We start from the raw sequence: 56,365 nt of genomic DNA, 5'->3' as shown, positions 1-56,365 counted from the left end.
AAGCCTCAAGCGCCACCTTCTCGCAAACATCGCGGAAACCCCGCTTGCCGCAGCCACCCTGCTCAACCCGCCCGGCCCCGGACCGCAAGCGCGCTTCCTTGCCTTCGCGCATCCCAGTGCCCAGCTATGGAAGGCAATGCTCGGCCGCGAGGACGTGATCGTCGATGTCCGAGGCGACGTCCTGCGCATCGGCTTCGGGTTATACCACGATGAAAGCGACGTGGACGCCCTTGTCGACGCCCTCGCCCGGCTGCCGAGAACGTAACAAGGAGTTGTCCATGAAAGTCCTGATCGTCCTCACCTCCCACGATCAACTCGGCGAGACCGGCCACAAGACCGGCTTCTGGCTCGAGGAACTCGCCGCGCCCTATTACGCGCTCAAGCAGGCCGGCGCGCAGATCACCCTTGCCTCGCCCAAGGGCGGCCGCCCCCCGCTCGACCCCAAGAGCAACGAGCCCGACTTCCAGACCGACGAGACCCGCCGCTTCGAAGCGGACCCCGAAGCGATGGGCGCGCTGGCGCAGAGCGTCCTGCTGGCCGCAGTGAAGGCCGAAAACTTCGACGCGGTCTTCTACCCCGGCGGCCATGGCCCGCTCTGGGACCTTGCAGAGGACAGCCATTCGATCGCCCTGATCGAAGACTTCCTCGCCGCGCAAAAGCCCGTCGCTCTCGTCTGCCATGCCCCCGGGGTCCTGCGCCACGTACGCAAGCCCGACGGCCAGCCGCTGGTCGCAGGCAGAAAGGTGACCGGATTCACCAACTCCGAAGAAGCCGCCGTCGAACTGACCGACGTCGTTCCCTTCCTTGTCGAGGACGAACTGAAGGCCAAGGGCGGCCAGTTCTCAAGCGGTCCCGACTGGCACTCCCACGTCGTGCGCGACGGGTTGCTGATCACGGGCCAGAACCCCGCCTCCTCGGCCGCCACGGCAGAAGCGCTGACGCAGGCCCTGCAGGCCGCGTAATCGGGACTTTGGCCAGCAGCGAAAGGCGGTGCGGCGCCTTTACAACCCGTATTCCGGGTTGACCGCCGCGCAGAACGTTGGCCGCGCCTTCCAGACGCATCCTAAACTACTGATTTTTTGCGCAATTTAGGATGATTGGCGGAGCGGGAGGGAGTCTTCATTTGCATCGTAAATACCTGATTTATATCTATTTTCTGCTTGAATAACTGCGCCAATGCCCCCACGGATGCCCCCAATATCAGCGGTCATTTGCACCTCCTGCGATGCAGCTGGAGATCCAGGCTTCAATGTCGGATTCCAGCCATCCCACGGCCCGCTGGCTCAACGGGTGCGGTCGGGGAAACTCGGCACTTTGGATTTTGCGGTAGATGGTCGCCCGGCTCAGCCCGGTACGCGCTCTGACGGCGGGGAGCCGAAGGATCGCCATGGGGGCACGCCCACCGAAAACGTACATCTCACGCGTGGGCTGTTGTTCAGTGTCTTGTGTGATATGGGGCTTCTCAGCCATGTGTTCCTCCAGGATCGATTGTGGTGAGGGTCGGGACGATGTTGGCGCATCGCTCGGCCCGTTTTCGTTGATGCTGCCGGCTAGAGCATCCAGAGCGGCTTGATGATCAGTGACAGGTCAACCATGATGTAGCTGGGCACGTTTTCCAGATCGTACGGTCCAGTGTAAAATTCCTCAGGAACAGCAATCAGCTGATCGTCCTCATGGAAAAACATCCAGCGTGTGTGCTCCTGATCGAAGACATTCTCTGCGAACAGATCAAAGTAGAGTGCGAACCGCAGCTGCGCCTTTTCATCGAGCCACGGTTCGATTTCGAATGCCTTCTCGGTCGTGTCCGTATGATGCTCGAGCCAATCCTCGAAACTGCCGTAATCCTCTCTCGAGGCCTCTTCCTCCCCCTGAGCAAGCGAAGCCCGCGCTGGATATTTTGCTCGGGCTCTGCGCAGATAGGCCGCTCGAAGCATGTCGCTTTCGGTGATGTCCGGGTGCTTCGAACCAAAGGCGAAGACACCCCATAGAAGCGACGCCACCTGCTTCAGCCCGGCCGTCTGGACGCCGTAACGCCCAAGTTCCTTCAACACTGCCGCGATGTGCACGGCCTCAAACCCGAAGAACCTGTGCTTGCCTTTGCCAAGTCCTTCGCCTTCGGCCGCGATCAGCAGGCCTTCCCTGATCCAGTAGGCGAGCAGATCGCTTGCGATTCCAACCGCATCTGCGATCTGCTGGCGGGTGTAGCGACCTTGGAAGAGGGAGGCTGGAAGAGGCATGGCCTCGGCCTAAGGGACCTTTTCCTACAAATAAAGAGAAAAATTACCTGTGCGGAAAACCTGCACACTTCAGAGACTTAATGGTGAAGTGTCGTTGCTATCCAGACGATCGTAAACAGCAGGCAAACTCAGTGCCGGGTCATCCGTATTTTAGGACGCATGGCCAGAACAGCGGCTTCAGCCCGGACGAGTTGAGCAGCGATATCATCGCGAATTCTGGTGGCGACGGCACAACTCACCTCGCATAATTCGCAGCCGAGCCGGCATCCTGGCGTTGCTCGATACACAGGTTTTCTTTTAGCCTCGGTCATTTCGACCTCACAACAAGACCTGAGAGAAGGAGATGATCGAGGCCGATGGCATCAAACCTCAAAGTAGCCCGAATGTCCCGCAGTTCCCCAAAGGTAATTTGAAATACCTGCCCTTCTTGCGCAGCAAGGGCGCGCAACGGTAAAGCGGCAAAAGCCATGATCGTTCTCCATAAACGAATTGTGGTCAGAACCGGTTGGAGGTGGCCGCCTTCAACCGGTTCACCACTGGTTACGTAAGTTGACCCCACTGTCAATGGGTGTTACGTAATTACCATGACCGAGGAACAGTTGTCCGTCCGCTTCGAAATGCGTGCTACGCACAGTTGGATCGACCGTCTTGATGATTGGCGGGGAAAGCAAAAGCCAATCCCCTCCCGGGCAGAAGCAATTCGCAGTCTGGTCGATAAGGCATTGAGTGCTGAGAAGCCTTGAGTACGGGCATCTCGCGCGTAGCTATGGTCACGCACCGGAATTGGCTTGGCTGCGCCTCTTTCAAGTTGGCCGTCCTGCCCCTAGGGGTATCCGCTGTATTGCACTGGTCCTAGAGTTTCCTATGCGGCGCAGAGTGATCGAAGCCACCATTGAGCCAATTTCAGGCTCGGGAACGACAGCTCATGCGGACAGTCCGGAAAGTCGCCTTTCGAGAGCGCAGATTGGATAGCGGACATTCCAGACGGCAAACCCACCTGTCAGCTTCGCGCCCCAAACTCGGTTGTTCAGTAGCCGAACGCCAATGATGGAAAGCGGACATTTGTTCGGATTGATGATGGCAGAAACGATGCCTCACGACTTTGAAATTTATTCGTGATGAAAAGTCGCCAGACCTCAAGACGTCAGGCAGGCTTCTAGCTTTGATATCTCCTCAGCTTGGATGACTAAGCAGTCGACGCCAAGGGCCTGTGCAATAGCCATTGCGTGCCGTCGTGAATATATTTGGTGATTGCGAAGGACATCGAGGTTTAACGAGGGTCTTTCCCGACGTGAATCTTGTTTTCGATTGCGTTGGATGACGGCAGGTTCGGCTTCGAGATGCACTACTAGACAGAGGCCCAAAGCTTCGAATACATCGACTGGTATCGTCGCCAATCCAGCAGGCCCATCTATGACTGTATGTCCGTCAAAGACCACCATCTCGGCAGATCGGTCTCGGGCCACCATGAAACCTTCGACCAGAAGTCGCTGATTTTCGTCAAGGTCAAATTGCCTAAGCGCATCTCGCGATATAGCTCTGCCCGCCTGCGCTCGAGCGATTAGGCTTCCACCAGTAAGGTGCTGAAATGACATTTTTTCGGCTAGTTTGCGAATGAATGTTGTCTTGCCGACGCCAGATATACCGGTCACTGCGATTATCTTCTGACTCATACATCGAACACTAGATTCGAACGGTTGACGAGATCGACCAGTTGAGCGTGTCGCAACTCATAAATCGATTGCTGAGGATGGCCGTTCACGACACCCATTGTACGCAGTTCGTCTAACGAAATCGGCGGATCGACATATGCGACGAGGAGGTAATTGATTACCTTCACCGGTCGCCTTTCCGTCGCATTCCAGCTGGCGAGTTCCTTCTCGCTGTAAACCGACCTGCCTCCAGTGAGAAGCATCAAATCTTTTGTGGATCTGGCCAGACTAACGCTTTCCAAAATGCCGAGCGTCGTGATCGCCTGTGAAGGCGGTTCCTGTGAAACCCCTTTATAGAAGAATAACACCGAACCGGCAGGACCCAGCTTTGATTGTGCCCGACACAAATACACTTTGCGAATAGTATTCCCGGGACGGGTTGGGGCATCAGCCTTGGATGCGCCTACGAACAAATCTGGCTGCCGTGGCCGCCATAGGTCGGGATAGAGCGTGTCATGGTATGCTTCTTTAATCGGGATGCCGAAGCCGCGCGTTTCCCGGTCCAGCAGGAATCTTGGATAGCATTTACGAGCCAAATCGAAGTCGGTCACATCTGAGCTTCGGTCGAGACCGTCTTGCGAAAAAGCTCGCTCGTAGATGAATTCACCCTGGTCGTTCGTTCCAGCGTTCTGAAACCCGTAGAACTCCAAGAGGTCCATTAACGAGACTTGGTCCTGGTAGGTGGTGAGGTAGGCGAGACCATAGCCGTTCGTCTGCGCATACCACAGGACTTGCTTCAGCAGCAGCTCTCCAAGTTTAACGCCGCGCTTTTCAGGGGCTACTTTGAATGTGCAGATTTTCAGGATCTTGTCAGCTGTTGTTACGGCATCCGTATCATCAGCAGTCTCATCCTTCCGAACGATCAGACCGACGAGTTTGTCGTCATCGTAGACGACCCAGCAGGCGCGGTGCTGTTTGACACACTTCTCCCGCCACCACTCATTGAACTCTGGATATCCGTCCCGTAAGCTGTCGAAGAACCCATCCTTGTGGTCGATCTCGTGTGCCTGAACTTCTCCGACATGGCGGATTGGGACCTCTTTTGGCTCATAGGTCTGGACCAGGAGATCGGTTGCATCTGCGATGAAAAGAACACGGCGCCCGAGTTCGGTCGAGCGCTTTTGCGCCCGTTCGTGCAACCCTTTGTCTTGGGTGACAAGAAAATCTGAAGCGCCACTCTCAAGCGCATGGAGAAGAGTCGCATCGACGAGGTCGTTTGGCTTTTTGAGAGGGCCGTAAGCTAAGGCAAGTTCGTCCGTCGAGAGACCGCGACGCTTCTTCAGAACAAGATATTTCTCGATTTTACTGAGCGAAATTTGCCGCCGCGCCGAATCTCTGTCACGCGCGATATCCTCACTTGCAGCCTCGTGGACGAAGACATTGACCTTGTGCGCTGATGCGAGCTTGTGGAACCTCGCATATGCGGCCTCTACCTTGTGGTTGTCTTCCAGGCCGATCAGAATGTTCGTATCAATGAGATACGATTGCTGGCTCATCTCGAAGGGCCTTTCGCAGGTCACGCTTTGCGTAAAGGAAGGATTGCGGAGGCTCAAAGCCGAATTTTTCGCGCAATTCATTTAGAGGAAGCGGACGTGAGAAAGCCTTCGCGTCATCAAGAATCAAAGCAAATCCGTGTTCGAGACCTTCGAAATACGCATTGAACTGATCGCGCTCTATCGAGGCAGCAAACTCGAATTCAGCCCAAAGTTGTTCGATAGGAAGCTTGAGAACATCACGAATAGCGGCAGTGCCAACCATCGCTTTCACAGGGGATGTGGAGTAAATATACGCAAGCGTTCCGTTCGGGGCGGACACAGGAAATCGACGGCGTAATTCAACGGTCTTGCGACCATCCAGAATGCTTTTCGAATATTTCGGTTTAATTGAAAGAACGACGTCGCGCTGCGGTCTAAAAGGGTCATCTCCGAGGATCGGTAGTACCAATTGGTCATCGTTTCCATGTTCTATATCGAACGTATCGCACAATTTCAATGAAATCGGTGCATCGGCTGGGAAGCAGGCATTGACCCGCAGAGAGGCCCCGAGCGCCTCGACATATCGCTGTACGGTGCTCAGGTAAATCTCACCGCCCTTTTCGATCTTCGAAACGGCGGCTTGTTGAACGTCCATGCGAACGGCTAGCTGCTCCTGCGTTAGCCCCGAGAGCAGGCGAAGACGACGAAGTTCCGGTCCGGCCACGCCAACGTCACCACCGTATGCAACTGCCCTCGCTTCGATGACTTTGCCGGCCAAATTTTTCATACAAACAGATCCTTTCCAGGGTCGATATTCGTATTCTATATTCCTTTCAAGGAATATCTAGCGCCAATGCGACCGCGAACGGCCATGTCCACATCGACTACGGTTTGCCGTCACGCACTGATGGCTGCACTGGCAACTTTGTGCACTATGGCATTCAGGTCAATCAGTAGCGGACAGTATCCTAACGGCTCATCTGCCGTCATCTGGGCGCTGTTGTCGCGTAGACATCATTTTCTTTACTGGCTTTTTGTGGCGGACACTGGAGCCTCATGCCAAGTTGAATATGATAGCTAGGAAAAGGCGTGATCGGAATGGCAGACGACTGGAAAGAGTATCAGGAAGAAGCAGCTGAGTTTTTCCGCTCTCTCGGGTTGTCGGCCGAAACTGATGCGAAGCTAACCGGCGTTCGAACGACGCATGATATAGACGTGGTGGTTAAGTCGAAGCATGTTGGCTTTGAAGTGCTTTGGCTCGTAGAATGCAAGCATTGGAAGTCGGCTGTTTCCAAGCTACATGTTTTGGGATTGCGCGAGATCGTAAGCGATCTTGGGGCCGATCGAGGCATCCTGCTGTGTGAGGCAGGTTTTCAGGTTGGGGCGGTCGAAGCAGCAAACCTGACGAACGTGCAAGTAACCTCACTAGCGTCGCTGTCCATCGAGACGCGCCAAGACATATCGGCCATGCGGCTACGCGAACTCTATGATCGCATTGAGCAATGCAATGATCGTTATTGGGAGCTCGACAAGCCGTATCGAAAAGCGGTTGGGCTTCGGCCCGACCTGGCCGAATCTGGCTACTCAGGAGCCCGCGTCGTAGATTTTTGCCGTGACCTTTTATCGCGGGCATTTAGGGGGCTCTACCCGATAGAAACTGGACATGACGGGATGTTTGTACGCCAAGGTCTGCCGTCAACTTATTCCGATATTGACGCGGTGTTGGAGGTCGTGGATTCCCTGACAATAGAATTAGAAGACAAGCTGGACATCGCATATGCTGGCCTCCCCTCCAAGAAAACATAGTCTGCTTCGCATGCCCTGCCGCTCGACCAACCCAACGAACTACGTCGCCGGAAGATGAAAGAGAGACTGGTGTCGGGGCACTCAAGGATGGCCGTTGAGGACCGAGATTGAGGCGGAGGCAACTCGCGCGCCGGCACGACTCCGCGTCAGCTTTCCCCATTTTCTTCCTACTACCGGACAGTCAGGAACCGGCCCAGGTGGAGTCATAATTGGCCAGATGAATGAGCGGCCGATTTGGACGATGCAGACATGATCGAGGAATGGCCGCTGTGCTGGCGGCGGCGGCCACTTGCGCAATACGGCGCGGTCGAGGATTGCATAATCCAATTCTTCCAATTTCTGTAACCTTGCGCCAAGTCGGCCGCCGGGGAAAACGGGCGCGAAACAAATAGGTGCGGAAATGCGCTCGTGTCGCCACCCAAAATATCATTTGAATCTTGCTCCGGAAGTTTGAACAGCATGCATGCATTCGATCGGCGCCTTCTTTATTCCTGGTTGCTGCTGACACTGGGAGCGGGCTGCGCGCTTTTCATGCCAGTGGTAATCGTTCTGCTCATGCTGACGATTATCGGCATTCCCTTGGGGTGGCTTATCGCCCTTATGCCGGGGGCATGGCTATATTTAACGCCGACGCTTGCAATCTATGCGATCCTGCGCCGACTGTCAGACAGGACGCCGCATCTAGCGATGTTAGCGGTGGCCGCCATACTCCCGCTGGCCGCCGGCTTTGGCATTCCATGGTGGGCCAACGGAATCACCGAACGACGCGTCCAGCTCCTGATCGCGCAAGATCACGGTACCCCTCCAATATTGCGGCCAAATCTTTCGATCACCCACGCAATTGACAGGGGCTTAGGCTCTCCGGGTAAATGTTCGGACACTTGCCAGCGGCTTCTATTTTCACGCACCGCGAAGAGCATTACCCAAGTGCCGCTCGACGAGCTGTCAAATGGGCCCGAACTGCCCAGCCCCGCTCATCGCTTTTCACTCGGATCGATCGGTCCGGAATGCAACCGCGCTCGTTTGCAAATGGTGTATGCCTCAAGCGCAGAAACTGGACGCGACGTTCCACCCCCGCCACCACCGCTGTGGGATAAACTGGATGAATTCCGGCGGGAGGGGTTGTGCTTGCATGACGAGATGGTGCGAGATGTGCGTACCGATATTCTCGTGGTCGAACGGTGGAATTACGATCCAGCCTTTCGAGCCTTTCATTTCGATGGTGGGGGTTGGCGCCTTTCACTAAATCCCATCACTCCATTTAAACGGCGGGAGGTATTCCGACGCACGCCTGCCGGCTTGGTGCGGCTCATGCGCCGGACTGAAGTCCGGTATGCACTCCTGGCAGAGCCGTTATGGCTGTCGCCCGGTTTCAGTTTCGACACAACCACGCCTACGCACTGGGTCTGGCGCGATGGGCGTGTCGCCGGCAGCCCGCTTGAAACCTTTGAGCCCACCCAATGGAACGGAATAATTGCCAACGATCTGACGGTGTCTGGCCTGCGATGATGCGAGTGACGACGCCAGCACGACCCCGCAGACCTGCAGAACTACCGATCTCAATTGTTATTTCGCCTCCAACTGGAAACAACCCCGAGGCGGGCTAGTGCGTGAATGTATGGCAGCTCTCGACGATCCAATCTGAGCCAGCCAATGGCCGCTCTTCAGGCGGGTGTGGTCCTCACCATACACATGAGGGCGGGCAGGGGTAGGCGCTGTCCTGATCCTGGCACTCTTCGATGCTTGTAATTCCGGCAGGAATCCCCATGTTACTGAACACTGCGCGCATTCGTATTCCGTAGGCGCGCGCGGCAGAGAGACCATGCGCGCTCCCGCTTACATGACGGGAGGGGTGCTGTGGACCTCAACGAACTATTTTCCCGCCACCAGATCGCGCTGATCCGCGCGGATCGAACCGAAACCTCCAGCGAGCATCGCCGATATGCCGCACAGGCAGACTGCTTCGCTTCGCGACTCGGCGCGCTGCAGCAGCACCTTGGTGCCCGCACACCCCCGCTGGCGGCCGCTCGCGGGAGGCTCTCGCCATGAGCCGGGCGATGAATGTGGCTCTCACCGAAGCCGAAGTCATCGCGCACTGTGAGGGGGCGGACGTCGCCATCAGCGCGATCGAGCCGCTTCCCGCCGGCGGCACCCATGTGGTCACTGTAACCGGCGACGGCGCCGCGATCATGCGGCGCGTGCTCGCCAAGCACCTGATCGAGGGCCGAGTGAAACGTTTCGCTTTCATGCATTCGCGCCCCACGCCGCTTTCCTATTGAACGGAATCCCGGCCGCGGCGCGGCGACCGGCATCAAGCCTGCCGTCGCAGTTTCACCAACGTTTCGTCGAGACTCGACAGGTAGCGTGAGCGGTCGGCATTGCTGAATGGGGGCGGTCCACCCACGATATCGCCGCCGACGCGCAGGTCGGCCATGATCGCCCTTGTCGCGATGGCGCTGCCTATCGATGAACTGGTGAATAGCTTGCCGGTCGGAGCGATGACCGCCGCCCCGAGTTTCAGGCAGCGGTCCGCCAGCACGATGTCCGCCGTGATTACGACAGTGCCTGTGGTGGCATGCTCGACGATCCAGTCATCCGCTGCGTCGAAGGCGTCGCTCACCACCTTGCGCGAAATGAGCGGATCGCGCGGCACGCGGATCGGGCTGTTGCTTATGACAACGACCGGTACCTTGTAGCGGGCAGCAACCCGGTAGGTCTCGTCCTTTACCGGACAGGCGTCGGCATCGATTAGAATCTGGATCATGTCTTCCCATAGCGACACAGCACGCCAATGGCTAAGCGGCACATCGCGCTTTCGTCTGCTCCCGCGTGCGCCGAGTGCAATGACTTGTTTCGCACGGACGCGGCCAAACTGCGGCCATCGCACACATTCGAATCCCAAAACGGCGGAATGAGAGATCGGTGGCGGAAAGTGCCCCTTCACGTAGACCGCAAGATCTGCCTTTCAGTCTTTGAGAAGTTCGAGAAGCCTGGCCGTCTTGATCGTGGCGAAGGTCGAGAAAGCGTCGGAAATGGCATAGGGCAGGAGGATGCGCTCCCCGACTTTCATGCCGCCGCACGAATAGACAACATTGGGAACATACCCCTGTCGCTCGGCAATTTCCGGCTGGACGAGCGGTTCGCGCGAGCGAGCGATCACACGCGACGGGTCCTGCTTGTCGAGGAGGACGGCGCCGATCGAATAGTGGCGCACGGGTCCGACGCCGTGGGTGAAGAGAAGCCAGCCCTCGTCAAGCTCTATGGGTGAGCCGCAATTGCCGATCTGGACAAACTCCCACGGATATTTGGGCTTCATGATCACCTCGCCCAGCCCCCAATCGTAAAGAGTGTCGGAGGTGATGAGGTGAAGGCTTTCATTGTCGTGGCGCGCGATCATCGCGTAGCGTCCGCCGATCTTGCGGGGAAACAGCGCCATGCCCTTGTTGCGCGCCGCAACGCCTTTGAGTGGTGCCATCCGAAACGAAAGGAAATCGCTGGTTTCAAGCAGTTCGGAACGAATGCCGCGACCGCTGTAGGCGGTATAGGTCGCATAATAGGTGGTTCGTCCCTCATCCCTGAAAGCCACGAAGCGGGCGTCCTCGATCCCGTTCGCCTGCATATCGGTGACGGGGAAGATCACCCGCTCGGCAATATCGCTGTCGGGATCGAAGGTGAGTTCCAGATGATCGCCGAGACGGGCCGTCACCTCCGGCGTGCCGGCAAGCCGTTCGGGCGGGTCGATGAAGACCGTTCCGTCGGCGGCCAGTACTCCAGACCGGAAGGTCAGGGACGAGATGTGGCCTTCGCCGACCGCGCGCAGGCTCAGAATGAAGCGGCCGCAATCCTCGGCCAATCCCGACTGGTCCGGATGCAGCACGATGCTGGGGTTGAAAAGGGCGGCCGCCTCGAAACTGTATTCATGGAGGAAATAGGCGCCGACGAGTTGGCGCTGCGCTTTCGAAAAGGCCGCGTGGCTGGCAAGGGCGTCCTCCATTTCCGCCGCGCGCCGTTCGAAGATCGCAGGCAGATTTCGGTGCCGGTCGTCGAAGTTCCGCAGCGTTGCGGCAAGCAGTTCCAGCGTTTCGTCCTCCCCAAGGGCGAGGACGCGATCGACGATGTGATTGGCCCGCGTCTTGTCGACGGGGTTCAGATCTCTGGGTTCGACCGCAGGCCGGAACGGGCGAACGACGACGCGCGATGGATCGGGCCGCAGATGGAGCGCCTGCCGATTGAAGAAAGGCGCGTGCGGTGTGCCAGCCTCACGCATCGACGGTGCCTATCGGCAGCGGTGTGGTCGCGCGCATGGCCCGTGGTGCTGCGGTCGGGCAGCCCGCGTCATCCAGCCGCTTCATATCGGCCAGCCCAAGCAGATAGGACAGCGTCGATTCCGCTCCCCGGTTTTCGTTGGCCCGGTCGGGATGAAGCCCATCGCGGCAACTCCCGGTTGCGACATCGACAAGCTCGACGGCCAGGTCGTTCGCGCCGAGAAACCAGGCGAAGGCACGCTCCGACTCCGCTCGCCACGGGAAATCGGGATCGACGCCCCGCGCCGCGATACAGGCCGCAATCGTTGCACACGCTTCCAGGGGCTGTTGATCGAAAGGCTGCGGCGTACTGCGGGGTGGCTGCAGGAAACCGTGCGATCCGACAGGCCGGAAATGCCCCTGCGGCGCGGTCTGCATCGCAATGAGCCAGTGCAGGCTGCGGAGCCCGGCATCGACGAGATGCGGCGCGCCCGTAGCGGCCCCCGTGACGATCAGGGATTGGGGCAACCGCGCATTGTCATAGCTCAGGCCATCCTCGAACCATGTCCATTCCGGGGTTTCGTTCGCCCGCAGCAGTCCTTCCAGGCGGCCGGCGAGCTGAACCCGCGTCCGCGCAGCCGCGTGATCTTCGGGGTATGCCGCACAATAGGAAACGAGACCGAGCAGGGTGAACGCCCATGCGCGCGGGGATGTGAAGGCTGCCACGCCTTCCAGCGCTTCGTAGAAGAGCCCCTTCGCCCAGCGCGCGCGTCCCGGCGCACAGGTATGTGCGCTATAGGTGCCGAGCGCCCAAAGCGTGCGTCCGTGGCTGTCCTCCGATCCCGCGGGCTCCAGCCATTGCCGGTTGAACCCCATGAAGTTGCGAAAGCGCCGGTTGTCGGGATTCCAGCCATGCTGGATAAAGGCCGCGAATGTCGACGACAGGCGGCCAGCGAGCGGCGCATCGGGTCCCCCGGCAAGGCTGCAGCACAGCAGCAGCGCTCGCGCATTGTCATCAATGCAATATCCGTGGTTGCGGTCGGGTATGGCATGGACAGCATGCTGGAACATGCCGGTGTCGTCGCACATGGCGGTAAAATGTTCGAGGGCCATGGCCGGGAGCGTTGGATCGAGCAGCGCACACGATATTTTCGGGGCGGGACCGGCGAGCGTGCCCGGCCCGGGGCATGTCGCAAGCCTGCCCTCTCGGCAGGCCGCGCGAAAGCTGGCGGCATAGCGGTGCGCCGTATTGGCCCATGTCATTGGACGGCTGGCGGCATAGGCTTTGCGCCCCATCGCCAGACGCTGCGTTTCGTCACCCAGGAGGGCCGCTATCGCCGGTCCGAAGCCGGCAGGATTGTCGAACGGGACCAGCACGCCCGATCCGTCGGCCAGCAGTTCGGCGGCATGCCAATAGGGCGTGGAGACGACCGGGCGGCCCACGCCGTGCGAATAGGCCAGAGTGCCCGAGGTCATTTGCGATTCCACCAGATAGGGCGTGGCATAGACATCGCACATGGCGATGTGCTCGAGCAGTGCGGGGCGATCGACGAAGCGGTTGATGAAGACGACATGGTCGTCGAGGCCAAGCTCGTGAACGCGGTCCACCAGGCTGTCGCGATATCGCTCCCCTTCTTCGGCGTGCAATATCGGATGAGTCGCGCCCATCACCACATAAACGACGTCGGGGGATCGCTTGACGATTTCCGGCATCGCCTCGACTATCGTTTCGATTCCCTTGTTCGGGCTGATCAGCCCAAAGGTCAGGATGACCCTGCGCCCGGCAAAACCCAAGAGTTCTTTCGCGTCCCGTGACGAAACGAGCGGAACATCGGGAATGCCGTGCCCGATGATATCGATCCGGTCCGGGTCGGCGCCGTAGGTTTCGATCAGTATCTCACGGGCCTTGCGGGCCATGACGATCACGCGAGCGGATGCTGCGATCATGGCATCCATGACCCGGCGCTGCGCCGCGCTCGGCCGGTCGAGCACCGTGTGCAATGTGGTGACGAGCGGAGCGTCGAGCCTGGCGATCAGGTCGAGGACGAGCGCGCCCGCGTCACCGCCAAAGATGCCGTACTCATGCTGCAGGCAAACGAGATCGAACCCTTCGCGGTTGATGAAGTCTGCGCCTGCCCGATAGTCGCCAGATTCCTCCTGCCGGATCGTCTTTCCGACGATTGAAGGAAAGGCGTGGTCAGCACCCGGCTCGCACATCGCGACAATTGTCGTTTCGGCGATCTCGTCGAGCGCCCCGACCGCGAGTTCCAGGTCGCTCGTGAAGGTGGCTATGCCGCAGCGGCGCGGAAGGGCATTGCCGATAAAGGCGATTCGGAGCGCGGGTGTGTGCAAGCCATCTCAGTGCTTGCCTTTCGGCTTGACGATCATCTTTACCGCGGACGTTTCCTGGACCGCGAGTGCCGTGGGCGACTTCGGCTTTGCCACCTTGGGCTTGCGAAGCTCGCGATTGCTGCGTTTTTGTGATTTGGCCATTTCAGACGGCTCCAGCTTGGTTGTTCCGGATCGAGAGGTCGGCAGAAGGCCGCAGGTGGGAAGATGCAATCAGCCGCCCCGTCGCATTCCGGGGGAAATAGGGACGGTGGCGATAAGGGAAAGATCCCAGGCACAGGCCGATGGTTTCGATCGTGTGTCCGTATCTATCGATCTCCGTCGGATCGGTCGCGGCGGAATATCGCATCAGCGCGATTTGTTCGTCCTGAAGTAATTGATTGAGGCACATGGCGCGCGCTCCTGCATCAAGCGAGGGTAAAAACTTATCCCTCTGTCACGTGGAGCTTGTTCGAAATCAGGTGATGAAGGCTCTTTAGCACATGGACGAAATATCACTGCACGAATTCAGGAATAATATTTGGAGTTCGAACAGGCGCGGCAGCCGGATCCTTACAATGCGAATGGGGACCCGCACAAAATCCCTTTTTGATCAGCAATCCTATAGGATAGCTGCGTTTCACAGTTCGCGATCCCTGGAGCTTGGCCGCTATTGGCTCCTCGATCCTGTCGGGGAGCCGATGCGGGCACATGAACATCAGACCGCTTTCGACGATGCCTCCCGAGCCTCTGAACGGCAGGAATGTTGGCGGCACTTGCCACGCTGTTGCTGCCGGTCGAAGGGGCAGCAGCCGACCAGGTTCAGTCGTTCGCCGCGACCTGCCGAACGGCCGCTGCCGTTGAGACCTGCCGCTGGCGCGAATGTATACTCTCCGGCAGCAGCGGGCCCTAGGTTCAGTCGCTCGGACATCGCGATGGCGATCCCGGAAGCGGACACGCGTGAGGTTACACGGATCGTCAGGCCGCCGTCAGACGAGTTCCAGCTTCAGCGACCTGCCACACGGTCGTCCGGCGCTCCCGTTGAATTATAGCCGATTTCTTGACACGGATAGCCGACGACGATTTCGTGGGGACGAGACTCGGCGTTCGCCCGGTAAGGATTGCAGGTCTCCGGCAACGGCCTGAAAAACAGCATCAAGGTGAGACCAATGATGCCCGCCCCAAGGCCCATCGAACTCATGTTCCTCGTTTGCCAGCGGCGCCAGCCGAAATCTGCGACAGTTCGCGGTAAGGTCTCCACGTGTCAGCCAAGCTGAAGGCCGCCGTCACAGCGTCCTGTCCCCTGGCCTAGCCAGCACCCGCTCTTAGTTGGAGATCGTGCCGATCGACCCGCCGCCGTCCACGAAGAGCGTCTGGCCGGTGATGAAGGCCGCTTCTTCGGAGAGGAGAAACTCGACCGCTGCGGCGATCTCATCGGGTTTGCCGAAGCGCCGCATCGGGATCATCGCCAGAAACCGAGCCTCGGCCTCGCTTCCCGCAGGCGTGTTGCGGCGGAACATTTCCGTCTCGACGGGCCCCGGTGCCACTGCGTTCACGGTGATCCCGGTTTGCGCCAGTTCCATCGCCCAGGTGCGCGTCAGGCTGTTTAAGGCCGCTTTAGCCGCAGCATAGCCGCTACGTAGCGGAGTGCCCGTGGTAACGAGGCTGGTGATGTTGACGATGCGGCCCCAGCCTTTTTCCCTCAGCGTAGGAAGGATCGCCTGGGTTGGGCTCCTGAAGTGTCGGTCAGTTCGGCCACGGTGAACCGAGGATCAACGAGCAGAAGTTGCTGCGAACGAAATGCTCCGGATCCCTGAGCGCAAGCACATCGGCCTTCACGTTTCCGAATGTCGTCGCCGGCTTGCCTATGATGCCGTCCGCGAAATGCGAGATGATGCATTCCTTGAAGTTGACTTCGCGCGGATGGTGTTCGCAGACATGTTGTCGCTGTTCCGCGGTAAAGTCGTGGTAGGCGATCCCCAGCACGTCCATTTCGACTCCGGCCGTCAAAAGCGCGATCGTCGGGCGCATGTGCTCGGGAACGCCAGGCGTCGTGTGGAGCGCGATCGCGGTCCACACGTCCTCCACGTCTCTCTCGTCCACGCCGTAGCTCTCGAGGAAGTCGCGGGCGGCATTCGCCCCATCCACTTCGAAGCGGAGGTTCGGACTTGAATAGGCAGGCGTGAGGCCTATGTCGTGGAACATCGCCCCTAGGTAGAGAAGCTCGGCGTCGAAGCTGATGGACTTGCGCTTTCCAGTGAGCGCGCCCCAGAAGAAGACGCGGCGGCTATGATTGAACATCAGCTCGTCCTCGGTGTCCCGTACCAGTTGCGTGGCGGCGCGTGCGATCGCGCTGTCGGGCACAGCGATTCCGGCGATTGCTTCATGCGATGCGAGTTGATTTTCCACAAAGCCTCCATGGCGCGAGCGAGCGCGCACAATCGTTCGTCTTTTGTAGTCACTGATCGTCGCCGCTTCGGCGGCTCGACCGTCTCCCACCTTATTGGCGTCGCGCCGGGCCGGACTCAACGAAGGCGAGGCTGCGATTCAGGACAAGCGCACGTGAAATCTTGCCAACTCACAGGAGCAGCCCCATGGGCGTGCTGAAGGTCGCGCTGGTAGTGCATCCTGGCGTTCAGGCGCTCGACGTCGCGGGCCCGATCGACGTCTTTGCCGAGACAAATGGCTTCGTCTCACCGGAAGGCCGCTATGAGACTCTGCTCGTTGCGCGAGACCGCGCGCCGCTCAGAGCATCGAACAACATGCAGCTTTTGCCCGACCTGAGTTTCCATGAGGCTCAAAGCCCGTTCGATCTCGTGCTCGTGGCAGGCGGTCCCGACTTGCCGCACGTCGAACCTGACCTGGAAATGACGGCATGGCTTAGAGAGATGCCGACGCGAGCCGCCGTCTATGGGTCGATCTGCACGGGTGCGTTCGCGCTCGGTCACGCTGGCTTGCTGGATGGTCGTCGGGTGACGACCCATTGGCAGATCGCCGCCAAGCTTGCGGAGGCTTTCCCCTCTGCGCGCGTCGAACCCGATCTTATCTATGTCTCGGACGGTCCTCTGATCACATCCGCGGGCGTGACGGCAGGCATCGATCTGGCACTGGCTCTGGTGCGGCAGCACCACGGAGCTTCGGTCGCGGTCGCGGTCGCGAAGCGGCTGGTCGTGCTGGCGCAGCGCCAGGGGGGGCAATCCCAGTTCAGCCCCTATCTGTCCGCCCCGGCGGATCCGCAGTCAGCGATAGCTCGACTGCAGAATCACGTCATACTCAACGTCGGCCAGCGACACACCCTCCAGTCGCTTGCTGAAGCCTCGGGAATGAGCCCACGCAATCTCGCCCGCCAGTTCGTGAGAGAGACCGGCATCACTCCACACGAGTTCGTGGAGCGGGCTCGGATTGACGCGGCCCGGATGCTTCTCGAAGCTACCCGTCTGCCGCTCAAGAGCGTTGCCTTCGACTGTGGCTTCGGCACGGCAGACCGGATGCGGATCGCCTTTGCGGCGCGCCTCGGTGTGACACCGGCGCAGTATCGGCAAAGCTTCCAAGCCGACGAGGCGCTCGAGTGATCGTCTTTGCTACTACGTTGCGGCTGATGAGAGATAAGGGCGCCTACGCGAGAGGGCCCTTTCAGATCTGTACCCGCCGTTTGGGTCAACATCGGAAACGGCAGCTTCATCCCAGATCCCGCCTTCTGGTTTCGACCACCTCAGGCCGTTCTGATATGGCGAAAGAAACGTCGGCTGACGCCAAAATCGGTCTGTCGGAGGGAGGATAGCTGCCGATCGGCTAGGCGCCCATTTCAGTCATAAGTCCCAGGCTAATCTCATCCGGAAAGCGGTCGTGATATTAACGAAGCCTCCCAATTGCCTACCCTCACTCCATTAACTGTCCAACCAGGTCGTGTCCCACGGGGTGGTGTAGGAACCGTCGATCCATGGCAGGATCAGGTTCGAGTTCGCATCCGAACCCTACCAGAAGATCGACGGTGGCCACCCTCTCAGGGAAACCTTCCTACACCACCCCGTGGGACACGACCGTCCAACCACGACATTCGAGCTTTGAAGACGCTAAGTTGCCGCAAATAAGAAGGCTTTCGACGGCTGCTTCAGACAACACTGGGAACACGCCTGTCGCTTGCTGAAGCACGGAAATTCGCCTTAAACTTGAAGCCTTAAAAAGGCTGGCGATTCGTTGGGTTAGGTATGACGATCTCGAAAATTCACATCGAAAATATTCGTGGTTTTGAAAAGGTGAGTTTGACGGTTAATCTTCGCCCAAATTGCACTAACATTGTTGTTGCCCCAAATGGCTTTGGCAAAAGCAGCATATCTACGGCTTTCAACTGCGCTAGAGGCAGCAAGCTCAACGTCGACGAAAAAGATAAGCACAAGAAAAAAGAGGCGGCAGTATCACGTCTTTCTATTGAGTACGACGGAAATACATTGCATGCGAATTCAAACCTCAATGAGATATCAGGGAGCTTTGATATTCATGTAATTAAGTCTAACATTGAGCCAAAGGCTAAACTTCCAAAAATAAACGGCTTCACGATTGCGAAGCCTTACTTAGAGATACCATCACTTGATCTTGGGGTGGCATTTAACAAAGAAAAAATAAACTTTAACATAAATAAGTATAAGCCATTATTCGGAGGCAATTCTAAGGTAGTCCCTAACCTATCTGCCTGCTGCAACGATGAGATTCTCAGAAGCGAATTACTTGGCGTGATCGCCTCTATCGATAAGCTTAAGCAAAAAAAATCGGCTGATTTGTTCAAAGAAATGATCGAGACGGTAAAGGGGTTAAGCGGAACAAAAGCATCAATTAGCGACAAGGTCGCAGCCAAATACGCCCAGAAAGTTGACGAACTGCCGCATCTCAGGGCCGTCTTTGATGTGGTGATGAAGCACGGGCAAGGTAACAATTGGCTTGATAGCGCCATCATATGCTACATACTGATGGACTTGAGCGAATCCGACAGGCCGAACCTGAAAAAATGGTTGCAATACGCCGTTTATTCCCGACGCCTGCAATCTTTGAAAGATTTCATCGGAGACATCAACGGGGCTTGGGTAACAGCTGAAATAAAAGAAACCAAAGGTCGCGTCCTAGTCAATTTCCCCGACGCCTCGTCACTCTCAAATGGGCAGCGCGACCTTCTGTACTTCGGTTGCAATTTGCTGCGAACGCGGGAGACAAATAGCACGAAGCCCTGCATCCTGTTGGTCGATGAAGTCTTCGATTATCTTGATGATGCAAACATCGTTGTTGCTCAATATTTCATGAGCAAGTTAATTGATGCGTATCGGCAAGAGGGCAGGCAGATTTACATTTGTCTCTTAACCCACTTAGACCCACTGTATTTCAAAGGCTACGCGCTTAAGCGCCAGCAGACCGTATACCTTGGAGACACGACGCAGAAAATTAGTGAAACTATGCGGAAGGTAATTACTCACAGGGATGATACGTGTTGGGCAGCAGACTTGTCACGACACTTCCTTCATTACCATCCCGCTGACCATGATATCTCAGAGATATTCAACACCACATACGGACTGCCAAAGAAACATGGTAAAAGTCATGGCTTCTACGGATTTTTGAAAGAAGAATGGGACAAGTGTATGGCTGGCGGCGGAAGCTACGATCCGTTCGCAGTATGTGCGTACGTCCGAGTGAAGATCGAGCAGTGTACTTACTCTAAGATCCTGACTCAGCCGGAGCGAGAAAAGTTTCTGCTCGAGTGTAATGGTACTGCAAACAAGCTAGAGTTTGCGGAATCTATAGGTATCCTTGTTCCGGAAGCATGCTTTCTGCTAGGAGTGGTATACAACGATGCCCTGCATCGAAAAGGCGCAATCGATCAGTCTTCTACCGTCGCTCTCAAACTCAGGAATTTAGGGCTTCAGAGCATGATGAAGCAAGCGATTAACTGGTAGACTGGACAAGGATGGTTCAGATAGGGCCGCTACAGCCTAATGACGAAATCAGCTTGGCTGTTGTACGCTCGTGCGACATTCAAACTTTAAGGCGACTTTCCGCTGTCGGCCAGTTCCGCGCATTCTTAGAAAGACCATCGGGGCTTCAAGAATGGCAGGTGTATGGATGGAGACTTGCCATTCCCGGCCGGGCGCGCAAACGACGGCTCTGTCCCAGACCACGTCATGGCTGAAGGTCGGCTTACTCGCGCTGGAAAGCCGGAGCCGAACGGCAAAGGTGGGCGCAGTTCGGGCATAGATAAGCTAAAAGGGGCTACGCTTATCGGGATCATCTAACGGTGGCTTGAACCGCGGACGATGATCTCGCCCCCACTCATGCGCAAATATAACCCACATAAAGGTCAAACCCATCCAGAGGAATATATATCCAATAACTACGATTACGAACTTGATGGGCGTCCCTGCGGCACTCACCTCCCCCAATCGCCTTAGTTCGATTGGACCACTAAGGAGGTTGGTACCAAAAAATATTAGGCTGATCGTCCCAAAAATCAGTAAAGCCAGAAGTTTCCAGGGGCGGTTACGCAATCTCATGGCACATCCCGATTATGGTCATGCAAGATCTAAAGGTTAGGCCTTGCCAAAAGTTTAAACGAAATCGCCGCCGAAAATGTCGAAAGGCCGCTGCTTATCCTTCCCAACTGTTGGCAAACTTGGTCAGTAAGAGAATCCGGACGGTCCACTCCCTGACGCATCAAATCATCCTCTGATCGACCAAAATGGGCGCACTTCGGCCGCAGGCGCTATGTCAGCTTTGTTGGCGGGTCCGGAATGGCGCCTTTCAGGTTAAAAGATTGAAAGGCTGCCGTTCGCTCGCGGCCCCGGCGGGCCGGCGGTGGTCGCCTGAAAAGCCGCCGAAAAAGGGTGCGAATGGAATCGCTGGAAGCTGCCGTCCGTTCACGCGTCGAATTATCGCGTCTCCTTGGCCGGAAGCGGAATGGCGGCTTCCCAAAAGGACGATTGAAAACCGAACACGCCGGTGATCCGTCAATGCGGCTTCCAGGTGAAGACCCGGTAGACGTAATACAGCACGATGCCGCCCACGATCACGTCGGACACCGGGTTCAGATAGTCCGACAGGAGCTGATATCGCTCACCGAGCAGATAGCCCGCCAGCGTCAGCAGCGCGGTCCAGGCGGCGGTGCCGATGCTCGAGAAGAGAAGGAAGCGATCCAGCCGCATTTCGAACAGGCCGGCTGGAACCGAGATCAGAGTGCGCACGGCAGGAACGAGGCGGCCGATCAGGACCGCCTTCTCGTTATGCCGGTCGAACCATGTGTTGACGGTATCGATATCCGACGCGCTCAGCGTGAACAGGCGCCCGTGCCGCCCGGCCCATCGTTTCAGCCGGTCTTCGCCGATCCAGCGGCCGATGAAATACCACAGGGTCGCGCCCGCAAGCGAACCGATACTCCCCGACGGGATGACGAGGAAGATGTTCATCTCCCCGCGGGCCGCGTTGAAACCCGCCAGCGGCATGATCAGTTCGGACGGGATCGGCGGAAAGACATTCTCGAGGAACATCAGCAGCGCGATCCCGACATAGCCGAGTTGATCGAGCAGATCGGTGATGAAACTGAACATGGCTCAGGCTTTCGCTTGCTTCCCGGTCTTGCCGCCGGGCAGCACCGATACCAGCGCGGGAAGGAACAGGAGGACGAGCGGCACCGCGGCGGTAAGGCCGAAGATGATCGCGGTCGCCAGCGGCCGTTGAAGCCCCGCGCCGCGGCTCATGCCCAGCGCGAGCGGGCTGAGCGTGAGGATGGCGATCAGTGCCGACATGAGGATCGGCCGCAGCCGCTTGGCGCCCGCCTCCTTCAGCGTCGCGACATCGATGGGGCGGCCGTCGTCCATTTCCGCGAAGAAGAAGACGATCAGCTCGGTCACCATGCCGACGACCATGGTGAGGCCCATCAGCGCCGAGATGTCGAGTTCGATGCCGGTGATCCACAGACCGCACAACACCGTCGCCGCGGCGAGCAGCACCGTCACCAGCGCCGCCAGCGTCCATGCGATGCGTTCGTAAAGCAGCGTCAGCAGCAAGGCTGACAGCAGCAGCGCCGCAGTGAAGACGATGGCAAGGTCGGTGAAGCTTTTTTGCTGCTGGGCGTACATGCCGCCATATTCGACGCGGATCGATCGCGGAAGATTGAGGCCCGCGACGGTCTTGCGAACGTCCTTCATGCCCGAGCCCAGATCGCGCCCTTCGAGGCGCGCGGTAACGTCGATGAACGGGGCCAGGTCCTCGCGCGTGCGCTGTTTCTGGCCGGCAATGATGGAGACCTTGGCGACCTGGCTGACCCGCACGACATGGCCGTCCGGCGCAGTAATCGGCAACTCGGAGATCTGGCTGGCGCGCTGGCGTATGTCGTCGGGGCCGCGCACGCGAACGTCGATCATCTGCTCGCCGACGCGCACCTGAGTCGCTTGCGCGCCGCCGACCAGCGCTTCAAGCTGGCTGGCGACCGTGTCGGGATCGAGGCCCTGCTGCAGCGCCGCGCCGGGATCGACCGTCACGCCGATCGCATCGCCGGCGACGCGCAGGCCGTCGACGACTTCGCCGACGCCGTTGATCTCGCCGATCGCCTTGCCGACCTTTTTCGCGGCGCCGGCGAGTTCCTGCGGATTGTCCCCGAACAGCTTGATTTCGATCGGCTGCGGCACTGCCGTCAGGTCGCCGATCAAATCCTCCATCAACTGCGCGGTCTCGATCTCGAGGCCCGGCACCTTGGCGTCGATCTCATCCCGGATATCGCCCATCACCTGCCAGATCGGCTGGCGCGAACCGCTCTTGAGGCGGATGAAATAATCGCCCTCGTCCGCCTCGGTCAGGCCGCCGCCCAGCTGCACGCCGGTGCGCCGCGAATAGCTCTCGACTGCGGGATTCGCCTGGATGATCTGCTCCACCTGCCGGAGCAGGCGATCGGTGTCGCTCAGCGCCGCGCCGGGTTGCGCCTTGTAGTCGAGGATGAATCCGCCCTCGTCCATCTTGGGCATGAAGCCCGAGGGCACGTGCTTGTAGGAATAATAGCCTGCCCCCGCGAGCGCGATGCCGATGACCGCGACGACCAGCGCGGGGCGCACAAAAGTCTTGTCGAAGGCCCGTTCGTACCGGGTGTTGAGCCGGCCCATGAAGCCGCCGGCATTTTCGGCCGCTTCGGCGTCTTTCGGCTTCAACCAGTGCGCCGAAGCCAGCGGAATCACGAAGCGGGCATAGATGAGCGAGATGGCGAGCGCGGCGACCATGGTCACCGCCAGCGCCTTGAAGAAGCCGCCGGTGACGCCGGAGATGAACGCGAGCGGCAGGAACACGACGATGGTCGCGCCGGTCGAGCCGAACAGCGGCTTGCCCATTTCGGCCGCCGCCGCGAGCAGGCCGGGCGGATCGGTCGCCTCGCCCTCCTGCATGCGGCGCATCATATGTTCGAGCATCACCACGGTATCGTCGATGATGAGGCCGACCGCCGCCGCCATGCCGCCCAGGGTCATCATGTCGAAATGCATGCCGAGCGCGAACAGGATGACGCAGGTACCCGCGAGCACGGCAGGCAGCACCATGGCGGTGATCGCCATCAGCCTGAACGAACGCAGGAAGACGAACAGCACGATCCCGGCCAGCACCGCGCCGAGCAGGATCGCGTCGCGCACCGCGTTCGCCGCGCCGGTGACGAGTTGTGACTGATCGTAGAAGGGCGTGACCGTCACGCTGGGCGGCAGGCCGATCGTCTTCATCTTCGCGGCGACCGAATTGGCGACCTGCACCGTATCGCCGGTAAAGGTCTGGCGGACGTTGACGAGCACCGCATTCTGCCCGTTCGACGTAACAAGCGTGTAGTTGGGCACAGTGGCGGAGCGCACCGTCGCGACGTCGCCTACCGTGACGAGGCCACCACCCTGCGTCGTTCCCGCCCGGATCGTCGTCGCGGCGATGTCCTTCTGGTCGGTCAGCCGGTTCTGGACCAGCAGCAGGTAAAGGCGATGGCGGTCCTGAAGCCGTCCCGCGCCGCGCACGACATTCGCCTTGCCCAGCGCGGCGCTGACGTCATCGGGGCCGAGACCGAGCGCGCTCAGCTTGCCCGGATCGATATCGACTTCGAACGTCCGCTGCGAACCGCCCAGCACGTCAACCGCGGCGACACCGGCGATGCCGGTCAGCGCGGGCCGCACCTTCAGCATCGCGATCTGGCGAAGCGCCTCCTGATCAAGCGTCGGCGAGGTGAGCGCGATGCCATAGACCGGGAAGATCGTCGGGTCCGCGCGCCAGGCATTGTAGCTGATGCCTGCGGGCAGGTCAGGGCGAATCTCCGAAATCGCGCCCTGTACCGCGAGCAGCGCCTCGGGCATGTTGTGGCCCCAATTGAAGTTCAACTGGATCTCGGCCGAGCCCCGGCTCGTCGTCGCGCGGATGCGTGTGACGCCGCGTACCGATCGCAGTGCGATTTCCATCGGCCGGGTTATCGAGGCCTCCATCTGCGCCGCATCGCGCTCACCGGCATCGATCGAAACGACGACGCGCGGATAGGCGATATGCGGGAACAGGCTGACCGGCAGCTTGAGTGCGCCGAAGATGCCGCCGAGCGTGAGCAGGATCATCGCGAGCCAGAGCGCGCGGTCGTGAGGGGAGAGGCCGGACTTCACTTGGTGCGGACCTTCATCCCGTCCTCGACACCGGTGCCGCCCGCGGTCACCACCTTGTCGTCCGCCGAGACGCCCTGGGTGATGGCGACCCGATTGCCGCCGGCAGGTCCGGTCGTGACGTCGTGGCGGTGCGCGACCTCGCCTTTGACGACATAGACATAGGGTTGCCCACCATCGCTGAGCAGCGCGTCATAGGGCACGGTGACAGCGCCGCTGGCGGTAGTGACCGGCACCGTCGCGGTCAGTGATTGCCCCGGGCCGAGTCCCTGTTCGGGCGGGACGCGGACGTACACCGATGCGAGCCGGGTCTGTGGATCGACCGTCTGATCGACCGAGAGGATCGGCGCGCTGAACGACGGGCCGCCGTCGCTCGGCCGGATCATGAGCGCCGTTCCGCTGGAAAGCTTGCCGGCGACGGCCGGGGAGATGCCGAAGCGCGCGCGAAGCGTTCCGACGCGCGATATCGTGGCGATCGTCATGCCCTGCGAAACAAGGTCGCCGGGATTGACAGCGACCGACTGGACATAACCCGCGCCCGGCGCGCGCAGTGCCAGTCCGTTGGTCTGGCTGGTCAGGCTGCGCAGCATGGCCTGGGCGCCCTGCGCCGTTTTTCGGGCGCTTTCGACATCGGCGTCGCTCGCCAACCCGTCGCCGCGCAGCCGCTCCGCGCGGGCGAGCGCCTGGCTGGCGGCCTGATACTCGCTGCGCGCCTGTAAAAGCTGGGCATTGGTGCCGGGGCTCGGGCGCAGCCGGACGACGAGCTGGCCGCGTTTGACCGGCGTGCCGACGGGAGCGGGCACGCCGCCGACGACCGATTCGGCAGGGGCGGAAAGCGTATATTGCGCCTCCGCGCCCTTTTCGACGGCGCCGTACAGCGTCCTGCGTTCGGCAACGCTTTCGCGCGTCGCGGTACCCAGCGACACCAGCGCGACCGGAGCAGTGGAATTGCCCTGACCGCCGCCACCGCCCGAACAGGCTGCGAGGGTCGCGAAAGCCACGAGGATGAGCGGTTGTTTCATTGGGGCCATGCCTCCCTTGGCGCTCCCGTCAGCAGTTCGAGCGCGATCGACTGTTGCACGATGGCGTTTTCGCTTTGCGCGATCAGGATGCGCCGGTCGCGAAGCGCCTGGTCGGCGTTCTGCGCGGTCTCGAGCGACAGATCGCCACGATCGGCGGCGCGGCGCGACGCTTCGGCGTAGCGGCGTAGTTCCGGCAGCCCCTTGAGCGCATCGGCGCGCTGTTCCATCGCCACGCTTATGCCGGCGACCGCCGCGCCGATATCAGCGCGGGTCTGGAATAGGCGCGCGTCATATTCGGCCTTCAGCGCAGCACGCGTAGCCCGCTCGACGGCGATGCCGCCGCGATTGCGGTTCCAGAGCGGCAGCGTGAAGTCGACCGCGGGGCCGACCAGCAGATTGCCCGCCGAATCCCGATTGGTGTTGATCGTCAGGTTGAGCGAAGGAAACTGGTCGAGCACTGCCTTGTGCACCGCCGCTTCCTGCGATTCATATCCGGCGCGAAGCGCCGTCAGGTCAGTCCGGCTCGCCTCGGCGATCGCGAACAGCGCCTCGACCGGCGGCGGCGCTGACGGCAGCGCGATCGGCGCGAGGTCGAACACCGTGCCGGGCGGAAAGCCGAGCAGCCTGGCGAGCTGTTCGCGGGCGTCGGCAAGATTGCTTTGGGCCGTGCGCAGCGTATCGGCGGCACTGACGAGGGCGACGCGGGCCGCCTGCAGCCGATCACCGGCAACATCTCCGCGTCCCGCCGCACGCTGGATACGCGTCAGCAGCGACTGCGCGACATCGCGCGACTGCACCGCCAGCGCCACGACGCGCTCCAGCCCCTGGATCCTCGCCGCCTGTATCCGCGCCTGTCCTGCGGTCTGCCACTCGGCCCAGGCGAGATCGAGCCGGACCTGCCGGGCCTCCGCCTCAGCCCTGGCGCGCGTGGCGCCGCGCGTGCGGAGCGCGTTGATGTCGACGCCGAGCGCGCTGGTGAGATCGAGCAACGGATCGGGGCCGCTGATCACCTGGCTCGCGCCGAGGCTGAGGCCGGGATCGGGAAGCAGGCCAGCGGCGAAGACCTGCGCATCGGATACGCCGGCGCGCACGCGCTGTGCCTTCAGGTCGGGATTGTTGACCACCGCGACCGTCGCGATCGCGTCGGGCGTGAGCGGCTTCGACAGGTCGAGCGTCACCGGTGCCAGCCATGGCCGCGCGATGGCGTTCGCCCGTGCCTCGAGCACGCTTGCCACCGGCGGCGCCAGCACGGAGGCGGAAGTGTCGTCGAGCGGATGCGGCGTATAGACCGCACAGCCCGACAGCAGCAGCGCCAGCGGGAGGATGCCCTTGCGCAGGTTCATCTCGGCTCCTTGGGAAAGACGATTGCGACTTCGAGCCCCGGCGCGTTGTCGGCGAGGCGAAGTTCGGCGCGGTGCGCGGCGGCGACTGCGGCGGCGAGGCTGAGCCCCAACCCGTTGCCGGGGGTCGAGCGCGACGCTTCCAGCCGCACGAAGCGTTCCAGCACATGCGCGCGCTGATCGGCGGGAATGCCGGGGCCGTTGTCGGCGACATAGGCGACCGGGCGGCCCGCCTCGATTCGCACACCGATCTCGATCGCGCTGCCCGGAGGCGTGTGGCGAAGCGCATTCTCGATGAGATTGATCAGCGCCTGCGCCAGCAATTCACGATCGCCGGTGACACGGGCATCGCCTGCGACGCGAACCAGCAGCGTCTTGCCCGCGTCCTCGGCAAGCGGTTCATGCGCCTCGCCGAGGTCGCGGACCAGCGCGCCGAGATCGACGGACGAGAAATTGCGGTGCAGGCTGCCTTCTTCCAGCTCGGAGATGCGCAGGATCGCTTCGAACAGCCTCAACACCTCGTCGGCACGTTCCACGGCGTCGTCGATACGGGCGCTGCGCATATCGTTTTCGCCGGGTTCGTGCAGCGCATCGAGCTGGTTGCGCAGCCGCATCAACGGCGTGCGCAGATCATGCGCGAGATCGCTCGTCACCTGCCGCAGATTGGCGATCAGACCCGCGATCCGATCGAGCATGGCGTTGAGCGAGGCAGCCACCCGGTCGAACTCGTCGTCGCGCGGCCCCACCGCCATGCGCCGGCTGAGATCGCCGCCGGCAATCGCGCCCGCGGTCGCCTCGATCCGGGTCAGCCGCCGCCGCAGATAGGCGCCGAGGATCAGCGCGCCCGCCAGCCCGATCGCGAGCAGGCAGGCGAAGGCAATGCCGAAGATCGTCAGGATCGTCGCGTCGATCTGCTCAAGCGGTTCCTTGTCGGCGGCGACGGTCAGGCGATAGCCGCCGGGGAGCATCGTCGTCTTGGCACGCGCGGGATCGGGGCCTTCGTGCGGATCGAGGAAGACGATGTCGCGCCATCCCGTTTCGGGCATGGGCGTGTCGAGCGATCCTTCCACGCGCGTGCCCGATGGTGCGAACACGGCATAGCCGAGCGCGTCCGGCCCGCCCGCCTCGCGATTATGCACTGCCTCGAGCACGCCGCGCACACCTTCGTCGCGCAATTCCGCAATGATGCCGATGCTCGCCTGATCGACGCTCGATTCCATCTGACGCACGAATGCCGCATGGGCGGCATAGAAGACGGCGATCCCGATCAATGCCGTCGCCAGCGCGAAAGCAAGCGACGAGGCGAAGGCGATGCGATAGGCCGCGCTGTTGAAGAGCGTCCTCATCCCGCGCGTATCCGATAGCCCACGCCGCGTTCGGTTTCGATCACGTCGGCACGGCCGCCTTCGTTGAGCTTCGAGCGCAATCGGCTGATGTGCGTTTCGACGATCTTGGTCTGCGGGTCGCAATGAAAGTCCCACACGCGTTCGAGCAGCATGGTGCGCGTCACATATTCGCCGGCGTGGCGCATCAGTTCCTCGAGCAGGCGAAATTCCTTGGGCTGGAGCGTGACGAGTTCTCCGTCGCGTCGCACTTCGCGCGCCAGCAGGTCCATTTCGACCGTTCCCGCCCGCAGCCGGGTTTCGGCAACCTGCGGCGCGCGACGGCGGCCGAGCGCATGGACGCGCGCGGCCAGCTCGCTGAATGCGAACGGCTTGACCAGATAATCGTCGGCGCCGGTATCGAGCCCGGCGACGCGATCCTCGATCCGCCCCAGCGCGGTGAGCATCAGCGCGGGCACGGCGATGTCGGCGGCGCGGAGGCGCTTGAGCACCGAGAGCCCGTCGAGACCCGGCATCATCCGGTCGAGGATCAGCAAGTCGAAATCCTCGGTCAGACCTAGGTGGAGCGCATCCTCGCCATTGCCCGCGACCACGACATTATGGCCGAGTTCGCCGAGCCCTCGCTCGACGAACCCGGCGGTTTCGCCGTCATCCTCTGCAATCAGGATGCGCATGCCGGCGATCAGTCCGCGTCGCCCGGCGCTTCATAGCTGTCCTCGACGATCTTGCCGGAGACAGCATCGACACCGATTTCATGGATGCGCTGGCCCTGGCGGATGTCGAAGGAATAGCGCCAGCCGCCATCTTCCTCTTCATAGTCGGACTCGACGATCTCGCCCGGTGCGGCCTTCAGCGCGATGGCCTGCGCCTGTTCCTTGGTGATCCGCGCCGCCTGCTGCGCCTGGCCCGCAAGCGGCACCGCCGCAATCGCGGCCGCGACGGGAAGGATTTTCATCCACTTGTTCACGAGCATTCTCCTGTATCGTGCGATCATTGCACGGGTACCGGGATAGCCCTTCATAGATTGGGCGAGGGTCGCGCAGGGGTTACAATTTCCCAACCTTCGATCTGGATGCCCAAAAACGAATGCCCGATGCGCGCTTTGATGCCCGCAATCGTTCCGCAGCTTCTCCAGTCGAGGCGAATTGGAAAAGGAGCACTCGACGCTTGGTGACTGAATGAAGTTCTGGCTGCCGGCCTCTGGGCTAGGCCGGACCGGCTGCGCTCCTCAGTTTCACGACCTACGGGCTGAATTGTCGCGGATCGACGAAGGCAGGATTCAGGAATCTCGGAGCGTGATCTCTATGACGGTAATTGGGGCGCAAAGCTGACACGCCGGTTCACGGTCTGGAACGTCCGTCTTCCAGTGAGCGCTTCTGAAAGGAGCCGTTCCGGACTGTCCGCAACCCCGGTCATCCCTTGCACCCCTGCAAAACACGCTTTTCCCCCCGCCTCGCCCGCGCACTTTTCGTGTGGGTTTTGATGCAGTGGTGAAGTTCGCGCAAACCAGCGCAGGTTCTAGGCTGGCTGCATGATCGCATACCTTTTGCATTGATGCGTTTTGATGCAGCTGTGGGCGTGCCGGACAGAGACCCCAGCATGGTTCCCGCCCCCGCCGTCGAGGCACGTGCTTTCCGCACACGCGGCGGCCGCGCCTGGCACGGCCCTTGCGCTTGGCGCCCCTGCCAAGCCCCAGGCGGCGCAAGCCGCCCCTCACGCCGGTGCGTCCGGCGCGCCGCCAGCGGCGAGAAGGGGCATTGGGACATAATGATCAGAACAAATTGACGCCTGAGGGCGCGCCAGCGGCCTCAGTCCTCTTATCCTTTTGTTCTTATGGAGGGGTACAATGCCAATGTGGCACTCGCACTCGGATAGGAGGCGTGACCAAGCATTTCGAGATGCAGGCGCAGGCCTTCCGGATCGCCGTGATACATGTGCGCGAGCCGATCTTGCGATGAGGCACCGGCAAGGGCTCTGCGCTCTGCCGCGTCACGCCCCAGGGCGGTCCCCAGCGCGCCGGTAAGGCTCGCCACCAGCTTGGCCGCCTTGCCGCCCAAACGCGTGGGCACCGGGCCGGAACCTTCCAGCTTCCTCTTGGCCTCGCGCAGCTTGTCGCCCAGCTTCTGACGCAGCGTGCGCACGATCTCGACCGGAAGCCGGGCCAGATCGATGAAGTAGGCATTGCTGGTCTGCTTGCGCTGGGGGCCTTCGCCGGGCGCATGGCCTGTCTTCACCGTTCGGCGCGTCCAGTCGATCAGCCGCTCCCGCCGCAAGACATCCAGCTGGCGCACGACGGTGCGGCGCGACAGCTTGCAGGTTGCAGTGATCGTGTCGAGCGAGGGATCGCAGCGGCCGGTCCTGAAGTCCATGTGGCTGACCAACGCCTCGAAGACCCGCATGGCATTGGCGCAGATTGGCAAGGGCTTGCCCGGCTTCCTGATGTGATCCGCATACTGCCAGATCGCCTTGCGGATGACATCGAAGAACTTGAACGCGTTCTCGTTCCGCTCGCTCGCCTGCCAGTAGATCGTCGAAACCTGTGCGCGCGGATCGTCGATGTCATAGCTGCGCCGCCAGGCGGCGTCGGGACTACGCCGGCCGTTCATGGCCGGCCTCCCATCGCGTGAACCGCTAGCGGCGCGGTCCCTCGAGCAGCGTCATCGCCGGCGGCATGTCCTTGAGAAGCAGGTCTGCCCATTCCTGTGCTATCTCGCGCCGACGCGGCATGTAGGCGGCCCGGTTGTAGCTTGCCTCCACACCTTCCGGAATGTGCGCCAGCATCAGATCGATGATCGCCCGGTCCCCGGCCAAGCCTTGGGCCTGCGCCCGTTCGTTCATGATTGTCGAGAAGGTCGAGCGCCAGCCATGCGGCACATGCCGCCCATGTGCGACAAGGCGATTGTAGAGATAGCCGACCGCATTCTCGCTGATCGGCTTGTGGGCGTGGCGCTGGCTGGGGAAAACCAATCGGCTGTAAGGAGCAAAGGCCCGCGCGGCATCCAGCACTTCCACAGCCTGCCTCGAGAGCGGCAGCATGAAGTCGAAGCGCGCGTCGATCTTGCGCTCGAGCTTGAGCTTCATGCGTGCGGCAGGGATCCGCCAGACCGGCTCTTCCCGGTCCAACCCCTCCAGTTCCGACCACATTGTCGTTCGCAGCACGCCCTGCCGCAGGGCGGTAAGCGCCAGCAGGCGCGAGGCCAGCTTGGTCATCGGATGGGCTGGGGCCTCTTCTACCGTGCGCAGCAGCGCACGCGCTTCCTCCAGCGTCGCCAGCGCTGGCTGGCGTCCCTTGATGAGGGGCTTGAGCGCAGCGCGTATCGGTGCTGCCGGATCGGCCTCGGCAAGGCCTGAGGCGATGGCGTAGGAATACACCGCCGAGATTCGCTGTCGCACACGCCGCGCCGTTTCGATCGAGGGACGATCCTCGATCGCACGCACCACTTCCAGCACCATGGGCGAAGTGATTCCCTTGATCGGCAAGCCGCCGATCTTCGGAAACACATCCTGTTCGAGGCTCTTGAGCACATCGGCGGCATGGCGCGGCACCCAGCCGCTCATCTGCTGGCCATGCCATTCGCGCGCCACGGTCTCGAAGGTCGCAGCGGTTTCGTCGAGGCGAACGGCAGCAAGCTGCTTCGCCTGCAGCGAAGGATCCACGCCGCTCCTGAGCAGGCGCGCCGCATTCTCGCGGGCTTCGCGGGCGGAGCCGAGATTCATCTCCGGATAACTGCCGAGCACGAGGCGCTTTTCCTTGCCGGCAAAGCGGTATTTCCAGCGCCAGGAACGAAATCCGGTCTTCGTTACGAAGAGATAGAGGCCATGCGCATCGGAAAGCTTGTAATCCTTCTCGCCCGCCTTCGCCTTTCTGCACTGCAGATCGGTCAGCACCCAGTGCCCCCAATCCCGAAAATTGATGCCCCCATAATGCCCCCAAGCCACCTGCGCTTGCATGAGAACATATGAAATACACGGAGACTGTAAATGCGCAAGAAATAACGCATTTATGCGCCCCTCGGGACGCCATGAGATCGGAAGAGATTAGAAAGTGGCGGAGCGGGAGTCCGCCAAACCACGCCCATAATGTGCTGAATCATGGGCATTTTCCTCGTTGATGTCGATCAGGGGTCCTCTTTGGGACCCTCTTTCCATTTTGGGTCAGCAAAACAGCCGCTTATCGGTTGTAATTGCGGGGTCTTTCCTACCTGCAATTTACCTCAAACGTCAAACCGATTGCCCCGCGTCCCTCCTTCCTAATTCGCTCTCAGACGAACGAGAGAAGGCAAACATCAACGACCTGCCACATGTGAATTCCTGACAACGCACATCCGCACATCTTACCGATCGGGAAGAAATATGACCGATTGCCTCCTGCCGACGGGCATTCTTCCCGATCGGTAAGAAAATGGCCATCGAAGATGACCCCCAATTCGGCGCCGTTGTCGCCGCTTCCCGCAAGGCCCTTCGCCTTACCCAGCGGGATCTGGCACTTGCCATCAACAGCGGGGAAAGGTTTATCGTCGATCTCGAAGCCGGCAAGCTTACTGCACAACTAGGCAAAGCTCTTGCCGCAGCCCATTCCGTCAGACTGCGACTGGCCGCTACCGGCAGTTCCCAGGCCTAAACATGGATATCCCGATCCATTACGACGAACGGCTGGTCGCGACGAGCAGTGGAGATCGAAGACCGGGCAACCAAGATTAGAGCGCAGGCTGGGCAGGAAGGTATACCAGACGTCACAGACCAACCAGCCGATGACGCTCCCACCACCGGGCCTGGCGCTTATGCCGCCAACGGGAGCAGCTGAAACAGCATTCCTCCCCTTTCCAGCCTTCCCGCTCTTCATAAAGCCTTGCCTTCGAGCGGCCTTTCCAGCAGATTTGGAACAGCGGGCAGACCGATGAAGGATCGGTTTGCATGAACGAACACGAAGACAGATTCCTCCGAATGGGGGACGTCACCAGGAAAACCGGACGCTCCCGCGCGGCAATCTACCGAATGATTGCCGAAGGCACCTTCCCCCCTCAAATCCCCATAGGCGCAAGAGCAGTGGGTTGGCGGTTGTCGTCGGTGCTGGAATGGATGGAGTCGCCCAAGGACTACCATGCGAAATAATCCGGACGTCTGGAGCAAAACGCAGACGGCATTTCCAAAATGTAACCCATCGCAGCGTCACATAAATGTCATTCTCCAACTGCGGCTTGGCGTGATCCAGCCCCGGCGCGAAATCGGATGCAAACTACGTCTCCGATGGAACGTCGATACCAAATTCACGCCCTGCCGCGTGTGCTGACTGCAGGCGAATGGCCTGGCTGAGCGGGGGCACCGCGATATTGCGATGGAGGATTGCTGACCAGCCAAGCCGAATGCCTGCGCTTCAACAGGGGAAGTGTCGGATGTTTATCGGTTCAGAGCTTATCGAGTTCCTTCTCTGCCTCGGCCAGGTGCGGTCAGATGCGGACTTCTTTGACCTCATGCTGGAGACGACCCGCAGGCTGGGCTTCGAGCAATTTGCGTTCGTCAGCCATGTCGACCTCGTGGCAGCGTCCGAAGACGCGGTTGCGATATCGAACTACCCCGACGGCTGGGTCGAACGAATCCTGACGGAGCGCTACTATCTCGACGATCCAGTGCATGCTGCCAGCATCGGCCGCAACACGCCTTACGCATGGCATGCCATCGGAACAGAAGTAATCCAGAGCAAGCGCCAGCGCACCATATTGAAGGAGGGTGCCAGCTTCGGCCTCCAGGATGGCATCACCGTACCCGTGCATTCGCCGGGAGAATACCGGGGAACCTGCTCCTTTGCGACCTCGCAGCCTGTTTCCATGACACCGCAAATTCGGGGGGCCACCCACATAGTCGCAGGATTTGGCTTCGAAACCGCACGCAAACTGGTGCGCTTGCGCCTTGGCCTTGAGCAGACGGTGCCGACCCTGCCACGATTCAGCCCGCGCGAAGTCGATTGCGTGGGGTTGGTCGCATCCGGCATGGGGGATACTCAGATCGCCCACGCCCTGGGCCTCTCCGAAGCGACGGTTCATCAGCACATCACCGCCGCCATGCGGAAATGCGGTGTTTTCAAGCGGGCTGCGCTGGTGTTCCGGTCCTTGTTCGATGGGCATATCTGCTTTCACAGTCTGCGCCGGACATCCTCTAAATAGAGGAATTTTCCTGACGGGCGGTTTCCCCGATCCTTTTGCCATCACAACAAGAGATGGCGAACATGGCCCACGTCATTCAAGGCGGATGGGAAGCGGCGCAAGGCGCGCTGCTTGCCCAGATGTACCAGGAACGCAAACGCGTATTCATCGATCTGCTGCGCTGGGATTTGCCCGCGCTCGATGGACGCTACGAAATCGACCAGTTCGACACGCCCTCGACGATCTATCTCATCATCGCGGGCACCGACGGCAAGCATCTGGGTTCGCTGCGGCTCTTGCCCACCACCCAGCCCCATGTTCTGGGAGATGTGTTCCCGGGCCTCTGCGATCTTGGGGCGCCGAGCGCACCGGATGTCTGGGAGATTTCGCGGCTGTGCCTGTCCCGTAGCATCCGCGCGGCCGAGCGACGGTACGTTCGCAATCAACTGGCGACGGCCCTGACGGTCTTCGCGCGGGATAACGGCGTTCGCGCTTATTGCTGTGTGGCCGACATGCCCTGGTACAACCAGATTCTTTCATTCGGATGGCGCTGCGAGCCTCTTGGTCTGCCGCACGATCTTCCCTGCGGCATGCTCGCCGCCCTGATGATCCACATCGACGACGAAACGCCCGCGCGGCTGGAAGCGACCGGAATATGGTCGGAGACACTCGCGCCGCTTGTTGCCCTGAGCCAGTGATGATGGAGAGAACCATGAGCACTGCCTCTCCATACGCCCGGTGCGTGGCCGATCTCCATGAACAGGGCTACGCCATCATCAACGATCTGGTTACGGCCGATCTGATCGCAGCCCTCGGCACCGACCTCGACGCGCAATTTGCCGCCATCGGATATTCAGAAGGCAGCTTTTCCGGCGCCGGAACCCGGCGTTTCGCCGGCCTCCTTAAGCGGTCGCCACACGTCTCGGACCTGGTAGAGCACGACCTGATCCTCCGGATTGCCCACGACATGCTGGGGCCATGGTGCGATCATTTCTCGCTCAATCTGACCCAGGCGGTCGAGCTCACTCCCGGGGCGAGCCAACAGGTGCCCCATCGCGATCAGGACATGTGGCCTTGTAGCGGCTTCGTTGACCGCAAACGCGGTATGGAATTCCTGATCAACGTCATGTGGCCGCTGTCGGCCTTCACGCAGGACAACGGTGCCACGCTGGTGTGGCCCGGGAGCCACCGGCGACAGGATGAATTGCTCCTCGCCCCCGAGGAAGCGGTCATTGCCGAAATGGCACCGGGCTCGGCACTCGTGTTCCTCGGCTCGACCCTGCACGCGGCAGGCGCCAATCGCACCGCCCTTCCCCGCCGCGGGGTGATCATCAGCTACTGCCTTGGGTGGCTGAAACCCTATGAGCTTCCCTGGCTCGCCTACCCGCCAGAAGTAGCCCGGCAATTTCCACGGAGCCTTGCGCACCTTGCCGGATACCGCGTGCATCGCCCGAATCTCGGCACATACGAAGGACGCTGCCCCTCCCTCCTGCTCGACAGCACGCTCGATACGCCCGGCGCAGTGGACGCGCTGTTGCCCGAACAGGAAGAACTTATCAGGGCATGGCGAAGCGGTACGATCGGTTCGGAGGCCCCTGAGGGTTCCGCTGCAAATCTCGATCAATCCACGCTTTCCGCGACCGTGGCCCCCGGTTCGCAGGCATCCCATGGATAGCGCCCCCACCGATGGCAAGCGCCTTGCCCTGTGCCGAACGCTGATCCTTCAGCGCAAGCTCGCAAAGGAGCTGCTCGGGGCCGGCCTATGCGCCAATCCGATCTGGGACATGCTGCTCGAACTTTATGTCGCGGACCGGGAAGGCGAACTGCTCTACATCTGGCAGCTCAGCGTTTCGGCAAACATTCCCATTTCCAGCGCACACCGCAAAATCGACATCATGGTGCACAAGGGCTTCGTGGAGCGCACTGTCGATGAAAGTGACCTGCGGCGCGTCGGCATCCAGCTTACATCGCCGTTTCGCGACATGCTGGATGAATTATTCGATACGCTGACGAACATGCTCATGACATCGTGTTGCCTGCACAGTTCAGGCGGTGGAGCGCATTCCTGCAGCGATTGAGCGCCGCGCGGCCAATGATGCTCAGTTATCCGGACCGGTGCCCCGATTTTCCCGGCAATGCCAAAGTCGAAGAATGAAAATCGTGGCCTGCGAAATTTCGTAGCGCATTTCGTAGTTGCCCACGATGATCCGGCGGACCTCGCGAGGATCGAAGGCATCCAGCCTCTCGCCGAGCCGGGGGTAATCCAGCAACCTGTCCGGCGCACGGGCCAATTCCTGGACAATGCGCGCCGCGGCATCGGGCGCGACAGGCCTCAGATGTTCATGAAGGCGAACAAGGTCGGAAGAGGCCTTGCTGGTCCACTGGATCTTCATGCCAAGGGCGGGGCCAGCGGATCTTTCGTGGAAAGGCTCTCGGCCCAGGCGACGATGCTCTGATGGTCGATCACATTGCCGGCATCGACATCATGCAGCGCTTCAAGCGTAAGCCGGTGCCGCTCCTCTTCCTGGTCGATCCAGGCGGTCAGGGCCTGCTTCATGATCCAGCCACGCGACCGGTCCATCCGTTCTGCCAGGACATCGACCTTGTCCGCCAGGTCGGCGGACACATGGGCGGTGATGACGCGGGTAACAGCTGCCATACGATTAGCCTTCAATCAGTTTGATTAAAATCTAATCGTTCATGGACATTGGTGCAAGCCGCAACACCGTTCAGACCGGCGCAGCCGCCTTTTCCAGTTCGGCGATCTTGTCGCTGCAGATCAGGTGGACCACCCGGCCCAGTTCCTCGACGCGCTCGCCGAGCCAGGTCAGTTCCTCTTCGCTGATCCGGTAGTGTTTGGAATAGCGGGCCTTGGTGTAGGCCTCCTTTAATTTCTGGAACATCGCCCGCTCGCGGCGCGAGCCTTCAGGCCAGATGCCGACCATCCTTCCATCAAGGCGCTCGGCCTGGGTGCGCAGAAACGCGAGGTTGTGATTGTACGGCGTGTAGTTCTGCACGGAAAGCAGCAGACAAGCGTAAAGATTTTCCGTCGCTTGATGCAGCAGAAAGGCAGCCCGCTTCCAATCATTTTCCGACATGTAAAAGCGAAAGCCTTTGAGGAAACTCGCCGCATTTGGCATCCACTCCTCAAAGTACTCTCTCGCCATAACCAACGCCTCCTTGGGCGTCTTGGGCTTGGGCTGATGGAGTTCGCGCTCATCGGATTCGTAAAGCGCGATGCCTTCCTTCGCCATCTCCAGGAAAAAGATGCGGCCGTGGGCCAGACCGTCGTTCACCTCCTGAAGCGAGTGAACAATGAAGTTCACCGGCGTGCGCAGGGTCTTCTCGATCATGTACTCGCGGATCAGCCGCTCCTCGCATTTGGCCCAGTACTTGGCCCGATCGGCCAGCTCCTTCTGGCTGACGATGATGAGGATGTCGTAGTCGCTCTTGTACTGGTTGGCCGAGAGCGGTGCATCGACCCAGTCGCCGCGGCTGTATGAGCCGAAGAGGACGATTTTCAGGATCTGCGCACGCGAGCGCGGACCGGTCGCATACTCGGTCGCCTCACGAAATTCCTCGAAGACAACGGCGACGACGCGCTCCAGTTCGCGCTGCTTGGCCGGAGGCAGATGATCAATTCCCGTACGCATGGACCGTCACCCTAAACGCAACACCGCAAGATTGCCCAGCGCCAATTGCATGTGACAGCACACAATAATTTCGCCTTCTTGCAACAATTTAATCCCCCCTTCCTTCCCTCACTCAGGCCAGGGCTTGCCGGAGTCCTTGGTTTGTTCCATATTCCGGTGATGAGACGGAAATGCTGGCGTCCGTCTTCAGGATAATCCTGCCAGGCATCATCACGCCCGTCCGCAATGGCCGGCCGGCTGGAGCGCTTCAGCTCACGGCACACCTTAGCTTCGAATGCCCCGCTTGCCGGGAACGCTTCGTATTTGGCCGGCGCAGGCTGTGTTGCCCATGCGCTCCCCGCACCTGTTATCGCGTAAGTCCGCCGCTCTGGAAGAAGCGTCCGGTGACGTCGAACCCGGCGGTCCACTTACCGACGCCACAAGCCCGGCCGAGCGGGAACGGCAACTGACCGACCTGCTTTGCTCGGAGCGCCCGAGGCTGATCCGCTTCTTTCGCAGGCAGGCAAGGTTCGCTAGCCCGGACGAGGCGGACGATCTTGCGCAGGAAGCCATCACCCGCTTCCTGCGCGCAGCCCCTTCGACGAACATGGCAACGCCTCAGGCCTATCTGCGCCGGATCGCCAGCAATCTGCTCATCGACCGGGCCCAGCACGGAACGACCCGCCTTGCGCAGATTTCAGTCCCCCTGGTCGAAGGATTGGACCGGCCGGTCGAGTTCGATCAGCACCAGCAACTTGAAGCGCGCGAGGAGCTTGTCCATTACGAGCAAGTCCTGCGCCAACTCAAACCGCGAGTGCTGAAGGTCTTCCTGCTCAGCCGTGTCGAGGGATATACCTACAAGGAGATCGCTGCACGCCTGGGCCTAACTGTCTTTACCGTAAAGCGCGACATGCTGCAGGCCATTGCTCATCTCGATCAGAACCGGAGGCACCGGTGAACCTCGCCAAAGCAGAAGGACGCTTCCAACCCATGCGCCGGATCGAACGCCAGGCCTATAAGTGGGCGATGAAGATGGCCGACGATCCCGAGCGGCACCGGGCGGGCCTTGAACGCTGGATCATGCGCAGCCCCGAACACCTCATCGTGTACAACCGCGTTGCCCGGGAAATGCGCCTCGCCACATGGAGTGCAGCCCAACTCGATTTGCGCCCCGCAGACGCGAGAGCCGCAACGGGAAGGCCTTTCAGCAATTCTGGCTTCGTATGGGCGATCGCGGTCCTCGCTTCTGTCCTGGCGGCCAGTTCGGCCGCGTTCCTGGTGCTGCGCGATCAGCAAAGTCCCGGCGACGCCATCATTTCCGGCGCTCCCATAGTCGCCCAATCCTGGTCTTCCCATGCCAATGACATTCGCCGGACCCGGCTCCCCGACGGATCGGTCGTCACGCTCGACAGGGACAGTGCCATTGCCATCCGCTTTTCGGCGGACCGGCGCATGATCGAATTATCCCGCGGCCGCGTCCGCTTCGAAGTCGCGCATGATACCTCGCGGCCTTTTGTGGTGCAGACACCCGGCGGAAGCGTCACGGCGACAGGGACCGTGTTCGACGTCGAAGTGCGCGGCACGGTTCGCGTTCACCTGATGCGCGGTTCGGTCGCAGTCGCCATGGCGCACAATTCATCCGCGAACGGGGATACCCCTGTCAGGCTCGTTCCTGGCCAGAAGCTGGAATTTGCATCGCGCCAGCAGGCCGTCATGCCGGTTCCGCAGGCTGCTCTGGCTAACGACGGCCGGTGGCTGTCAGGGACGATGAGTTTCGAAGACATGCCGCTCGGCGATATCATTGCCCAGACCAACACCTATTCCAGCACCAGGATTTCAGTGTCGGAACCCAGGCTTCTGCAGAAGGAGATGTTCGTCGATCTCGACATCCGCGATGCCGATGCTGTCGCGCGTAAGCTCGCCGTATTGCTCGACCTGACAGTCGATAAAAGCCAACCGGGCAAGCTCGTCCTGCGGCCGCGATGAATTTTTTGTATTTTTTCGCGCACCGGTTTCGACCCTTCGCCGTCTAGCCCTGATGCCCGCACACAGCGCGGGCTCCACAGGGGCAAGGACATGGACAACAAGAGCCGGCTACTAGTCGCGGCCATACTTTCCAGCACGGCGATCTGCTCGGTCGCACAGGCGCAGGAGGACACCCGGCGTGATTTCGATCTCCCGGCGCAAGAACTCAAATTCTCGCTTCATGCCGTCACGCGCATTGCCGGCCTCGAACTGGCAGCAACGTCCGAGGCCCTGAGCGGCAAACGCGCACCGGCCCTCAAGGGGCACTACAGCGCGGCAGAAGCCATCGCGCTGCTCCTCAAGGGCACTGGCCTTACCGCGCAAGTTTCCGGACGCACCGTGTTCATCCGGGAGAATTCCCCTTCGCCGCAGTCTGCAAGCGAACCAACTGCCATGGGGCCAGAAATCACGGTCACCGGGTCGCGCATTCGCGGCGCGGTGCCGACCTCGCCGGTGGTTGCCAGCAGCCGTGATGAGATCGAGCGGCGCGGCATCACCGACCTTGGCGCCTACGCGCGCAGCGTTCCGCAGAACTATGCGGGCGGACAGAACCCCGGCGTCATCGGCAGTGTCCAGGAGGGATCGGAAAACTTCAACTCCTCCTCGACCCTGAACCTCAGGGGCCTTGGCGCCGACGCGACGCTGACGCTCATCGACGGTCACCGCGCGGCTTACGATTCCGTCGTACAGGGCGTCGATATCTCCGCCATCCCGCTCGTGGCGATCGACCGGGTGGAAATCGTCGCCGACGGTTCCTCGGCGCTCTATGGTTCGGATGCCGTCGGAGGCGTCGCCAATGTCATCCTTCGCCAGGATTACGAGGGCGGCAAGATATCCGCCCGCCTGGGCGCCGCAACCGAAGGCGGCGATGTCCAGCAGCAGTACAATCTCGTGACGGGAAGCCGCTGGGACGGTGGCGGCTTCATGGTGGCAGGCGACTTCAGCCGTTCCACGGACGTGACGGCCGGGCAACGTTCGATCACCTCGGCGCTCGACGGTTCGACCACTCTTTATCCCTCACTCAATCAAAAGAGCGCCGTACTTGCCGGACATCAGCAGCTCAATGACATTTTCAGTTTCGAGATCGATGGCCAGTTCAGCAAACGTAGCTCGAAGACGGCACTGGCGTTCCTCGCCACAGGCGACTTCACCGTAAATGGCACGGCGGCGCAGCGGGATGTAAAATCCTGGTCCATCGCCCCGCGTCTCAAGGCGGCTTTGCCGGGTGGCTGGCTTGCCACATTGGGCTACGTCCATGGCAGCAGCGATTCCGATGCGGCGACCGTCACGAACCTGGGCGGTGCGGAGTTCTCCCGCAACCGGATCTTCTATGACAATACCCTGGATACGCTGGAAGCGAGCGCGGAAGGCGGCCTTCTGCAACTGCCGGGCGGAAAGGCACGCCTCGCCTTGGGCGGCGGGTGGCGATCTGTCAGCCTCGACGCCAACATCCGCTCGACGCGCGGCGGTGCTACCAGCACGCTTGTCGATTACACGAGCGGGCAGGACGTGTGGTTCGGCTATGGCGAGCTCTCGCTTCCGCTGGTTGGCCCTGACAACAACGTCCCGCTGGTTCATCGCTTTCGGCTGACGGGCGCGGCGCGCTACGAGGATTACGAGCGCTTTGGCGGCACGACGACGCCCAAGTTCGGGGTTGTCTATGAACCGGTCAGCGGTTTGGCGATCAAGGGCACCTGGGGCAAGTCCTTCAAGGCCCCGACGCTGGCGCAGATCAACAAGGTCCCGGAAGGCAATCTCCTCAATGCAAGCTACTTCGTACCGGCAGCGCCGGGCGGTCAGCCTGTCCTCCTGCTCGGCGGCGTGAGCCCGGACCTGAAGCCGGAAAAGGCGACAACCTGGACCGCTACGGTAACCGCTACGCCCGCATTCGCCGAAGGCCTTCGCCTGGAGGTCAGCTACTTTCATACCCGCTACAAGGACCGGGTCGTTCAACCTGCGACCTCGTCCTCGCAGGTCTTCGGGAACGACATCTACGACCGGCTGATCGTCTACAATCCGACGGCAGAACAGGTTAATGCGGTCATTGCCGAGTTACCGCTCGGGCTCGTCAATCAGACCGGACAGGCCTTCGACCCCGCCAATGTCGGCGCGATCGTCGACAACAGTCTGCAGAATGCGGCAAGCCAGACACTGGAGGGCGTCGATGCCTCGGCCGACTATCAGCTGACGTTCGCGCGAGGGGACCAGTTGGGGTTCAATGCCGCTGTCAGCTACCTCAAGAGCAACCAGAAACTGAGCGAAGGTCAACCAACGATCCAGCGTGCCGGCACGATCTTCGATCCCCCGCACTGGCGCGCGCGGGGCAGTGCGACCTGGCAGCGCGGCAATTTCACGCTGAGCCCGAGTATCACCTATATCGGCGGGACACTCGATGATCGCTACCAGCCCTACGTTCGCGTCGGCTCCTACACCAGCGTCGATGCCGTCGCGCAGGTGCGGACTTCGGAAACCGCAGGATTTCTCTCCGGCATCGAGGTCACGCTTTCGCTGCTCAACATCTTCAACGAGATGCCCGCCACGATCCGCAATTCGTCCGCGGCCGCACCGACTTACGATGCCACCAATTACCCCGTCATAGGCCGAAGCGTCAGCCTCGGCCTGTCCAAGGCCTGGTAAGCATCATGCGGGTCATCCTTGCCCAAGCGGCGACAGCGGCACTGGTGCTTGCTGGCTTTCTCTGCGCGAAACCGGCTTCGGCAGCCCCCGAAGACTGCCACTCCCTCGTTCCCGGCAAGCTGGACAAGGATGGACCGCATCGGGCCCTGACACCGCTCGACCTTTTACAACTGCGCGATATCGGCTCCATCCCGGATATGCGGCAGCCGATAGTTTCGGTGTCGCCGGATGGAAAATGGCTGGCATTCGAGATTCACCGGGCTGCCCCGCAGAACAATAGCTATTGTCAGGGCATGGCCGTGATGGAGGCACGCCCCGGCGCACAGGCCGTGCTCGTCGATCAACATCACGACATCATTCGCTGGCGCTTCCCTGCGCTACCAGGAAAGGCAGATTTCCCCTCGGGCTTCGCAAAAGTGATCACGCCGAGGTGGTTTCCCGACAACAAGGCCATCGCGTTCCTGAAACGCACGGGAACCACCATACAAATATGGCGGACACGCATCGACGGGAGCCACAGTGCTCCCGTCACCCATTCCGATACCGATATAGTCGATTTCCGGATCGCCGGGGACGGCCGGACGATCGTCTATTCGGCCAGTCCCGCGCTACAGGCGGCGTGGGGCCAGATCGATCAGGAGGGCCTTTCCGGCTTTCATTTCGATGACCGCTTCGCGCCCAACGCCTCAAGGAGGCCGTTCCCCTCGCCCCCGATCCCGGTCGAGACCTTCGCGCTCGATTTGGCCAGCGGGAAGGTTCGCGCAGCAACTGAGGCAGAAGCGGCTCTGCTGCAGGATGACAAACCACGTGGCCCGCCGGGCGCGATTGCCGTTGCGGTCTCGCCATCAGGCAGACGAGCCTGGACGAAGCCGACACTATCGGAGCGATTTCCACCCCGCCCGCAACTGGTGGCAGAAAGCCTCACCGGATCGCCCATCAGTTGCGAGGCACAAGCATGCCGATCTGTCACGACCTTGCTGGGCTGGTCTGCCGATGGCCAGCGGGTCCGCTTCACGCATCTGGAAGGCTGGGCCGACAGCCTGACGGCCATCTACGAATGGAAACCGGGCGCGCGAACCGTCAAACGCCTTTACGTCACGCCCGGTTTGCTGGTCGACTGCGCACCCTTGCATGATGCCATGGTCTGCGTCGAAGAAGGCTCAAGCGCGCCAAGGAATATCAGCCTCCTTCGGTTTGGTTCCGGAGAGAACGAAGTGCTGTTCGACCCTAACCCGGAATTCGGCAAGTTGCGGCTTGGACAGGTCGAGCGGCTTACATGGAAGACCGCCTACGGCACCGAGAGCTTCGGTGATCTGGTCTATCCGGCCGGCTACAAGCCCGGCCAGCGCTATCCGCTTATTGTCGTGCAATACATCTCGCGCGGCTTCCTGCGGGGCGGGACGGGCGATGAGTATCCCATCCAGGCCTTTGCCAATCGGGGCTATGCGGTCCTGAGCATCCAGCGGCCACGCTCGCCTGTCGCTGTCCCTGATGCGACAAGCTATACCGATCTCGACAAGGCGGATCTTGTGGGTTTCAAGGACCGGAAGAATGTCCTGTCGGCGATCGAGACGGCCGCCCAGACGCTGATCGATCGCGGCATCGTCGACCCTGCACGGGTCGGCATCACGGGTCTCAGCGACGGAGCTTCCACGGTGCAGTTCGCGGGCCTTCACAGCAAGTATTTCGCGCTCGCCGCCATGAGCAGCTGCTGCTGGGAACGCTCGCAGATGGCCGTGCTCGGCCCGGCCGTCGCGCGCCAGTACGTGCAAACAGGCTGGCCGCACCAGTCGGAGAACGCACCGCAATTCTGGAACGAAATCTCATGGGCCCAGCAACCCCGGCGCGTTGCGTTTCCAGTACTCATGCAGCTTTCGGACAACGAGCTTCTGCCCGCGCTGGAGACCTATACGGCGCTTGCCGAAGTGAACGCGCCGATAGACCTCTACGTCTATCCCCATGAAGATCACGTCAAATGGCAACCGGCCCATCGCCTAGCGGTCTACCGGCGCAATCTCGCCTGGTTCGACTTCTGGTTCAAAGGCTCTGCGCCCGATGCGCCTCCCGCCGAAACTACGCGTTGGCAGGCGTTACGGGATCGGCTGGCGAAGCGCGCCCGGAAAGCGGACGCCGACGGCGGTCCACACTCGTCGTCATCAACACCGTGACAACAGGTTTCGAGGTCGGCCGTATGGCGCGAATGGTCACGACCAATGTCCGATCCAGGCTTCGGTATCGAGCAGGGCCATGATCCGCATGTAGTCGGATGCCGTGTGCAACCTGCTCTCGCTGAGGCAGGTTGCCAGCGCGTCGAGATCGAGCAATCCCTGTGAGGCGAGGCGGCCTTCGAGCAACCTTTCGCGGATCTCGCCCATCCGGCTCGTGAGCAATTCCACGATGAAGCTGTCAGGTCCGGCCTTTGAACGCCGCTCGAGAATTTGGGGTGGAAGCCGTGATGCGTAAGCCGCTCGGGCGACAGCACGATTGATGCCCCCATTGCACATCGCCCAGGTCGGAATGGCAAGGCAGGTTTCGACGATCGGCTGCGAGACGAGCGGATTGACCAGCGTGAATGGCAGACCTCGGTCGTAGCCGTCGAGATGCTGCTGCATGCGCAGCAACATAGCCACGTGGCCTGCCTTTCCCGGAAAGGCCTCGTCTGGAGCTTCGAGCCATGGGTGTTCAGCAGGTTGGCGGCTTTCATGTGCAACGATATCGCGGTTCAGGAACAAGGGATCGGTTCGCCAGACATAGCCCCTCCGCCTTCGCTTCAGAACCCGGCGAGCCTCGCACATCGCCTGCCAGGCGCTAGCGCCGGTGACCGCGCAGACGTCGCGCAGCGTACGGACGAGCCCTGGCCCCATGCCTTCGGCCAGATAGCGATCGGCGATCGGCCGCGCCGAGGCGCTGTTGTAGAAAACATTGTCGCCGCCATTCCCGGTAAAATAGGCATCTGCGTCGAGCTCTGCCGCTTTGGCGGTCACCACGGCGCGAAAAGCCAGCTCGTGCGTCCTTCCGCAAGGACGGGGAAGATGGGCTACCACCGAACGATCAAGATCGATGGCATCGAGAGCATAGCCGCACTCATGGAGATTGGCGTGGCAATGCGCGGCAATGATCCGGGCATAGCTACGCTCATCACCGCTCGGATCGCTGGTCGCAAGGGTCAGGCACGAGAGGGGACGGCCCCGGTCTGCCAGCGTCGTGGCAACGATTGACGAATCGAGGCCGCCAGAAACGCTGAGAAGAATGTTCGCGTAGCGTGAGCCCCATGCCGATATGCACTGCTGCAGCGCGCGCGCCAATCGCTCCGCACTGTCCTCGGGCTCCATGACATCGAGCGTCGCGGCATAATCCCATGGCGACCAGCATTGGCTGACACCCTCGCCGCCCTCGGCAAGAATGGCGCGTGTACCTGGAAGCATCTCGCTCAGCCCGACGATGGCCGTCCGGTGCGATGGCAAGTCGCGCATGAAAAGTTGGCGCTGCAATGCGTCCCAGTCGATCCTGGGCGCCAGAAGCCCCGCCTTCACCAGGATACCTGGATCGGAGGCGAAGACGTGCAGGCCGCCTTGCCGCAATCGGAAGCATGGCAGTGCGCCCATGGGCGCTCGCAGGACGCACGCGCCGCCGGGCATCTCGAACGCCGCAAGATAACCGCCCCAATACCTCTCGATAAGGTGGGCGCCGCCTGTTTTTCGGATGGCGTCGGCAGCGCGCTGATCAAAGTCGCGAATGGCTTCAGGAGGACCATGGCGATGAAAGATCGTGCCGATTACCGCGCCGCTACCGGGAATGGGCAGAACATCGCTTTCATCGCTCACCAGCAGCGAAAACGCGCCCGGCACCGGGACAATGGTGAGACCGCAGAGCTGCCCGACCCGGCGAGCCGCATCTTCGCGTTCATCTGCGTCCGGCGAATGGAAGAGAATGTAGCGTAGCGCCATCACACAGCCATGATCGGCGTGAAGGGGCGGACATTCTCGATGGTGTCGTTGAGAACAACATCGCCTTGCTGCACCCAGCAATGCGCGGAAAACGGGCTGGCCTGCACGCCGAATACAAGGCTGGGGGCAAGGCCGCGGCGCAGGCAGATCCAGATAAAGGCCAGCGAGCGGACGAGGCACCGGTCCGAACGCCGGAAGACCAGGCCGAGCGCCTCGAAGGCCGCATTTATCCCGGCATATTCATGGTCATGCCGTTCGGCACCGCCTGCTCCGGCAGCAAGCTTACGACTTTCCATATCCCGTATGATCGCTGACAGCCCACGAAACCGGATCCGCCATGCGACAATGCATTGGGCAACGGCGACCCGCGCGAGCATGGATGGACCAGGGTGCTCACCTGCGCTCGAAATGACATCTCGGGACGCCGGGACAATTCGAGATGACCCATCAGTGGGAGAGGCGTGCGCCTGCTCGATGAGCATGCCCCGGGCCAGCAGCGGTTGCAGAACGCGGACCTCATCCGGACTGCAGGGTTCACCGCCTGCCGCGCGGCGGAAAGCCTCATCCATGCCAGGCGGCAGCGCGAGATACCGGTCGGCCTCGATGTCGAGCACGATCGTGCGTCCACTCGCCGTGCAGTGATGGAGGTTGTCGCGCAAGGAGAAGAACATGGTCGCGGCGCCTTGGCAGTGACGCGCCCCGGCAAGAGCCGGAGCGCGCCGGTTTGCTCAGTCGTCGGAGATGGCGCCGAAGATCTGGCGCGGCTGACCTTCGAGGTCGGCCTCGCCCTGGACGGCGCCCTTGGTCGCGGCGCTGACAGCGCCGAGATCGATCAGCTCGTCATCGCGATGTTCGTCAATCACGGTCATGATTACCTCCTTCATGTCGTCGCAGAGATTTGCGACGACATGAAGGATATCGCGATGTTGCGCGAAACTTCGATTTTATAAGTTTCCAATTTGAGTTCTTATAAGCTGAAATACTCATTCATTTCCATGTGAATTGGGAAGAAATCTCTATGGAGTACCGGGTTTTCTACCATCCTGGCGTGGATTTCAGTCCTAATCCTCGGAAGGAATGAGCCTCGAAACTTGCCGCAATCGCCGGCGATGGTAGCGGCGGATCGCTTCCTGTGCGTCACGTAGCGGGCCTGAACCGGCCAGTTCCCATATCCGTTCGAGTTCACGAAGCCGGTTGGAGAGCCTCGCTTCGCGAATGCGAGTCGCGTGAAGCCGCTGACCAACGGAGCGAACGGCTTCGACATGCTCGGGATTTCCCGAATAGCTGGCAATGTGAAGAAACAGTTCTGCCGTCGCTTCGGCAAGTGCATGTGTGTCGTCGTCACTGATCGATGGAAAAGCTGGCTGATAGTCGCTCGACGAAGTGCCGGATCGTCGGAATTTGAGCGCAAGTTTGATCAGATCTTGGTGCCATGAATAAAGGTGAGCGAGCCCGCCCGCAGTGAGGCGCGGCATCTGAAAGCCCCCGCCGATGTGCAGATCGAGCAGGCGCTCGCCCACGAGCCGCTGCATGCTGTCGCGGACCGGAGCAATGCTGGTCCCGAATTCCCGGGCAATGGTGGTAACGACAAGCATGGTGCCGGGCGCGAACTGCCCCTCGAGAATGACCCGCTTGAGCCCCCGGTAGACCCGCTCGGCAGCGACAGCTTCAGGTGACATCGCGCCGCGTCACTCAATGCCACGCGGAGAAGCATCATCCAACGGGACGCTCGCGCGGCGGCCCTTGCGAATGACCGCTCCCAGGTAGTAATCCTCGATGATGTATTCGATGCAGTGCTCCTGGAGCCGGTTCATGTCGCCATGGAGCAGGTCAGCCGGGAAAGACCGCCGGTTCTGCAGGAACATCATGGGCAGGAAGAAGTAGCCAGCAGGGAGGCCGAGGCGGGCGGCGCAGCGAAGGTGGTCCTCGATCGACGGCTTGGGACTGCCGGCTTCAATTTCGCGCAGCCAGCGTATGCCAATACCTGCTTCGGCCGCCAGTTGGGCCTGCGTAATTCGTTCCATCCTGCGCCGTCCCTCGATACACTTTCCGGAGATCAATTTGATCTCGTCCAGAATATCTTCTTCATTTGTGCGGTGATGCTTTTGATTGGCCACGTCCGGGATCCCCTGACAGCCGCTCAAAGCCTTCCGATACACAATCCGACAGCGCCAAGGCTGGTGTTAATTACGCCTTAAATCAATCATCCATCGTTCCCAATTTGGTAGAATTGCAAAAATATTGATGAAATTTTTGAAAGCGATAGCCCGTTTAGCGCAGGAGTTCGCCGACAAGCGAGGGGCGTTTGGCGATCAAGGCCAGCAGCACCTGGGCCGGCCCTGTAGGACGGCGGCAGCCTTGTTCCCAATTCAGCAAAGTTCGTTTGGTGACGCCGATACAGCGCGCAAACGCCCCTTGCGACAGGCCTGTCCTTGCCCGGATCAGAGCGACATCGGCGCCCTGAACTTCAACCTGACGGACAACGGCGTCCGAAGCATGTCCTTCAGCGAACACCAGGGCTTCGTTGAAGCCCTGCTTGATGCTTGCATATGCGCTCATGTTTCATCTCCACAGGTCGCCAAGGTGCTTCCTGACATATCCTACGCGTCCCTTGTCCTGCGGTACGCCTCGAGAAGGCGGTGATCTTCGCTGCTTTCAAAGACCAATAGCCCGGCAAGATAGAACCGCCCGATAGCCGTGACCGAGGTTGGCTCATCCGAGGCATCGATACGCCCCATCAGCCTTTGGGTGATATCGGCCAGCTGCGACGATGATCCCACGAAACGCACATGACTGCCGGCAAGCCGGTCACATCGCGGGTCGGCCACTTCGCCAGCGAGGTCGCAAGGCTCCATGCGATCGAGCAGCATGACCGCGACATGGAGTGTTGCGCCATAGGGCGGGAACTCGCGAAGGAGATGGGCGAGGCGGCTGTGACAATCCAGGAAAAGATCGATCCCTCTGTCCGACAGCCTCAATTTGTAGGTTCTCGATGAACGCGCAGCCATGCGACCTGCTCCGAGTGATTCGCACCGTGGGCCATTGATAGGACGGCCTGCGACCCAAGTTTCCTGCCAATTTGGCAGGTATTTCCGGCACGTCCGTGCCGCAATCGGCACGCAGATGCCGAAACAGGCACGTCAGTGCCCTGCCCGTTGCCGGGATCCGCATCATCGGTTCACCTCAAGCCATCCCGACGAGGGGTGACGGCAATCACCATCCGATAACGCCCGAAGCTTTCTGCCCGAGCCCGATCCAGGAACCGGAGATCAGCTGCTTGCGCAGCATCTTACCGGAAAAGGAGGCCATGTGAGAGATGTTCACTTCCAAGCACCTGTCGACCATCACCGCGATCGTCGTGCTCACGCTCGCCGGTTGTGCCGGGAGTGCTCCCCCCGATCAGCCCCCTCCCGTTCTTCCGCATTATCGCATCGTCGCCACATCGGACGGTTTCACGATAGAGCGGATTGAAGCTGATGGCAGCGCCGATGCGCCGCCACCGCTGGTTCCGCTCGGCAGCACGATCCGCCTCGATCCCGCTCTTCTGAACTCGCCCACACCCTCCTTATTCAGGAGCACGCACCATGCCCCTTCCCTTCAAGGCCGCCTGCCTGATCCGATCGGCAATGAGCACGCTGGCCGTAAGCACGATGGCTGCCCTGAGCCTGATGAGCACGGCCGCGCCCACCCTGGCACAAGCAGAACCGGCAGCGACCGGCAATGATGCCCAGATACTGAGCCAGGCAGCCGAAGCCGCGCAGCGCCAGCTCCACCAGACCTTCACCAACCTCGCGTTCGAGGACTTCGGCCCCGCGCCGATCAAGGGCGCGATCTACCAGGCCTTCGCGGGCGGACGGGTGATCTACTATGCCCCGGCCAGCGGCCACATCGTCTTCGGGACCGTCTACGACAAGAACGGCCTCAATGTGACCGCGCTTGCCCAGCAGGCCAGCGCCAGGAAGCGTTTCGATCTCATAGATCCCCAGAAGGCGCTCGCCATCGGGCCGGACAATGCCCCCACCGTGATCGAGTTCACCGACCCCGATTGCCCTTATTGCCGTGCTCTGGACAGGTTTTGGGCAGCCAAGGCCGCCGAAGGCAAACCTGTACGGCGGCTCATTTATTTCGTGAGCCAGATTCACCCCGGTTCCGCAGCCAAGGCCGAGCATATCCTGTGCTCAAAAGACCAGGCCGCCGCCTTCCATGCGATCTACGCCGGTGCGGCCCCAGGCACTCTTCTGACCTGCCCGGAAGGGAAGGCGCGCGTCGCCGACGATGCCGGGCTCGTCAAGGCCATGGGCATTGGCGGAACGCCAACGCTCATCGCAGGCGGCAAGCTCATCCCGGGCTTCCAGCAGGCCGAACTCGAGGCGTTTCTCGAAGGCCGGCAGGACACGGAAAAGGCCAGCGCCAATGCTGCGCGCTGAACATGCCTCTCCCCATTTGGCGGACGCCAGCTGCCCGGCCGTGGATGCCGCGGCGCGGCGGACCGGAATGCCGGCACGCGCGGCGCTCATGGAGCCGCCCACCGCGAGCGCCGGCAGGCAGCGATATTCCATCGATGCCGAAAGGCTCATGCCCGGGCGGCTCCCATCTGATGGAGCACAAACAATGATCCCAAAACTCAGGCGCAATGCCGTCGCCGTCCCCAACATGCTCGCCAATCTTGGCGTCCCCCTCGCCCTCATGGTGCTTTTCAGCACCGGCGCCCACGCCTTCACGGCTCCTGCCACAGGCGATCTTGGCTACGACATCTACGACATCGTCGTGAACAAGGGCGTCAAGGGCCCGCTCGGCTTTGTCGGCGGCGTCGCCGCCTTCCTCTTCGGCGTCTCGCGGCTCTTTTCCAACGTCATGGTCGGCATCCCGACCATCGTTGCCGCGGTCTGCCTGATCAAGTCGGACACCATCCTCCAGACCTTTGGAATGGTGATCTGACATGCGGTGCGCGCCGCGCCCGGACTTTCCCCGTGGTTCGGGCCTTCCGGTGTTCTGGATTGGGCGCGCACCGCGCCCCAGGCTGAAGGCCGATCCCCGGCCTTTGGACAATGGCGCCTGGCGACAGGTGTCATGAAGCAGGAGGAGAAGGGCATTGGACGAACGTCTGCCCCAGTATCTGCACGGCCCGGTCCAGATCCTATGGTTCGGCTCGGACGAGTTCATCCTGGTCATGTCGACGATCTTCGTCGCCGCCATCGTCAGCGGGATCGTCGGATGGACGCTCATCGGCGCCCTTCTCCTTTTCATCCCCTGGAAGCGGGCCCGGCCGCGCGGGTTCCTCTCCCATCTCGCCTGGCGCTGGGGCCTCGTACGCTTTCGTCACTACCCGGGTCCGACCCAGACCCGCTTTTTCGAGTGAGACCAGTGATGGCATTGTTCAGCAAGGACAAGGATGCGGGCCAGGATCCGCTCGCCGGCAAACCGGCAAGCTTCGGCATCCACCGCTACCTGCAGGGCTCGGCCAACCTCTTCGAGGAAAACCGGCTCCTCAAATTCGCGATTCTCGGAACGCTGGGGGTGACCGCAGTTCTGGGCATGCTGCTCTACACCACCAACCAGAACCAGCGCACGGTGATCGTGCCTTTCGGATCGGGCGGCGATCTTTACGTCACCGGCAATACGCCCTCCCCGGGGTACCTGCGCACGATGACCCGCAACGTGGTGAGTCTTGCCGGGACCTATTCAGCCTACAGCGCCGACCGCCAGTTCCAGGAACTCCTGAGCCTCGCGCACCCGAGCGCCTACAATGGCCTTCGCGACAGTCTCAACGCCATTCTCGACGAGCTCGCGAACAATCCGACGCTATCGATCGCGACCTACATTCGCACCGACCAACCCGTGACCTGGGACAAGACCGAGATCGTCGTGCCGGTCGAGAAGGTGCGCATCATCGGCGGTGTCATCCGCAAGTTCCGCGGCAATTTCCGGATCGGTTACGCGATCGACAACGGCCGCTTCTGGCTCACCCGCCTTTCCGAGGAAAAGTTCGATGCTGAAACCCATTAGGCGCTCCGCGAAGCGCGCCAGCGGCGCAGCGCTGTTTACCGCGGCCCTGCTCGCCTCTCCGGTCACAGCGCAGGCCCAGGCGATCATGGTCCTGCCTGGCCAGACGAGCACCATCCACCTCTCCAACCACGACATCAACCATGTAGTCTGCGAGGGCGGCGAGATCGAGGACGTGCGCTTTTCCGCGGAGAAGGCGATCGCGGTTGAAAAGGCCGGATCGGACGCCTGGATCAAGTTCCTGGTGAAGGAAATCGATGAACTGGGCGCCGTCACGCGCAGCTATGTGTCCACCCCTTCGGAATTCTTCGTCTCGTGCAATGGCGCGATCTACACGCTCTATGCCGAACCTTCGGACATTCCGGCGCAAACCGTGACCCTGGCCCCGGGGCGCCCCCAGCGCGCAAAGGCCAACGCCGATCTCCTGGCCCCCCTGGTCGAGGAAGAACGCGCGGTTTCTATCAGCCTTGCCATGCTGCAGGACCGGCTGCCTGCAAGCTTCGCCGAAGTAGCGCCTGCCTCGGGCACGATCGCGCTACCCGACCTTCCCGGCACTGCACTGACCGAACGCAGACGCGTAGCGATCGAAGGCGCCGGGCTTTCGGCATCGGAATACCTAGTGAGCCCGGCGGCAAGCGTGACGCTCGACGAGCGCAGCTTCCTCGACCGGAGCCTTGGAGTGAACATCTTCGCGGTCACGCTCGACCGGCTTGCCCTCAAGGCCGGCGAGACCGCGCGCCTTGTCGTCATCCGCAGGGGAGAGGGGCAATGACCGATGACATGCGCCGCCCGGGGAACACGCGTCCAGCGCAAAGCGGGCCTGAAGGTAAGCCCGAGGGCAGGGAAGCCGACAAGGACATGCGCCCCGACACGAACCTGATGCAACCCTCGCTTGTCGATGTGCTGCGCGCGCGCTGGGACACGCTCGGATCGGGCACGCGCCTTCGCGTCAAGCAGGCAACACTTCTCGGCGCCGTCGGGCTGCTTGGCTACGCGCTCTATACCGCCAGCAGCGCGGGCGATGAACCCGAGACCGACAAGCCCGAAGCATCGACCCTCAACATGGGCGCGGGCCTTCGCGGCGACAGCCTTGAGGAGAAACTGCGCGGCGATTTCAAGAAAGTGCTCGACGACCAGAAGCTGCTGGGCGACCGGCTCGCCGCGATCGAGGAAGGCAAGGCGCCGGGCCAGGCCGGTGTCCCGCCGCTCGGCGAAGACCTGGGCGATCTGCCACCGGCACTGGACGGAGACATACCCTCCTTTCCGCCCCCGCCCGAAGGCATTCCCGACACCATCACAGCAATGCCGCCGCTGCCGCCCTCAGCCCCGCCTGCACCGCCTGTCGAGAAGGTGGTTGGCGCGATCGGTTCTGCGACGAGCCCGGTGATCCCCAAGGGCGCCGAGGACTCGGCCGCGGACTCGAAAAAAAAGAATCGGACGATCTATTTACCGCCTGGTTTCATGAAGGCGCGGCTCCTGACGGGCGTTGATGCCCTGGCAAGCCGCGATGCAACCTCGAACCCGGAGCCGATCATCGCCCGGGTCCAAGCGCCGGCCGTCCTGCCCAATGACGTCAAGGCCAACCTTTCCGGGTGCTTCGTCATCGGCAATGCCACCGGCAGCCTCGCCAAGGAGCGGGTCGAGGTCCAGCTGGTGAGCCTCTCGTGCGTCGACTTCGATGAACATTCCGTCGTCGATCAACCGGTCAAGGGCTTCTTCGTCGATGCCGATGGCAAGAAGGGCCTCTCGGGCCGCGTGGTGACGCGGGCCGGGGCCGCCCTTGCCCGCAGTTTCATAGCCGGCACCATCAGCGGGATCAGCCAGAGCGTCGAGAATACCTTCGGAGAGACCTCGACCTCGGCGCTCGGCACGGTGCGCTCGCTCGACGCCGCCGATGCCGCAAAGACCGGGATCGCAGGCGGGCTTTCCAAGTCCTCGGACAAGCTCACCGACTTCTACCTCGATCTTGCCCGCCAGGCAGGGCCAATCGTCGAGGTTGGCGCTGCCAAGGACGTGGTCGTCGTCATCCAGGAGGGCGTTGCCCTCGAGATCAAGCCCGGCGCGGGATCGCAATTTTGATGCCCTGCTTTCCCTCATTGCACCGCAGCTCAACATCCGGAGAAGCCCCCATGGTCCTGCTTCCTGAATATTCCAAGCCGCGAACCACGCGCCTGATCGCACCTGTTCTGATGGCTCTTTCAGCCTCGCTTTCCGGCTGCGCCTCGCTCGGCTCGATCATGTCGCCCTACCCGGAAAAGTTCTCCTGCAAGAACCCCGATCACGGCCAGTGCATCCATCCCGAGGACGCCTACGAGGACGCCCGCGCGGACCGAAAGGCGCGCTCGAATCCGGCCGTGACCAACGACAGGAAGCTGCTGCGCGATAGCGGCAAGGCTGCCCGCAAGCTGCGCGGAAGTGCCCGCGACGCAGCGGGCGCCTTCGCGGGCTACCGTGACAGCGTTTATCGCGAACTCCAGGGCCTGATCGAGGCCCCGGTAACGCCCATGCTCAAATCCGGCGAGACCGTGCGCACTCTGATCCTGCCCTATGCCGACCGGCAGCGGCCCGACCGGCTGTTCATGCCCCGCTACGTCTATTCGATCCTGGAGCGCCCGACCTGGGTGGTGGGCGGCTATCTCGTAAAGCCCGTATCCCCTGCCGCGCAGCTGCCGGTGCTGAGACAGATCCGCGAAAAGCCCGTCGATGACATCACCCCCGGCGGCACGGGGCTTGCTGAACCTATGCCAGCATCGGAGACTGGAAGATGAGCGCCCACGCCAACAATGACAGGGACAAGATCGGCGATCTCAGCTTCGCGGCGCTGCGCCGGCAGGTTTCGCGCGATTCCTACTCCGATCACTTGCCGCTCGTCGCCTGGGCCGAGGAGGAAGGCGCGTTCCTCACGATCGACGATGGCTGGGGTTACGCCTGGGAACTGACGCCTAGTGCCTACATGTTCGCCCATGTTCATTCGGCGCTGCTGGGCCTTCTCAATATCCACTTCGAGCCGGGCACCGTGCTGCAGATCATCAGCTTTGCCGATCCGTTGGTTGATGATGCGCTCGATGCCTTCCTCGATCTCAAGACCCGCGACGATCCGCTGATCCAGGCTTCCGCGCGGCGCACTTATGATTACCTGCGCGACGGACGCCATGGGCTTGGCGCGCTGCACGGTATCCCGGTGCGGAACTTCCGCACTTTCCTCGCGGTCAAGACGAGGAAGCCATTGGGGCGCGATCCAAGGCGCCAGATCGAGGAGCAACTCGCACGCCTCGGGATCGCACCGATGCCGCCAGAAGCCCTGATGGCCTTCTACCGGCGCGTCTTCAACGGGCTCTTCACCGCGGCTCCGGGCAATTTCGTCAATGGCACCAGCGATGGCACCGCCCCGCGCCCCTTGCGCAAGCAGATCATCGATGCCGGGCCCGACCTGCTCTTCGAGGGCCCCGAAGTCTTCCTCGGCGGCCAGGTCGCGCGGTGCCTCACGCCCAAAGCGCCCGCCCGGCGCATCACCGCCGAACGCGCAAGCCGGCTGACCGGCGGCATCCGCGGGTCTGCCGAGGACAGCGACCAGATCGGCGGGCCGTTCCTCTACACCCTGAACGTGCTCTTCGATCACAGCGCGTTCGAGATTCACAAGCGCGCACAGATCCTCTCGGCCCAGAAGGCCGCGGGCTCCTTCGCGGTCGAGGTCGGCAAACAGATCGAGGAAATCAGCTGGGTGCTCGACGAGGCCGGGAGCAGCCGCTTCGTGCGCGTCATCCCCTCGGTCTGGGTCTTCGGCGAAACACGAGGGCAAGCGCGAGAAATGGCCGCGCGCGCGCGGCGCCTGTGGGA

At 61.3% G+C, this 56,365-nt stretch carries 58 protein-coding genes (2 of these 58 running past the window's edge); 24 read left to right on the top strand and 34 right to left on the bottom strand.

Going from position 1 to position 56,365, the window contains the following annotated elements; all coding sequences use genetic code 11:
* A protein-coding gene (locus PP1Y_RS14460) for an aminotransferase class V-fold PLP-dependent enzyme (RefSeq protein WP_013832917.1) crosses the window boundary here: on the top strand, positions 1-265 show its end. It extends 896 nt beyond the left edge of the window; the window shows 265 of its 1,161 coding nt (coding positions 897-1,161); its start codon lies off the left edge, out of view; its stop codon occupies positions 263-265.
* A 13-nt stretch (positions 266-278) separates the two neighbouring features.
* Positions 279-962 carry a type 1 glutamine amidotransferase domain-containing protein gene (locus tag PP1Y_RS14455; protein WP_013832916.1) on the top strand — a complete coding sequence of 228 codons (684 nt, stop codon included), beginning with the start codon at positions 279-281 and terminating at the stop codon, positions 960-962.
* 238 nt (positions 963-1,200) lie between these two features.
* On the opposite strand, the gene PP1Y_RS14450 is transcribed toward PP1Y_RS14455, so the two are convergent.
* The 6 genes from PP1Y_RS14450 to PP1Y_RS14435 all read right to left on the bottom strand — a co-directional run bounded on the left by PP1Y_RS14450 (position 1,201) and on the right by PP1Y_RS14435 (position 6,211).
* Positions 1,201-1,389, bottom strand: coding sequence for an AlpA family transcriptional regulator (locus PP1Y_RS14450; protein ID WP_051010112.1), 189 nt, complete (start codon positions 1,387-1,389; stop codon positions 1,201-1,203).
* 161 nt (positions 1,390-1,550) lie between these two features.
* Positions 1,551-2,237 (bottom strand): hypothetical protein, encoded by a 687-nt coding sequence (locus PP1Y_RS14445; RefSeq protein ID WP_013832915.1) that lies wholly within the window; start codon positions 2,235-2,237, stop codon positions 1,551-1,553.
* A 307-nt stretch (positions 2,238-2,544) separates the two neighbouring features.
* On the bottom strand, positions 2,545-2,706 hold the full coding sequence (locus tag PP1Y_RS26035; protein ID WP_158511859.1) for a hypothetical protein: 162 nt from the start codon (positions 2,704-2,706) through the stop codon (positions 2,545-2,547).
* A gap of 667 nt (positions 2,707-3,373) precedes the next feature.
* Entirely contained in the window at positions 3,374-3,889 is a 516-nt protein-coding gene (locus PP1Y_RS25385; RefSeq protein ID WP_158511858.1) for an ATP-binding protein, read from the bottom strand.
* 17 nt (positions 3,890-3,906) lie between these two features.
* Positions 3,907-5,445, bottom strand: a complete 1,539-nt coding sequence (locus PP1Y_RS14440; RefSeq protein WP_041558876.1) for a GNAT family N-acetyltransferase — start codon at positions 5,443-5,445, stop codon at positions 3,907-3,909.
* Positions 5,420-6,211 carry a helix-turn-helix domain-containing protein gene (locus PP1Y_RS14435; protein WP_013832911.1) on the bottom strand — a complete coding sequence of 264 codons (792 nt, stop codon included), beginning with the start codon at positions 6,209-6,211 and terminating at the stop codon, positions 5,420-5,422. The genes PP1Y_RS14440 and PP1Y_RS14435 overlap by 26 nt, the downstream gene beginning before the upstream one ends.
* Before the next feature lie 311 nt (positions 6,212-6,522).
* Here PP1Y_RS14435 and PP1Y_RS14430 point away from each other — a divergent pair, with 311 nt between their 5' ends.
* The 3 genes from PP1Y_RS14430 (at position 6,523) to PP1Y_RS14415 (ending at position 9,509) form a co-directional block, all read left to right on the top strand.
* Complete coding sequence (locus tag PP1Y_RS14430; RefSeq protein ID WP_013832910.1) at positions 6,523-7,230, top strand: restriction endonuclease; 708 nt, start codon at positions 6,523-6,525, stop codon at positions 7,228-7,230.
* A gap of 459 nt (positions 7,231-7,689) precedes the next feature.
* Positions 7,690-8,739, top strand: a complete 1,050-nt coding sequence (locus PP1Y_RS14425; RefSeq protein WP_041558875.1) for a hypothetical protein — start codon at positions 7,690-7,692, stop codon at positions 8,737-8,739.
* Positions 8,740-9,275: 536 nt separating this feature from the next.
* Positions 9,276-9,509: a hypothetical protein gene (locus PP1Y_RS14415; protein WP_007014461.1), complete on the top strand. Its 234-nt coding sequence runs from the start codon at positions 9,276-9,278 to the stop codon at positions 9,507-9,509.
* A gap of 32 nt (positions 9,510-9,541) precedes the next feature.
* Here PP1Y_RS14415 and PP1Y_RS14410 read toward each other — a convergent pair whose 3' ends face one another.
* From PP1Y_RS14410 to PP1Y_RS14380, 7 genes are all read right to left on the bottom strand, one after another.
* Positions 9,542-9,994, bottom strand: coding sequence for a YaiI/YqxD family protein (locus tag PP1Y_RS14410; protein WP_013832908.1), 453 nt, complete (start codon positions 9,992-9,994; stop codon positions 9,542-9,544).
* Positions 9,995-10,195: 201 nt separating this feature from the next.
* Complete coding sequence (locus PP1Y_RS14405) at positions 10,196-11,497, bottom strand: glycoside hydrolase family 130 protein (protein ID WP_013832907.1); 1,302 nt, start codon at positions 11,495-11,497, stop codon at positions 10,196-10,198.
* The gene (locus PP1Y_RS14400) at positions 11,490-13,826 is read right to left on the bottom strand and encodes a glycosyltransferase family 4 protein (protein ID WP_013832906.1); all 2,337 of its coding nucleotides are present in this window, start codon (positions 13,824-13,826) and stop codon (positions 11,490-11,492) included. The genes PP1Y_RS14405 and PP1Y_RS14400 overlap by 8 nt, the downstream gene beginning before the upstream one ends.
* A gap of 6 nt (positions 13,827-13,832) precedes the next feature.
* Positions 13,833-13,967, bottom strand: coding sequence for a hypothetical protein (locus tag PP1Y_RS26505; RefSeq protein WP_007014456.1), 135 nt, complete (start codon positions 13,965-13,967; stop codon positions 13,833-13,835).
* A gap of 1 nt (position 13,968) precedes the next feature.
* Positions 13,969-14,214, bottom strand: coding sequence for a hypothetical protein (locus PP1Y_RS14395; protein WP_041558873.1), 246 nt, complete (start codon positions 14,212-14,214; stop codon positions 13,969-13,971).
* Between the two features lie 913 nt (positions 14,215-15,127).
* Entirely contained in the window at positions 15,128-15,475 is a 348-nt protein-coding gene (locus tag PP1Y_RS14385; RefSeq protein WP_232512724.1) for an SDR family oxidoreductase, read from the bottom strand.
* Positions 15,476-15,548: 73 nt separating this feature from the next.
* Positions 15,549-16,331: an HD domain-containing protein gene (locus tag PP1Y_RS14380; protein WP_232512689.1), complete on the bottom strand. Its 783-nt coding sequence runs from the start codon at positions 16,329-16,331 to the stop codon at positions 15,549-15,551.
* A 65-nt stretch (positions 16,332-16,396) separates the two neighbouring features.
* Between PP1Y_RS14380 and PP1Y_RS14375 the strand changes: the two genes are divergently transcribed.
* Together PP1Y_RS14375 and PP1Y_RS14370 are read left to right on the top strand one after the other, a co-directional pair.
* Positions 16,397-17,374 carry a GlxA family transcriptional regulator gene (locus PP1Y_RS14375; protein ID WP_013832903.1) on the top strand — a complete coding sequence of 326 codons (978 nt, stop codon included), beginning with the start codon at positions 16,397-16,399 and terminating at the stop codon, positions 17,372-17,374.
* 636 nt (positions 17,375-18,010) lie between these two features.
* A complete protein-coding gene (locus tag PP1Y_RS14370; protein WP_013832902.1) occupies positions 18,011-19,744 on the top strand; it encodes an AAA family ATPase in 1,734 nt (577 codons plus the stop codon).
* A 1,047-nt stretch (positions 19,745-20,791) separates the two neighbouring features.
* Here the strand turns inward: PP1Y_RS14370 and PP1Y_RS14365 are convergent.
* The 10 genes from PP1Y_RS14365 to PP1Y_RS26030 all read right to left on the bottom strand — a co-directional run bounded on the left by PP1Y_RS14365 (position 20,792) and on the right by PP1Y_RS26030 (position 32,693).
* Positions 20,792-21,388, bottom strand: a complete 597-nt coding sequence (locus PP1Y_RS14365) for a DedA family protein (RefSeq protein WP_013832900.1) — start codon at positions 21,386-21,388, stop codon at positions 20,792-20,794.
* 3 nt (positions 21,389-21,391) lie between these two features.
* On the bottom strand, positions 21,392-24,442 hold the full coding sequence (locus PP1Y_RS14360; RefSeq protein WP_041558870.1) for an efflux RND transporter permease subunit: 3,051 nt from the start codon (positions 24,440-24,442) through the stop codon (positions 21,392-21,394).
* Positions 24,439-25,461, bottom strand: a complete 1,023-nt coding sequence (locus tag PP1Y_RS14355) for an efflux RND transporter periplasmic adaptor subunit (RefSeq protein ID WP_013832898.1) — start codon at positions 25,459-25,461, stop codon at positions 24,439-24,441. Before PP1Y_RS14355 ends, PP1Y_RS14360 begins: the two co-directional genes overlap by 4 nt.
* The gene (locus tag PP1Y_RS14350) at positions 25,458-26,804 is read right to left on the bottom strand and encodes a TolC family protein (protein ID WP_013832897.1); all 1,347 of its coding nucleotides are present in this window, start codon (positions 26,802-26,804) and stop codon (positions 25,458-25,460) included. Before PP1Y_RS14350 ends, PP1Y_RS14355 begins: the two co-directional genes overlap by 4 nt.
* The gene (locus PP1Y_RS14345) at positions 26,801-28,147 is read right to left on the bottom strand and encodes a HAMP domain-containing sensor histidine kinase (protein WP_013832896.1); all 1,347 of its coding nucleotides are present in this window, start codon (positions 28,145-28,147) and stop codon (positions 26,801-26,803) included. The genes PP1Y_RS14350 and PP1Y_RS14345 overlap by 4 nt, the downstream gene beginning before the upstream one ends.
* Entirely contained in the window at positions 28,144-28,818 is a 675-nt protein-coding gene (locus tag PP1Y_RS14340) for a response regulator transcription factor (RefSeq protein ID WP_013832895.1), read from the bottom strand. The genes PP1Y_RS14345 and PP1Y_RS14340 overlap by 4 nt, the downstream gene beginning before the upstream one ends.
* Positions 28,819-28,826: 8 nt before the next feature.
* Positions 28,827-29,111, bottom strand: a complete 285-nt coding sequence (locus tag PP1Y_RS14335; protein WP_232512688.1) for a PepSY domain-containing protein — start codon at positions 29,109-29,111, stop codon at positions 28,827-28,829.
* An 850-nt stretch (positions 29,112-29,961) separates the two neighbouring features.
* Positions 29,962-30,750, bottom strand: coding sequence for a helix-turn-helix domain-containing protein (locus PP1Y_RS14330; protein ID WP_013832893.1), 789 nt, complete (start codon positions 30,748-30,750; stop codon positions 29,962-29,964).
* A gap of 25 nt (positions 30,751-30,775) precedes the next feature.
* A complete protein-coding gene (locus PP1Y_RS14325) occupies positions 30,776-32,032 on the bottom strand; it encodes an integrase arm-type DNA-binding domain-containing protein (RefSeq protein WP_041559332.1) in 1,257 nt (418 codons plus the stop codon).
* Between the two features lie 373 nt (positions 32,033-32,405).
* The gene (locus tag PP1Y_RS26030) at positions 32,406-32,693 is read right to left on the bottom strand and encodes a hypothetical protein (protein ID WP_158511857.1); all 288 of its coding nucleotides are present in this window, start codon (positions 32,691-32,693) and stop codon (positions 32,406-32,408) included.
* Positions 32,694-33,058: 365 nt separating this feature from the next.
* Between PP1Y_RS26030 and PP1Y_RS14315 the strand changes: the two genes are divergently transcribed.
* The 5 genes from PP1Y_RS14315 (at position 33,059) to PP1Y_RS14295 (ending at position 36,362) form a co-directional block, all read left to right on the top strand.
* Positions 33,059-33,256 carry an AlpA family transcriptional regulator gene (locus PP1Y_RS14315; RefSeq protein ID WP_013832890.1) on the top strand — a complete coding sequence of 66 codons (198 nt, stop codon included), beginning with the start codon at positions 33,059-33,061 and terminating at the stop codon, positions 33,254-33,256.
* 281 nt (positions 33,257-33,537) lie between these two features.
* Positions 33,538-34,305, top strand: coding sequence for a LuxR family transcriptional regulator (locus tag PP1Y_RS14310; protein WP_013832889.1), 768 nt, complete (start codon positions 33,538-33,540; stop codon positions 34,303-34,305).
* Between the two features lie 62 nt (positions 34,306-34,367).
* A complete protein-coding gene (locus PP1Y_RS14305) occupies positions 34,368-34,982 on the top strand; it encodes an acyl-homoserine-lactone synthase (RefSeq protein WP_013832888.1) in 615 nt (204 codons plus the stop codon).
* A gap of 14 nt (positions 34,983-34,996) precedes the next feature.
* Positions 34,997-35,959 carry a phytanoyl-CoA dioxygenase family protein gene (locus tag PP1Y_RS14300; protein WP_148274977.1) on the top strand — a complete coding sequence of 321 codons (963 nt, stop codon included), beginning with the start codon at positions 34,997-34,999 and terminating at the stop codon, positions 35,957-35,959.
* The gene (locus PP1Y_RS14295) at positions 35,952-36,362 is read left to right on the top strand and encodes a MarR family transcriptional regulator (protein ID WP_013832886.1); all 411 of its coding nucleotides are present in this window, start codon (positions 35,952-35,954) and stop codon (positions 36,360-36,362) included. Before PP1Y_RS14300 ends, PP1Y_RS14295 begins: the two co-directional genes overlap by 8 nt.
* A 21-nt stretch (positions 36,363-36,383) precedes the next feature.
* Here PP1Y_RS14295 and PP1Y_RS14290 read toward each other — a convergent pair whose 3' ends face one another.
* The 3 genes from PP1Y_RS14290 to PP1Y_RS14280 form a co-directional block, all read right to left on the bottom strand.
* Complete coding sequence (locus PP1Y_RS14290; RefSeq protein ID WP_013832885.1) at positions 36,384-36,677, bottom strand: type II toxin-antitoxin system RelE/ParE family toxin; 294 nt, start codon at positions 36,675-36,677, stop codon at positions 36,384-36,386.
* On the bottom strand, positions 36,674-36,943 hold the full coding sequence (locus tag PP1Y_RS14285; protein ID WP_013832884.1) for a CopG family ribbon-helix-helix protein: 270 nt from the start codon (positions 36,941-36,943) through the stop codon (positions 36,674-36,676). Before PP1Y_RS14285 ends, PP1Y_RS14290 begins: the two co-directional genes overlap by 4 nt.
* 70 nt (positions 36,944-37,013) lie before the next feature.
* A complete protein-coding gene (locus PP1Y_RS14280) occupies positions 37,014-37,937 on the bottom strand; it encodes a HEPN domain-containing protein (protein ID WP_013832883.1) in 924 nt (307 codons plus the stop codon).
* Positions 37,938-38,265: 328 nt separating this feature from the next.
* Here PP1Y_RS14280 and PP1Y_RS14275 point away from each other — a divergent pair, with 328 nt between their 5' ends.
* The 4 genes from PP1Y_RS14275 (at position 38,266) to PP1Y_RS14260 (ending at position 44,746) form a co-directional block, all read left to right on the top strand.
* Positions 38,266-38,874, top strand: coding sequence for an RNA polymerase sigma factor (locus tag PP1Y_RS14275; RefSeq protein ID WP_013832882.1), 609 nt, complete (start codon positions 38,266-38,268; stop codon positions 38,872-38,874).
* Positions 38,871-39,902: a FecR family protein gene (locus PP1Y_RS14270; RefSeq protein ID WP_041558869.1), complete on the top strand. Its 1,032-nt coding sequence runs from the start codon at positions 38,871-38,873 to the stop codon at positions 39,900-39,902. The genes PP1Y_RS14275 and PP1Y_RS14270 overlap by 4 nt, the downstream gene beginning before the upstream one ends.
* A 90-nt stretch (positions 39,903-39,992) precedes the next feature.
* Complete coding sequence (locus PP1Y_RS14265) at positions 39,993-42,578, top strand: TonB-dependent receptor (RefSeq protein ID WP_013832880.1); 2,586 nt, start codon at positions 39,993-39,995, stop codon at positions 42,576-42,578.
* A gap of 5 nt (positions 42,579-42,583) precedes the next feature.
* Positions 42,584-44,746, top strand: a complete 2,163-nt coding sequence (locus PP1Y_RS14260) for an Atxe2 family lasso peptide isopeptidase (protein ID WP_013832879.1) — start codon at positions 42,584-42,586, stop codon at positions 44,744-44,746.
* A gap of 36 nt (positions 44,747-44,782) precedes the next feature.
* On the opposite strand, the gene PP1Y_RS14255 is transcribed toward PP1Y_RS14260, so the two are convergent.
* The 8 genes from PP1Y_RS14255 to PP1Y_RS26025 form a co-directional block, all read right to left on the bottom strand.
* Entirely contained in the window at positions 44,783-46,525 is a 1,743-nt protein-coding gene (locus tag PP1Y_RS14255) for an asparagine synthetase B family protein (RefSeq protein ID WP_013832878.1), read from the bottom strand.
* Entirely contained in the window at positions 46,525-47,139 is a 615-nt protein-coding gene (locus tag PP1Y_RS25380) for a lasso peptide biosynthesis B2 protein (protein WP_158511856.1), read from the bottom strand. Before PP1Y_RS25380 ends, PP1Y_RS14255 begins: the two co-directional genes overlap by 1 nt.
* Positions 47,140-47,253: 114 nt before the next feature.
* Positions 47,254-47,394 carry a benenodin family lasso peptide gene (locus PP1Y_RS25785; RefSeq protein ID WP_198409106.1) on the bottom strand — a complete coding sequence of 47 codons (141 nt, stop codon included), beginning with the start codon at positions 47,392-47,394 and terminating at the stop codon, positions 47,254-47,256.
* A gap of 192 nt (positions 47,395-47,586) precedes the next feature.
* The gene (locus tag PP1Y_RS14240) at positions 47,587-48,204 is read right to left on the bottom strand and encodes a GntR family transcriptional regulator (RefSeq protein ID WP_013832876.1); all 618 of its coding nucleotides are present in this window, start codon (positions 48,202-48,204) and stop codon (positions 47,587-47,589) included.
* A gap of 9 nt (positions 48,205-48,213) precedes the next feature.
* Positions 48,214-48,642, bottom strand: coding sequence for a helix-turn-helix domain-containing protein (locus tag PP1Y_RS14235; protein WP_041558867.1), 429 nt, complete (start codon positions 48,640-48,642; stop codon positions 48,214-48,216).
* A gap of 154 nt (positions 48,643-48,796) precedes the next feature.
* Positions 48,797-49,084 carry a DNA-binding transcriptional regulator gene (locus PP1Y_RS14230; protein ID WP_013832874.1) on the bottom strand — a complete coding sequence of 96 codons (288 nt, stop codon included), beginning with the start codon at positions 49,082-49,084 and terminating at the stop codon, positions 48,797-48,799.
* 41 nt (positions 49,085-49,125) lie between these two features.
* Entirely contained in the window at positions 49,126-49,533 is a 408-nt protein-coding gene (locus tag PP1Y_RS25780; RefSeq protein ID WP_041558866.1) for a hypothetical protein, read from the bottom strand.
* Between the two features lie 205 nt (positions 49,534-49,738).
* Positions 49,739-49,891: a hypothetical protein gene (locus PP1Y_RS26025; protein WP_158511855.1), complete on the bottom strand. Its 153-nt coding sequence runs from the start codon at positions 49,889-49,891 to the stop codon at positions 49,739-49,741.
* 302 nt (positions 49,892-50,193) lie between these two features.
* Between PP1Y_RS26025 and PP1Y_RS14220 the strand changes: the two genes are divergently transcribed.
* The 8 genes from PP1Y_RS14220 to PP1Y_RS14185 form a co-directional block, all read left to right on the top strand.
* A complete protein-coding gene (locus PP1Y_RS14220) occupies positions 50,194-50,952 on the top strand; it encodes a DsbC family protein (protein WP_013832872.1) in 759 nt (252 codons plus the stop codon).
* Positions 50,953-51,136: 184 nt separating this feature from the next.
* Positions 51,137-51,463, top strand: a complete 327-nt coding sequence (locus tag PP1Y_RS14215; RefSeq protein ID WP_013832871.1) for a hypothetical protein — start codon at positions 51,137-51,139, stop codon at positions 51,461-51,463.
* 154 nt (positions 51,464-51,617) lie between these two features.
* Positions 51,618-51,884, top strand: a complete 267-nt coding sequence (locus PP1Y_RS14210) for a type IV conjugative transfer system protein TraL (protein WP_041558865.1) — start codon at positions 51,618-51,620, stop codon at positions 51,882-51,884.
* An 8-nt stretch (positions 51,885-51,892) separates the two neighbouring features.
* Positions 51,893-52,531 (top strand): TraE/TraK family type IV conjugative transfer system protein, encoded by a 639-nt coding sequence (locus PP1Y_RS14205; RefSeq protein WP_013832870.1) that lies wholly within the window; start codon positions 51,893-51,895, stop codon positions 52,529-52,531.
* The gene (locus PP1Y_RS14200) at positions 52,515-53,300 is read left to right on the top strand and encodes a type-F conjugative transfer system secretin TraK (RefSeq protein WP_013832869.1); all 786 of its coding nucleotides are present in this window, start codon (positions 52,515-52,517) and stop codon (positions 53,298-53,300) included. The genes PP1Y_RS14205 and PP1Y_RS14200 overlap by 17 nt, the downstream gene beginning before the upstream one ends.
* Positions 53,297-54,607: a TraB/VirB10 family protein gene (locus tag PP1Y_RS14195; RefSeq protein ID WP_041558864.1), complete on the top strand. Its 1,311-nt coding sequence runs from the start codon at positions 53,297-53,299 to the stop codon at positions 54,605-54,607. Before PP1Y_RS14200 ends, PP1Y_RS14195 begins: the two co-directional genes overlap by 4 nt.
* A 50-nt stretch (positions 54,608-54,657) precedes the next feature.
* A complete protein-coding gene (locus PP1Y_RS14190; protein WP_013832867.1) occupies positions 54,658-55,296 on the top strand; it encodes a TraV family lipoprotein in 639 nt (212 codons plus the stop codon).
* A protein-coding gene (locus tag PP1Y_RS14185; protein WP_013832866.1) for a TraC family protein crosses the window boundary here: on the top strand, positions 55,293-56,365 show its start. 1,480 nt of this gene lie beyond the right edge of the window; 1,073 of the gene's 2,553 nt are visible here — the first part of the coding sequence; it begins with the start codon at positions 55,293-55,295; its stop codon lies beyond the right edge, outside the window. The genes PP1Y_RS14190 and PP1Y_RS14185 overlap by 4 nt, the downstream gene beginning before the upstream one ends.

Source organism: Novosphingobium sp. PP1Y, assembly GCF_000253255.1.
GTDB lineage: Bacteria > Pseudomonadota > Alphaproteobacteria > Sphingomonadales > Sphingomonadaceae > Novosphingobium.
This window is presented reverse-complemented; position numbering and strand designations above follow the sequence as displayed.

Coding starts and splice junctions, on each gene's coding strand:
- PP1Y_RS14455 (WP_013832916.1), top strand. CDS start 279: ATGAAAGTCCTGATCGTCCTCACCTCCCACGATCAACTCGGCGAGACC.
- PP1Y_RS14450 (WP_051010112.1), bottom strand. CDS start 1,389: ATGGCGATCCTTCGGCTCCCCGCCGTCAGAGCGCGTACCGGGCTGAGC.
- PP1Y_RS14445 (WP_013832915.1), bottom strand. CDS start 2,237: ATGCCTCTTCCAGCCTCCCTCTTCCAAGGTCGCTACACCCGCCAGCAG.
- PP1Y_RS26035 (WP_158511859.1), bottom strand. CDS start 2,706: ATGGCTTTTGCCGCTTTACCGTTGCGCGCCCTTGCTGCGCAAGAAGGG.
- PP1Y_RS14440 (WP_041558876.1), bottom strand. CDS start 5,445: ATGAGCCAGCAATCGTATCTCATTGATACGAACATTCTGATCGGCCTG.
- PP1Y_RS14435 (WP_013832911.1), bottom strand. CDS start 6,211: ATGAAAAATTTGGCCGGCAAAGTCATCGAAGCGAGGGCAGTTGCATAC.
- PP1Y_RS14430 (WP_013832910.1), top strand. CDS start 6,523: ATGGCAGACGACTGGAAAGAGTATCAGGAAGAAGCAGCTGAGTTTTTC.
- PP1Y_RS14425 (WP_041558875.1), top strand. CDS start 7,690: ATGCATGCATTCGATCGGCGCCTTCTTTATTCCTGGTTGCTGCTGACA.
- PP1Y_RS14415 (WP_007014461.1), top strand. CDS start 9,276: ATGAGCCGGGCGATGAATGTGGCTCTCACCGAAGCCGAAGTCATCGCG.
- PP1Y_RS14410 (WP_013832908.1), bottom strand. CDS start 9,994: ATGATCCAGATTCTAATCGATGCCGACGCCTGTCCGGTAAAGGACGAG.
- PP1Y_RS14405 (WP_013832907.1), bottom strand. CDS start 11,497: ATGCGTGAGGCTGGCACACCGCACGCGCCTTTCTTCAATCGGCAGGCG.
- PP1Y_RS26505 (WP_007014456.1), bottom strand. CDS start 13,967: ATGGCCAAATCACAAAAACGCAGCAATCGCGAGCTTCGCAAGCCCAAG.
- PP1Y_RS14395 (WP_041558873.1), bottom strand. CDS start 14,214: ATGTGCCTCAATCAATTACTTCAGGACGAACAAATCGCGCTGATGCGA.
- PP1Y_RS14375 (WP_013832903.1), top strand. CDS start 16,397: ATGGGCGTGCTGAAGGTCGCGCTGGTAGTGCATCCTGGCGTTCAGGCG.
- PP1Y_RS14370 (WP_013832902.1), top strand. CDS start 18,011: ATGACGATCTCGAAAATTCACATCGAAAATATTCGTGGTTTTGAAAAG.
- PP1Y_RS14365 (WP_013832900.1), bottom strand. CDS start 21,388: ATGTTCAGTTTCATCACCGATCTGCTCGATCAACTCGGCTATGTCGGG.
- PP1Y_RS14355 (WP_013832898.1), bottom strand. CDS start 25,461: ATGAAACAACCGCTCATCCTCGTGGCTTTCGCGACCCTCGCAGCCTGT.
- PP1Y_RS14350 (WP_013832897.1), bottom strand. CDS start 26,804: ATGAACCTGCGCAAGGGCATCCTCCCGCTGGCGCTGCTGCTGTCGGGC.
- PP1Y_RS14345 (WP_013832896.1), bottom strand. CDS start 28,147: ATGAGGACGCTCTTCAACAGCGCGGCCTATCGCATCGCCTTCGCCTCG.
- PP1Y_RS14340 (WP_013832895.1), bottom strand. CDS start 28,818: ATGCGCATCCTGATTGCAGAGGATGACGGCGAAACCGCCGGGTTCGTC.
- PP1Y_RS14330 (WP_013832893.1), bottom strand. CDS start 30,750: ATGAACGGCCGGCGTAGTCCCGACGCCGCCTGGCGGCGCAGCTATGAC.
- PP1Y_RS14315 (WP_013832890.1), top strand. CDS start 33,059: ATGAACGAACACGAAGACAGATTCCTCCGAATGGGGGACGTCACCAGG.
- PP1Y_RS14310 (WP_013832889.1), top strand. CDS start 33,538: ATGTTTATCGGTTCAGAGCTTATCGAGTTCCTTCTCTGCCTCGGCCAG.
- PP1Y_RS14305 (WP_013832888.1), top strand. CDS start 34,368: ATGGCCCACGTCATTCAAGGCGGATGGGAAGCGGCGCAAGGCGCGCTG.
- PP1Y_RS14300 (WP_148274977.1), top strand. CDS start 34,997: ATGAGCACTGCCTCTCCATACGCCCGGTGCGTGGCCGATCTCCATGAA.
- PP1Y_RS14295 (WP_013832886.1), top strand. CDS start 35,952: ATGGATAGCGCCCCCACCGATGGCAAGCGCCTTGCCCTGTGCCGAACG.
- PP1Y_RS14290 (WP_013832885.1), bottom strand. CDS start 36,677: ATGAAGATCCAGTGGACCAGCAAGGCCTCTTCCGACCTTGTTCGCCTT.
- PP1Y_RS14285 (WP_013832884.1), bottom strand. CDS start 36,943: ATGGCAGCTGTTACCCGCGTCATCACCGCCCATGTGTCCGCCGACCTG.
- PP1Y_RS14280 (WP_013832883.1), bottom strand. CDS start 37,937: ATGCGTACGGGAATTGATCATCTGCCTCCGGCCAAGCAGCGCGAACTG.
- PP1Y_RS14275 (WP_013832882.1), top strand. CDS start 38,266: ATGCGCTCCCCGCACCTGTTATCGCGTAAGTCCGCCGCTCTGGAAGAA.
- PP1Y_RS14265 (WP_013832880.1), top strand. CDS start 39,993: ATGGACAACAAGAGCCGGCTACTAGTCGCGGCCATACTTTCCAGCACG.
- PP1Y_RS14260 (WP_013832879.1), top strand. CDS start 42,584: ATGCGGGTCATCCTTGCCCAAGCGGCGACAGCGGCACTGGTGCTTGCT.
- PP1Y_RS14255 (WP_013832878.1), bottom strand. CDS start 46,525: ATGGCGCTACGCTACATTCTCTTCCATTCGCCGGACGCAGATGAACGC.
- PP1Y_RS25785 (WP_198409106.1), bottom strand. CDS start 47,394: ATGACCGTGATTGACGAACATCGCGATGACGAGCTGATCGATCTCGGC.
- PP1Y_RS14240 (WP_013832876.1), bottom strand. CDS start 48,204: ATGTCACCTGAAGCTGTCGCTGCCGAGCGGGTCTACCGGGGGCTCAAG.
- PP1Y_RS14230 (WP_013832874.1), bottom strand. CDS start 49,084: ATGAGCGCATATGCAAGCATCAAGCAGGGCTTCAACGAAGCCCTGGTG.
- PP1Y_RS25780 (WP_041558866.1), bottom strand. CDS start 49,533: ATGGCTGCGCGTTCATCGAGAACCTACAAATTGAGGCTGTCGGACAGA.
- PP1Y_RS14220 (WP_013832872.1), top strand. CDS start 50,194: ATGAGCACGGCCGCGCCCACCCTGGCACAAGCAGAACCGGCAGCGACC.
- PP1Y_RS14215 (WP_013832871.1), top strand. CDS start 51,137: ATGATCCCAAAACTCAGGCGCAATGCCGTCGCCGTCCCCAACATGCTC.
- PP1Y_RS14205 (WP_013832870.1), top strand. CDS start 51,893: ATGGCATTGTTCAGCAAGGACAAGGATGCGGGCCAGGATCCGCTCGCC.
- PP1Y_RS14200 (WP_013832869.1), top strand. CDS start 52,515: ATGCTGAAACCCATTAGGCGCTCCGCGAAGCGCGCCAGCGGCGCAGCG.
- PP1Y_RS14195 (WP_041558864.1), top strand. CDS start 53,297: ATGACCGATGACATGCGCCGCCCGGGGAACACGCGTCCAGCGCAAAGC.
- PP1Y_RS14190 (WP_013832867.1), top strand. CDS start 54,658: ATGGTCCTGCTTCCTGAATATTCCAAGCCGCGAACCACGCGCCTGATC.